Annotated in this window: 53 protein-coding genes and 1 pseudogene (2 of these 54 cut by a window edge); 19 read left to right on the forward strand and 35 right to left on the reverse strand. The window is 54.8% G+C overall.

Annotated elements, in window-relative coordinates; genetic code table 11:
- The 3 genes from soxR to OGW44_RS00985 all read left to right on the forward strand — a co-directional run.
- Window positions 1-176, forward strand: partial view of a redox-sensitive transcriptional activator SoxR gene (gene soxR / locus OGW44_RS00975; RefSeq protein ID WP_016155363.1) — the final stretch only. The gene continues 283 nt to the left of window position 1, outside the view; only the last 176 of its 459 coding nucleotides appear in the window; its start codon lies beyond the left edge, outside the window; the stop codon is at window positions 174-176.
- Between the two features lie 604 nt (window positions 177-780).
- Window positions 781-2130 carry a guanine/hypoxanthine transporter GhxP gene (ghxP, locus tag OGW44_RS00980; RefSeq protein WP_016155449.1) on the forward strand — a complete coding sequence of 450 codons (1350 nt, stop codon included), beginning with the start codon at window positions 781-783 and terminating at the stop codon, window positions 2128-2130.
- A 157-nt stretch (window positions 2131-2287) separates the two neighbouring features.
- Window positions 2288-3934: a Na+/H+ antiporter gene (locus tag OGW44_RS00985; RefSeq protein ID WP_016155450.1), complete on the forward strand. Its 1647-nt coding sequence runs from the start codon at window positions 2288-2290 to the stop codon at window positions 3932-3934.
- A gap of 84 nt (window positions 3935-4018) precedes the next feature.
- Here the strand turns inward: OGW44_RS00985 and OGW44_RS00990 are convergent, their stop codons facing one another.
- A complete protein-coding gene (locus OGW44_RS00990) occupies window positions 4019-4909 on the reverse strand; it encodes a LysR family transcriptional regulator (protein WP_016155366.1) in 891 nt (296 codons plus the stop codon).
- 101 nt (window positions 4910-5010) lie between these two features.
- Between OGW44_RS00990 and OGW44_RS00995 the strand changes: the two genes are divergently transcribed.
- Both OGW44_RS00995 and OGW44_RS01000 read left to right on the forward strand, forming a co-directional pair.
- A complete protein-coding gene (locus OGW44_RS00995) occupies window positions 5011-5421 on the forward strand; it encodes a CidA/LrgA family protein (RefSeq protein WP_016155367.1) in 411 nt (136 codons plus the stop codon).
- The gene (locus tag OGW44_RS01000) at window positions 5414-6103 is read left to right on the forward strand and encodes an LrgB family protein (protein ID WP_016155451.1); all 690 of its coding nucleotides are present in this window, start codon (window positions 5414-5416) and stop codon (window positions 6101-6103) included. Before OGW44_RS00995 ends, OGW44_RS01000 begins: the two co-directional genes overlap by 8 nt.
- A gap of 42 nt (window positions 6104-6145) precedes the next feature.
- On the opposite strand, the gene actP is transcribed toward OGW44_RS01000, so the two are convergent.
- The 3 genes from actP to acs form a co-directional block, all read right to left on the reverse strand.
- Window positions 6146-7795 (reverse strand): cation/acetate symporter ActP, encoded by a 1650-nt coding sequence (actP, locus tag OGW44_RS01005; protein WP_016155369.1) that lies wholly within the window; start codon window positions 7793-7795, stop codon window positions 6146-6148.
- Window positions 7792-8106: a DUF485 domain-containing protein gene (locus OGW44_RS01010; RefSeq protein WP_016155370.1), complete on the reverse strand. Its 315-nt coding sequence runs from the start codon at window positions 8104-8106 to the stop codon at window positions 7792-7794. The genes actP and OGW44_RS01010 overlap by 4 nt, the downstream gene beginning before the upstream one ends.
- A gap of 236 nt (window positions 8107-8342) precedes the next feature.
- Window positions 8343-10301: an acetate--CoA ligase gene (gene acs, locus OGW44_RS01015; protein ID WP_016155371.1), complete on the reverse strand. Its 1959-nt coding sequence runs from the start codon at window positions 10299-10301 to the stop codon at window positions 8343-8345.
- Between the two features lie 434 nt (window positions 10302-10735).
- Here acs and nrfA point away from each other — a divergent pair, with 434 nt between their 5' ends.
- From nrfA to gltP, 7 genes and pseudogenes are all read left to right on the forward strand, one after another.
- Window positions 10736-12172, forward strand: a complete 1437-nt coding sequence (gene nrfA / locus OGW44_RS01020; protein WP_016155372.1) for an ammonia-forming nitrite reductase cytochrome c552 subunit — start codon at window positions 10736-10738, stop codon at window positions 12170-12172.
- Between the two features lie 44 nt (window positions 12173-12216).
- Window positions 12217-12783, forward strand: a complete 567-nt coding sequence (gene nrfB, locus OGW44_RS01025) for a cytochrome c nitrite reductase pentaheme subunit (protein ID WP_005132587.1) — start codon at window positions 12217-12219, stop codon at window positions 12781-12783.
- Complete coding sequence (nrfC, locus tag OGW44_RS01030) at window positions 12780-13451, forward strand: cytochrome c nitrite reductase Fe-S protein (protein ID WP_016155373.1); 672 nt, start codon at window positions 12780-12782, stop codon at window positions 13449-13451. Before nrfB ends, nrfC begins: the two co-directional genes overlap by 4 nt.
- Window positions 13448-14404 carry a cytochrome c nitrite reductase subunit NrfD gene (nrfD, locus tag OGW44_RS01035; protein WP_016155452.1) on the forward strand — a complete coding sequence of 319 codons (957 nt, stop codon included), beginning with the start codon at window positions 13448-13450 and terminating at the stop codon, window positions 14402-14404. The genes nrfC and nrfD overlap by 4 nt, the downstream gene beginning before the upstream one ends.
- 8 nt (window positions 14405-14412) lie before the next feature.
- Window positions 14413-16624, forward strand: a pseudogene (gene nrfF / locus OGW44_RS01040) (heme lyase NrfEFG subunit NrfF).
- The gene (nrfG, locus tag OGW44_RS01045) at window positions 16621-17241 is read left to right on the forward strand and encodes a heme lyase NrfEFG subunit NrfG (RefSeq protein ID WP_286454010.1); all 621 of its coding nucleotides are present in this window, start codon (window positions 16621-16623) and stop codon (window positions 17239-17241) included. The pseudogene nrfF and the gene nrfG overlap by 4 nt, the downstream one beginning before the upstream one ends.
- Window positions 17242-17584: 343 nt before the next feature.
- A complete protein-coding gene (gltP, locus tag OGW44_RS01050; RefSeq protein ID WP_016155456.1) occupies window positions 17585-18898 on the forward strand; it encodes a glutamate/aspartate:proton symporter GltP in 1314 nt (437 codons plus the stop codon).
- A gap of 50 nt (window positions 18899-18948) precedes the next feature.
- Here the strand turns inward: gltP and yjcO are convergent, their stop codons facing one another.
- Both yjcO and fdhF read right to left on the reverse strand, forming a co-directional pair.
- Complete coding sequence (yjcO, locus tag OGW44_RS01055) at window positions 18949-19638, reverse strand: Sel1 family TPR-like repeat protein YjcO (protein WP_016155379.1); 690 nt, start codon at window positions 19636-19638, stop codon at window positions 18949-18951.
- Window positions 19639-19741: 103 nt separating this feature from the next.
- Window positions 19742-21889, reverse strand: coding sequence for a formate dehydrogenase subunit alpha (gene fdhF, locus OGW44_RS01060; protein ID WP_082201324.1), 2148 nt, complete (start codon window positions 21887-21889; stop codon window positions 19742-19744).
- Window positions 21890-22177: 288 nt separating this feature from the next.
- Between fdhF and OGW44_RS01065 the strand changes: the two genes are divergently transcribed.
- Window positions 22178-22909: a response regulator gene (locus OGW44_RS01065; RefSeq protein WP_016155458.1), complete on the forward strand. Its 732-nt coding sequence runs from the start codon at window positions 22178-22180 to the stop codon at window positions 22907-22909.
- A 14-nt stretch (window positions 22910-22923) separates the two neighbouring features.
- On the opposite strand, the gene OGW44_RS01070 is transcribed toward OGW44_RS01065, so the two are convergent.
- The 6 genes from OGW44_RS01070 to OGW44_RS01095 all read right to left on the reverse strand — a co-directional run bounded on the left by OGW44_RS01070 (window position 22924) and on the right by OGW44_RS01095 (window position 29086).
- Window positions 22924-23928, reverse strand: a complete 1005-nt coding sequence (locus tag OGW44_RS01070) for a carbohydrate kinase family protein (RefSeq protein ID WP_185655061.1) — start codon at window positions 23926-23928, stop codon at window positions 22924-22926.
- Entirely contained in the window at window positions 23925-24785 is an 861-nt protein-coding gene (locus tag OGW44_RS01075) for a ketose 1,6-bisphosphate aldolase (protein ID WP_181546813.1), read from the reverse strand. The genes OGW44_RS01070 and OGW44_RS01075 overlap by 4 nt, the downstream gene beginning before the upstream one ends.
- Window positions 24786-24799: 14 nt before the next feature.
- The gene (locus OGW44_RS01080) at window positions 24800-25483 is read right to left on the reverse strand and encodes a D-lyxose/D-mannose isomerase (RefSeq protein WP_185655056.1); all 684 of its coding nucleotides are present in this window, start codon (window positions 25481-25483) and stop codon (window positions 24800-24802) included.
- A gap of 120 nt (window positions 25484-25603) precedes the next feature.
- Window positions 25604-26545, reverse strand: coding sequence for an ABC transporter substrate-binding protein (locus OGW44_RS01085; protein WP_019077849.1), 942 nt, complete (start codon window positions 26543-26545; stop codon window positions 25604-25606).
- Between the two features lie 29 nt (window positions 26546-26574).
- The gene (locus tag OGW44_RS01090) at window positions 26575-27570 is read right to left on the reverse strand and encodes an ABC transporter permease subunit (RefSeq protein ID WP_016155386.1); all 996 of its coding nucleotides are present in this window, start codon (window positions 27568-27570) and stop codon (window positions 26575-26577) included.
- The gene (locus OGW44_RS01095; protein WP_016155468.1) at window positions 27563-29086 is read right to left on the reverse strand and encodes a sugar ABC transporter ATP-binding protein; all 1524 of its coding nucleotides are present in this window, start codon (window positions 29084-29086) and stop codon (window positions 27563-27565) included. The genes OGW44_RS01090 and OGW44_RS01095 overlap by 8 nt, the downstream gene beginning before the upstream one ends.
- Window positions 29087-29200: 114 nt before the next feature.
- Here OGW44_RS01095 and OGW44_RS01100 point away from each other — a divergent pair, with 114 nt between their 5' ends.
- Together OGW44_RS01100 and yjdP are read left to right on the forward strand one after the other, a co-directional pair.
- Window positions 29201-31465 carry a hybrid sensor histidine kinase/response regulator gene (locus OGW44_RS01100; protein ID WP_185655057.1) on the forward strand — a complete coding sequence of 755 codons (2265 nt, stop codon included), beginning with the start codon at window positions 29201-29203 and terminating at the stop codon, window positions 31463-31465.
- A 69-nt stretch (window positions 31466-31534) separates the two neighbouring features.
- On the forward strand, window positions 31535-31864 hold the full coding sequence (yjdP, locus tag OGW44_RS01105; protein ID WP_016155470.1) for a DDRRRQL repeat protein YjdP: 330 nt from the start codon (window positions 31535-31537) through the stop codon (window positions 31862-31864).
- Between the two features lie 69 nt (window positions 31865-31933).
- Here yjdP and phnP read toward each other — a convergent pair whose 3' ends face one another.
- The 16 genes from phnP to OGW44_RS01185 form a co-directional block, all read right to left on the reverse strand.
- Entirely contained in the window at window positions 31934-32692 is a 759-nt protein-coding gene (gene phnP, locus OGW44_RS01110; protein WP_016155471.1) for a phosphonate metabolism protein PhnP, read from the reverse strand.
- A gap of 8 nt (window positions 32693-32700) precedes the next feature.
- On the reverse strand, window positions 32701-33135 hold the full coding sequence (phnO, locus tag OGW44_RS01115) for an aminoalkylphosphonate N-acetyltransferase (RefSeq protein WP_016155472.1): 435 nt from the start codon (window positions 33133-33135) through the stop codon (window positions 32701-32703).
- On the reverse strand, window positions 33122-33676 hold the full coding sequence (gene phnN / locus OGW44_RS01120) for a ribose 1,5-bisphosphokinase (protein ID WP_016155392.1): 555 nt from the start codon (window positions 33674-33676) through the stop codon (window positions 33122-33124). The genes phnO and phnN overlap by 14 nt, the downstream gene beginning before the upstream one ends.
- Window positions 33677-33678: 2 nt before the next feature.
- A complete protein-coding gene (phnM, locus tag OGW44_RS01125) occupies window positions 33679-34815 on the reverse strand; it encodes an alpha-D-ribose 1-methylphosphonate 5-triphosphate diphosphatase (RefSeq protein ID WP_185655058.1) in 1137 nt (378 codons plus the stop codon).
- Window positions 34812-35498 (reverse strand): phosphonate C-P lyase system protein PhnL, encoded by a 687-nt coding sequence (gene phnL, locus OGW44_RS01130; RefSeq protein ID WP_047499592.1) that lies wholly within the window; start codon window positions 35496-35498, stop codon window positions 34812-34814. The genes phnM and phnL overlap by 4 nt, the downstream gene beginning before the upstream one ends.
- A gap of 116 nt (window positions 35499-35614) precedes the next feature.
- Window positions 35615-36373 (reverse strand): phosphonate C-P lyase system protein PhnK, encoded by a 759-nt coding sequence (gene phnK, locus OGW44_RS01135; RefSeq protein WP_103284314.1) that lies wholly within the window; start codon window positions 36371-36373, stop codon window positions 35615-35617.
- Window positions 36370-37161: an alpha-D-ribose 1-methylphosphonate 5-phosphate C-P-lyase PhnJ gene (phnJ, locus tag OGW44_RS01140; protein WP_049259807.1), complete on the reverse strand. Its 792-nt coding sequence runs from the start codon at window positions 37159-37161 to the stop codon at window positions 36370-36372. Before phnJ ends, phnK begins: the two co-directional genes overlap by 4 nt.
- A gap of 46 nt (window positions 37162-37207) precedes the next feature.
- Window positions 37208-38275, reverse strand: a complete 1068-nt coding sequence (locus OGW44_RS01145; RefSeq protein WP_115191093.1) for a carbon-phosphorus lyase complex subunit — start codon at window positions 38273-38275, stop codon at window positions 37208-37210.
- Window positions 38275-38859 (reverse strand): phosphonate C-P lyase system protein PhnH, encoded by a 585-nt coding sequence (gene phnH / locus OGW44_RS01150; protein ID WP_137380696.1) that lies wholly within the window; start codon window positions 38857-38859, stop codon window positions 38275-38277. The genes OGW44_RS01145 and phnH overlap by 1 nt, the downstream gene beginning before the upstream one ends.
- Entirely contained in the window at window positions 38856-39308 is a 453-nt protein-coding gene (phnG, locus tag OGW44_RS01155; protein ID WP_095715476.1) for a phosphonate C-P lyase system protein PhnG, read from the reverse strand. The genes phnH and phnG overlap by 4 nt, the downstream gene beginning before the upstream one ends.
- Window positions 39309-40034, reverse strand: a complete 726-nt coding sequence (gene phnF / locus OGW44_RS01160; RefSeq protein ID WP_016155477.1) for a phosphonate metabolism transcriptional regulator PhnF — start codon at window positions 40032-40034, stop codon at window positions 39309-39311.
- A 20-nt stretch (window positions 40035-40054) separates the two neighbouring features.
- The gene (gene phnE, locus OGW44_RS01165; RefSeq protein WP_057068415.1) at window positions 40055-40834 is read right to left on the reverse strand and encodes a phosphonate ABC transporter, permease protein PhnE; all 780 of its coding nucleotides are present in this window, start codon (window positions 40832-40834) and stop codon (window positions 40055-40057) included.
- Between the two features lie 105 nt (window positions 40835-40939).
- Entirely contained in the window at window positions 40940-41956 is a 1017-nt protein-coding gene (gene phnD, locus OGW44_RS01170) for a phosphonate ABC transporter substrate-binding protein (RefSeq protein WP_016155399.1), read from the reverse strand.
- Between the two features lie 80 nt (window positions 41957-42036).
- Window positions 42037-42825 (reverse strand): phosphonate ABC transporter ATP-binding protein, encoded by a 789-nt coding sequence (gene phnC, locus OGW44_RS01175; protein ID WP_016155400.1) that lies wholly within the window; start codon window positions 42823-42825, stop codon window positions 42037-42039.
- Between the two features lie 132 nt (window positions 42826-42957).
- Window positions 42958-43404, reverse strand: a complete 447-nt coding sequence (gene yjdN / locus OGW44_RS01180; RefSeq protein ID WP_016155401.1) for a VOC family metalloprotein YjdN — start codon at window positions 43402-43404, stop codon at window positions 42958-42960.
- 139 nt (window positions 43405-43543) lie between these two features.
- The gene (locus tag OGW44_RS01185; RefSeq protein WP_003031835.1) at window positions 43544-43879 is read right to left on the reverse strand and encodes a zinc ribbon domain-containing protein YjdM; all 336 of its coding nucleotides are present in this window, start codon (window positions 43877-43879) and stop codon (window positions 43544-43546) included.
- A 539-nt stretch (window positions 43880-44418) separates the two neighbouring features.
- On the opposite strand from OGW44_RS01185, the gene crfC reads away from it, so the two are divergent.
- Window positions 44419-46776: a clamp-binding protein CrfC gene (gene crfC, locus OGW44_RS01190; RefSeq protein ID WP_016155402.1), complete on the forward strand. Its 2358-nt coding sequence runs from the start codon at window positions 44419-44421 to the stop codon at window positions 46774-46776.
- Complete coding sequence (locus OGW44_RS01195; protein WP_103284309.1) at window positions 46773-47666, forward strand: diguanylate cyclase regulator RdcB family protein; 894 nt, start codon at window positions 46773-46775, stop codon at window positions 47664-47666. The genes crfC and OGW44_RS01195 overlap by 4 nt, the downstream gene beginning before the upstream one ends.
- A gap of 30 nt (window positions 47667-47696) precedes the next feature.
- Here the strand turns inward: OGW44_RS01195 and kdgT are convergent, their stop codons facing one another.
- Window positions 47697-48695 carry a 2-keto-3-deoxygluconate transporter gene (gene kdgT, locus OGW44_RS01200; protein ID WP_016155482.1) on the reverse strand — a complete coding sequence of 333 codons (999 nt, stop codon included), beginning with the start codon at window positions 48693-48695 and terminating at the stop codon, window positions 47697-47699.
- Window positions 48696-49394: 699 nt separating this feature from the next.
- Here kdgT and proP point away from each other — a divergent pair.
- Both proP and pmrR read left to right on the forward strand, forming a co-directional pair.
- Entirely contained in the window at window positions 49395-50897 is a 1503-nt protein-coding gene (gene proP, locus OGW44_RS01205) for a glycine betaine/L-proline transporter ProP (RefSeq protein WP_016155405.1), read from the forward strand.
- A gap of 82 nt (window positions 50898-50979) precedes the next feature.
- Window positions 50980-51069 (forward strand): LpxT activity modulator PmrR, encoded by a 90-nt coding sequence (gene pmrR / locus OGW44_RS01210; RefSeq protein WP_016155406.1) that lies wholly within the window; start codon window positions 50980-50982, stop codon window positions 51067-51069.
- Here pmrR and pmrB read toward each other — a convergent pair.
- The 6 genes from pmrB to adiA form a co-directional block, all read right to left on the reverse strand.
- On the reverse strand, window positions 51063-52145 hold the full coding sequence (pmrB, locus tag OGW44_RS01215) for a two-component system sensor histidine kinase PmrB (RefSeq protein ID WP_016155407.1): 1083 nt from the start codon (window positions 52143-52145) through the stop codon (window positions 51063-51065). The two genes, pmrR and pmrB, sit on opposite strands and share 7 nt — an antisense overlap.
- Window positions 52146-52814, reverse strand: coding sequence for a two-component system response regulator PmrA (pmrA, locus tag OGW44_RS01220; protein WP_047499584.1), 669 nt, complete (start codon window positions 52812-52814; stop codon window positions 52146-52148).
- A gap of 4 nt (window positions 52815-52818) precedes the next feature.
- Window positions 52819-54456, reverse strand: coding sequence for a phosphoethanolamine transferase EptA (gene eptA, locus OGW44_RS01225; RefSeq protein WP_185655059.1), 1638 nt, complete (start codon window positions 54454-54456; stop codon window positions 52819-52821).
- A 145-nt stretch (window positions 54457-54601) separates the two neighbouring features.
- Window positions 54602-55939, reverse strand: a complete 1338-nt coding sequence (adiC, locus tag OGW44_RS01230; RefSeq protein ID WP_016155410.1) for an arginine/agmatine antiporter — start codon at window positions 55937-55939, stop codon at window positions 54602-54604.
- A gap of 127 nt (window positions 55940-56066) precedes the next feature.
- On the reverse strand, window positions 56067-56828 hold the full coding sequence (locus OGW44_RS01235) for an AraC family transcriptional regulator (protein WP_016155411.1): 762 nt from the start codon (window positions 56826-56828) through the stop codon (window positions 56067-56069).
- Between the two features lie 315 nt (window positions 56829-57143).
- Window positions 57144-57671 carry the end of an arginine decarboxylase gene (gene adiA / locus OGW44_RS01240; RefSeq protein ID WP_016155412.1) on the reverse strand. Its footprint extends 1740 nt past the window's final position, so only the last 528 of its 2268 coding nucleotides appear in the window; its start codon lies off the right edge, out of view — the gene reads right to left on this strand; it ends in the stop codon at window positions 57144-57146.

The raw sequence follows: 57671 nt of genomic DNA on the forward strand, positions 1-57671 counted from the left end.
CTTCGCAATGGCGTGAAGAGCTGGATCGACGCATTCATACTTTAGTGGCGCTACGCGATGAACTGGATGGGTGTATTGGTTGCGGTTGTTTGTCGCGCAGCGATTGCCCGTTGCGTAACCCAGGCGATCAGCTTGGCGAGAAGGGGACCGGGGCGCGTCTGCTGGAAGATGATTGATGTGAAATATCTGATGGATGGACGGATATAAAACTAAAGCGCCACAGAGGGCGCTTTAGTTTGGTTCCGGTCTTTGTCTTTCACTCTATCCCGCTGGTTCACGGGAGGGTTTCCCCCGACATCAACACCCCTCAGTCGAGCACATTAGGTGAGGTTCCGGTCTGTGTTGATAATGTAATTGTAAGCCACCTCTCTCCATTTACCAGTGAAATGGTGATTTTTTAGCCAAAAAATTTTCCGCATCTTCACCGGTTTTCTTGCGCAAGTTTGCGTGAAAAAGGCACACCGATGTTGTAATAACTCCGCAAAATTTGTTGCGAGACTGCGCATTGACGATAACGTTTGCGCATCGACTGATTATTTATTGTGCGTTATAAGAAGAAATGAGTAAAAAGCGGCAAAGTTCAGTTGAAAACCAGCGTATGATCGCTGGATAATCGTTTGCTTTTTTTTACCACCCGTTTTTTATGCGCGGAGCTAAACGTTTGCTTTTTTGCGACACCCCTATTGACGCAAACCTGGCACATGGAGAAAACGTTTAGCAGGCAGTGGATTGTCCAGCACGCATAATGACGAAAAAATAAACTCTCAGGGGATGTTTTCTATGTCTACGCCTTCAGCGCGTACCGGCGGTTCACTCGACGCCTGGTTTAAAATTTCGCTCCGCGGCAGTACCGTTCGTCAGGAAGTCGTTGCCGGATTAACGACGTTCCTGGCCATGGTCTACTCCGTTATCGTGGTTCCGGGGATGCTGGGTAAAGCCGGATTCCCGCCTGCCGCTGTATTTGTGGCAACCTGTCTGGTCGCGGGCGTCGGTTCTATTGTGATGGGCCTGTGGGCAAACCTGCCGCTGGCGATTGGTTGCGCCATTTCTTTGACGGCGTTTACCGCGTTCAGCCTGGTACTGGGACAACATATCAGCGTGCCTGTTGCGCTGGGTGCGGTGTTCCTGATGGGTGTCCTGTTTACCATCATTTCCGCGACCGGTATTCGTAGCTGGATCCTGCGCAATCTACCGCAGGGTGTTGCGCACGGTACGGGGATTGGTATCGGCCTGTTCCTGCTGCTGATTGCGGCAAACGGCGTGGGTCTGGTTATTAAAAACCCGCTGGACGGCCTGCCGGTTGCGCTGGGCGATTTCGATACCTTCCCGGTGATTATGTCGTTGGTAGGTCTGGCGGTGATTATTGGCCTCGAAAAACTGAAAGTACCGGGCGGCATCCTGCTGACTATTATCGGTATTTCCGTAGTGGGTCTGATTTTCGACCCGGCCGTACATTTCTCCGGTATTTTTGCCATGCCGTCTCTGAGCGACGAAAACGGCAACTCGCTGATCGGTAGCCTGGATATTATGGGCGCACTAAACCCAATCGTACTGCCGAGCGTGCTGGCGCTGGTCATGACCGCTGTCTTCGATGCGACCGGAACCATCCGTGCGGTAGCCGGACAGGCGAATCTGCTGGATAAAGACGGACAGATTATTGACGGCGGCAAAGCGCTGACCACCGACTCCCTGAGCAGCGTGTTCTCTGGCCTGGTGGGCGCTGCACCGGCGGCGGTTTATATTGAATCCGCAGCGGGTACGGCGGCAGGCGGCAAAACCGGCCTGACGGCGATCACCGTTGGCGTACTGTTCCTGCTGATCCTGTTCCTCTCTCCGCTCTCTTATCTTGTACCAGTATATGCAACGGCACCTGCGCTGATGTATGTGGGCCTGCTGATGTTGAGCAACGTAGCGAAAATCGACTTTGCTGACTTTGTCGACGCTATGGCGGGGCTGGTAACGGCCGTATTTATCGTGCTGACCTGTAACATCGTGACCGGCATTATGATTGGCTTTGCTACCCTGGTGATTGGCCGTATCGTCTCTGGCGAATGGCGCAAACTGAACATCGGCACAGTGGTCATCGCCATCGCGCTGGTGGCCTTCTACGCTGGTGGTTGGGCTATCTAATCCTCATTTGATGAAGATTCTGAAAACGGGTGGCTTTGGCCGCCCGTTTTTATTTTCACAACACTCTCGTTGTCTTTTGCGTTACTCTCAAGTAGATAGAATTGAGGCACGACGCCTCTCATCACTGATCATAAGAAACATCGCAAACAGGGAACGCATGGAAATCTTTTTCACCATACTCATCATGACCCTTGTGGTCTCGCTGTCGGGGGTTTTTACTCGCGTATTGCCATTCCAACTCCCTTTACCCCTTATGCAGATCGCCATCGGCGCCTTGCTGGCGTGGCCGACGTTTGGTTTGCATGTGGAATTCGATCCTGAGCTTTTTCTGGTTCTGTTCATCCCGCCGCTGCTCTTCGCCGATGGCTGGAAGACGCCAACCCGTGAGTTTCTGGAGCACGGGCGAGAGATCTTCGGCCTTGCGCTGGCGCTGGTTCTGGTCACGGTGGTCGGGATTGGCTTTATGATTTACTGGCTGGTGCCGGGGATCCCTCTCATCCCGGCCTTTGCGCTGGCCGCTGTCCTGTCGCCAACCGATGCCGTTGCGCTTTCCGGCATAGTGGGCGAGGGACGCATACCGAAGAAAATCATGGGTATCCTGCAGGGCGAAGCGTTGATGAACGACGCCTCCGGTCTGGTATCACTGAAATTTGCCGTCGCCGTGGCGATGGGCACGATGGTGTTTACGGTTGGTGGCGCAACGCTTGAGTTCTTCAAGGTAGCGATTGGCGGTATCCTGGCCGGTTTTGTCGTCAGTTGGCTGTACGGGCGCTCCCTGCGTTTTCTCAGCCGCTGGGGTGGTGATGAACCGGCAACGCAAATCGTTCTGCTGTTCCTGCTGCCGTTTGCGTCTTACCTGATTGCGGAACACATCGGTGTTTCCGGCATCCTCGCGGCGGTCGCAGCCGGGATGACCATCACCCGTTCCGGGGTAATGCGCCGGGCGCCGCTGGCGATGCGTTTACGTGCTAACAGCACCTGGGCGATGCTGGAGTTTGTGTTTAACGGCATGGTTTTCTTGCTGTTAGGACTGCAGTTGCCGGGGATTCTGGAGTCTTCTTTGGCGGCGGCAGAAGCCGATCCGAATGTTGAAATCTGGATGCTGTTTACCGATATCGTGCTGATTTACGTGGCGCTGATGCTGGTACGTTTTGGCTGGCTGTGGACGATGAAGAAGTTTAGCCTGCGCTTCCTGAAGAAAAAGCCGATGGAGTTTGGTTCCTGGACGACGCGTGAAATCATGATCGCCTCCTTTGCGGGCGTGCGTGGGGCCATTACTCTCGCCGGTGTGCTCTCTATTCCGTTGCTGTTACCGGATGGTAGCGGCTTCCCGGCGCGATATGAGCTGATCTTCCTTGCCGCGGGCGTGATTCTGTTCTCGCTGTTTGTTGGCGTGGTGATGCTGCCGCTTCTGCTGCAACACCTGGAAGTGGCAGACCACTCGCAGCAGCAGAAAGAGGAACGAATTGCCCGCGCTGCCACGGCGGAAGTGGCGATTGTCGCCATCCAGAAAATGGAGGAGCGTCTGGCCGCAGATACCGAAGAGAACATCGACAATCAGTTGCTCACCGAGGTGAGTTCACGCGTCATCGGTAACCTGCGTCGACGCGCCGACGGACGCAACGACGTAGAAAGCTCGATGCAGGAAGAAAACCTCGAGCGGCGTTTCCGTCTGGCGGCCCTGCGTTCCGAGCGCGCGGAACTTTATCACCTGCGCGCCACGCGGGAAATCAGCAATGAAACGCTGCAAAAACTGCTGCACGATCTGGATTTGCTGGAAGCGCTGTTGATCGAGAACGAATAAACGGTTGTGCCTGATGGCGCTACGCTTATCAGGCCTACGGAATCCAATTGTAGGTCTGATAAGCGTTAAGCCGCATCCGGCATGTTACGACTCTTGCGTTAGCCAGAACCCTTCACAGCATTTGAGCCACGCCTGGGCGCTGTGCGACAGATACACACCTTCGCGCCAAATCATGCCCAACTGCCAGCGTAAATCACTCTCCAAAGGGATCCAGCGCAGCGTCTGCTTATCCAACCGCTGGCAAATCGGCTCCGGTAAAATGGCGATCCCGACTCCGGCTTGCACCATCGCCGCCAGAAAATCCCACTGCCCACTGCGTACCGCGATGCGGGGTTTGACGTTGTGCTGGTTAAACAGCTCAAGCAGCTGACGGCTCAACGCGAAATCTTCGTTATAGATAAGCAGGGGATGCTCCGCTAACGCCTCGGGGGAAATGGATTCACACGTTGTCCACTGACCGGAACGGGGGACCAGCACGCAGAGCGGATGGCTAAAAAGCGGTAAGGTCGCCAGGCCGCTCTCTTCTTCAACCGGCAGCGCGGTCATCGCGACATCCAGATCGCCGTTCATCACCGCCTGCTGGACGGTTAAGCCTCCAAATTCAGATACCTTCAGCTCCACGCCGGGATAGCGCTGGCGAAACAGGCTGATAGGCCCGGCCATCAACATACCGACCATGGGCGGGATGCCGAGGCGCAGCACTCCCTTGTTGAGGTGATTAATGTCGCTGAGTTCTGCTTCGAGCTGGCGAAACTCGGCGAGGATCGCCAGGCCGCGTTCGAAAACAACCTGTCCGGTGTCGGTTAACAGCAGTCGCCGACCGTCGCGGATTAACAGCGTGCAGTTAAGCTCGTCTTCAAGGTTCTTCAACATCTTGCTGATGGTGGGCTGGGTGACAAAAAGCTTCTCCGCTGCGCGGGTAAAGCTCTGCTGACGAACCACCTCAACAAAATAGCGCAGCGTTCTGATATCCATGATTATTCCTTAAGACTATGCCTGCAATGAGTTTAATTCATTTCAGTCCTGGACGGGGGCTCTCTATACTGGCGCTCTCTATTTTTTAAGGACATACCCTCATGGCTGTGGCGATAAGCCGCGTGACGCCTGCCGTTATTCATCGACTCCAGATCCCCGTTCAGGTTCTGTTGTACGCAGGTCTATTTGTATTTGCTCAATATCTTGTCTCCTGGTTGCATCTGCCGCTTCCTGCCAACCTGGTTGGGATGGTGCTGATGTTGGCGCTGATTGTCTGCCGGGTTATCCCGTTGAACTGGATTCGCGCAGGCGCTCGCTGGTTACTGGCTGAAATGTTGCTGTTTTTTGTTCCGGCGGTGGTGGCTGTCGTCAACTATACGCAGCTGTTGTTGGTCGATGGTTGGCGCATATTTGCCGTCATTGCGCTAAGTACGTTGATGGTGCTTGGCGCAACGGCGTGGGTCGTGGATAAAGTGTATCGCTATGAAATGAGCAGGCTAAACCGTGAGTAATTTCCAGCTAAGCGTGCTGTGTCTGGTGATTACGCTGGGCATCTATTTTGCCAACAAGCGCCTGTATCGCCGTTTTCGTAAATTACCGCTGATGCCGTTAGTGTTCACTCCTGCGCTGCTGGTCCTGATACTGGTCTTTGGGCATATCTCCTGGCAAAACTATATTGGTGAATCGCACTGGCTGCTGTGGCTGTTAGGCCCTGCGACCATCGCCTTTGCCGTTCCGGTCTATGACAACCTTGCCGTGATTAAGCGGCACTGGATGTCACTGACGGCGGGCGTGGTGACGGCAACGCTGGTGGCCGTTACCAGTTCCGTGTGGCTGGCGCGTCTGTTTATGTTGCCTGATGAAATCCAGCGTAGCCTGGCGGTGCGCTCCGTCACCACGCCGTTTGCGCTGGCAGCAGCAGAGCCGTTGGGCGGGCAACCAGACCTGGTGGCATTGTTCGTGGTAGTGACCGGTGTATTTGGTATGGCGGTTGGCGATGTACTGTTTTTACGGCTTTCTATTCGGGAAGGGATGGCGAAAGGCGCAGGATTTGGCGCAGCCTCGCATGGTGCGGGCACGGCGCGCTCTTATGAGCTCGGCCAGCAGGAGGGCGTGGTCGCCAGCCTGGTGATGATGCTTTCCGGCGTGGTGATGGTGCTGGTAGCGCCGCTGGTCGCGATGGTGATGTTCTGAAAAAATGCCCCGGTCGTTCAGACCGGGGATGAGGAGGAGTGGTTAGTGCGCGCGACCTTGTTCTACGCCGTACCCGGTCTGGGAACGGATGAACTGGGCACGGAACTGCTCGCGTTCGCGATTACCTTCTTCTGAGTTATCGGTAGCAGAGAAGAACCAGATCCCGAGGAACGCTACGCTGATGGAGAACAGCGCCGGATATTCATACGGGAAAATGGCTTTTTCGTGACCAAGGATCTGGACCCAAATCGTCGGGCCAAGCACCATCAGCACCACCGCCGTCAGCAGACCTAACCAGCCGCCCAACATCGCGCCACGCGTGGTCAGTCTTGACCAGTACATGGAGAGCAGAATGATCGGGAAGTTGCAGCTGGCTGCGATAGCAAACGCCAGACCTACCATGAAGGCGATATTCTGGTTCTCAAACAGCACGCCGAGCAGGATGGCAATCACGCCCAACACCAGTACGGTGATTTTCGACACCTTCAGTTCTTCACGTTCGGTTGCGCCTTTACGGAACACGTTGGCATACAGGTCGTGAGAAACGGCCGATGCGCCCGCCAGCGTCAGGCCTGCAACCACCGCCAGGATGGTGGCAAACGCCACGGCTGAGATGAAGCCCAGGAACAGGTTGCCGCCCACCGCATTTGCCAAGTGAACCGCCGCCATGTTGTTACCGCCGATCAGCGCGCCAGCAGCGTCTTTATACGCCGGGTTAGCGCCCACCAGCATGATCGCGCCAAAGCCGATGATAAAGGTCAGGATGTAGAAATAACCCATAAAACCGGTGGCATAGAACACGCTCTTACGCGCTTCTCGGGCATCGCTGACCGTGAAGAAGCGCATCAGGATGTGCGGCAAGCCTGCCGTACCAAACATCAGGCCGAGACCTAACGATAGGGCGGAGATCGGATCTTTTACCAGTCCGCCCGGGCTCATAATGGCTGAACCTTTCGGGTGTACCGCCATTGCTTCGGTGAACAGGTTGTTGAAGCTAAAGCCGACGTGCTTCATCACCATAAAGGCCATAAAGCTGGCGCCGAACAGCAGCAGAACGGCTTTGATGATCTGTACCCAGGTGGTCGCCAGCATGCCGCCAAACAGGACGTACATCATCATCAGTACGCCAACCAGTACGACGGCGATGTGATAGTTCAGACCAAACAGCAGCTCAATCAGCTTACCTGCGCCCACCATCTGGGCGATCAGATACAGCGCGACCACCACCAGAGAACCACAGGCCGACAGAATACGGATTGGTCCTTGCTTCAGACGATAAGAAGCAACATCTGCAAAGGTGTAACGACCCAGGTTACGCAGACGCTCAGCAATCAGGAACAGGATAATTGGCCAGCCGACCAGGAAGCCGAGTGAATAGATCAGCCCGTCATAACCGGAGGTAAACACCAGCGCGGAAATCCCGAGAAACGATGCCGCCGACATATAGTCGCCCGCAATCGCCAGCCCGTTCTGGAAACCAGTGATGTTGCCGCCGGCGGTGTAGTAGTCATTACGCGAACGTACGCGCTTAGACGCCCAGTAAGTAATACCGAGCGTAAAGATGACGAAAATCAGGAACATGACAATCGCCTGCCAGTTGGTTGGCTGGCGTTGGACTGCACCGCTAATAGCATCCGCCGCGTTTGCGGCGAAGGGCAGCGTGGCGGCAAGCGCCGTCAGGACTCTCTTCATGATGCTTTAACCTCGTGCAGAACCGCATTGTTCAGGCGGTCGAATTCACCGTTTGCCCGCCAGATATAGATCCCGGTCAGGATGAAGGAGATGAGGATCACACCGACCCCAATCGGAATACCCCGGGTGACGCTGGTTCCCGCGTGTAGCGGCGTACCCAGCCAGCCAGGCGCAAAGGCAATCAGTAAAATAAAGCTGATGTAAACTGCCAGCATGATGATGGACAGAATGGTGGCAAACCGTTGCCTTTTTTCAACTAACTCCCTGAAACGCGCACTGTCTTCTATCCGCTGATAAATAGAGTCATTCATCACAGAGTTCTCCAGAGGCCCCCTTCGTCTTTCACGTTGCAAGTGTGTTGGCCGCACTCGCCCACCTCAGTCACATAGTGAACTATGCTCCTGGGGATGCGCTCGCTTGCCGCCTTCCTGCAACGCGAAATCCTTTGGGGTGGGTTATTATATTTTCCCTCCCGGTCAGGGGAGGGGTAGGGGTAGGATTTGTAGGCCCGATAAGCCGCGCACCATCGGGCATTTCACGGTTGTGGTTATGATGGCATCGCGATGGCCTGCTTCTCTTCGAGCAGTTTCTCTACCACGCCAGGATCGGCGAGGGTCGAGGTATCGCCCAGATTGCTGGTATCGCCCGCCGCGATTTTACGCAGAATACGGCGCATGATTTTGCCGGAGCGGGTTTTCGGCAGTGAGTCGGTCCAGTGCAGCACGTCTGGCGTTGCCAGCGGACCAATTTCTTTACGTACCCAGTTGCGCACTTCGGCGTACAGCTCAGGTGACGGCTCTTCGCCGTGATTCAGCGTGACGTAGGCGTAGATCGCCTGGCCTTTAATATTATGCGGAATACCCACCACCGCGGCCTCGGCGATCTTCGGATGCGACACCAGCGCCGATTCGATTTCTGCCGTTCCCAGACGGTGGCCAGAAACGTTCAGCACATCGTCCACACGACCGGTGATCCAGTAATAGCCATCTTCGTCACGACGCGCGCCATCGCCGCTGAAGTACATATTCTTGAAGGTAGAAAAGTAGGTCTGCTCAAAGCGTTCGTGATCGCCAAACAGCGTTCTCGCCTGGCCCGGCCACGAGTCGGTAATCACCAGGTTGCCTTCGGTCGCGCCTTCCAGCGGATTACCCTCGTTATCGACAATCGCAGGCTGTACGCCAAAGAACGGACGGGTTGCGGAACCCGCTTTCAGCTCGGTGGCGCCCGGCAGCGGGGTGATCATGAATCCACCGGTTTCGGTCTGCCACCAGGTATCGACGACCGGGCATTTTTCGTTGCCGATCTTCTTCCAGTACCACTCCCATGCTTCCGGGTTAATCGGCTCGCCAACGGAACCCAGGATACGCAGCGAGGAGCGGTCAGTGCCTTCAATCGCTTTATCACCTTCTGCCATCAGGGCGCGGATGGCGGTCGGCGCGGTATACAGAATATTGACCTGGTGCTTGTCCACAACCTGCGACATACGCGCCGGGGTTGGCCAGTTTGGCACGCCTTCGAACATCAGCGTGGTTGCGCCGCAGGCCAACGGACCATACAGCAGGTAGCTGTGCCCGGTTACCCAACCCACGTCAGCGGTACACCAATAAATATCGCCCTGATGGTAGTCAAACACGTACTTAAAGGTGGTTGCGGCGTAGACCAGATATCCGCCGGTGGTATGCAGTACGCCTTTTGGCTTGCCGGTTGAACCGGAGGTATAGAGGATAAACAGCGGATCTTCCGCGTTCATTTCTTCCGGCTGATGTTCCGGGCTGGCTTTCTCGATAAGATCGGACCACCACAAGTCACGGCCTTCCTGCCATTCCGTTTTTCCACCGGTACGTTTGAGGACGACCACATGTTCAACGGTTTTCACGTTCGGGTTTTTCAGCGCATCATCGACGTTCTTTTTCAGCGGGATGGCGCGGCCGGCGCGCACGCCTTCGTCGGCGGTGATCACCAGACGTGAATTGGAGTCGATGATACGTCCGGCGACCGCCTCTGGTGAAAAACCACCGAAGATGACCGAATGCACCGCGCCAATGCGGGCGCAAGCCAGCATAGCAACCGCCGCTTCCGGCACCATCGGCATATAAATGGCCACCACGTCGCCTTTTTTAATGCCTAAATCCAGTAGCGTATTGGCGAAACGGCAAACATCGCGATGCAGTTCGCGATAAGTAATGTTTTTGCTTTGGGTGGCGTCATCGCCTTCCCAGATGATGGCGGTGCGATCGCCATTTGCCTGTAAATGACGGTCAAGGCAGTTTGCGGCCAGGTTCAGGGTGCCGTCTTCGTACCATTTAATCGACACGTTGCCTGGTGCGAAGGAGGTGTTCTTCACCTGGCTGTACGGCTTGATCCAATCAAGTATCTTTCCCTGCTCGCCCCAAAATGTGTCGGGTTCGTTAACGGATTGCTGGTATTTCTCTTCGTACTGCTCCGGGTTTATCAGGCAACGATCCGCAATGTTTGCGGGAATAGCGTGTTTATGTATTTGGCTCATGGCTTTTGTTCTCCTTGTAGGATGTTAATAATATGTCTCATAAACGTTAAATGTAGGGGCTTTGAGAGTTTTGTTTAGTATTTGCGCGGCAGATCACGCAATAAACGAATTGTGCAAATTAGCGGCAAACTTAATTTTGAAGGGAACTAGCAAAAATTGATTAAATCTCGCGATAACATGTAGTTATCTAAAGGATTATTGAAAAGGTGATCTATCTCTGAATTAGACAAAAGAGTGAGGAGTTAGAGGGGGTTTATAACTCTAAAGTGGTATTTTACATACACTTACAATTGATTAAAGACAACATTTTCAGTGTGGTTTCTTGTTACAAATAGGGTGGAGCAATGTCATGACAGTATTCGTGTGGTTGCTGTTATGGAAAACAATAAAAGAACCGCCATTGCAGATAATGGCGTCATCTGGATGAGACCCCTATGGCAAGGATAAAATCACGCGTACGCCGTTTCTTCAGCCTGTTATTACCTTTATTATTTATTTCTGCTGTTCACGCTGAACAAACTCCTGTACCCGCAAAAACCGTCACCGTTGAAGCGAAGAATGAAACCTTCGCTCCTCAGCATCCCGATCAATATCTCTCCTGGAAAGCCACGTCTGAGCAATCAGCCCGTGAAGATGCGCTGGCAGAAGATCCGCGTCTGGTGATCCTGTGGGCGGGATATCCATTCTCGCGCGATTACAACAAACCGCGTGGACACGCCTATGCCGTGACCGATGTACGTGAAACCTTACGTACCGGCGCACCAAAAACGGCTGAAGACGGTCCGCTGCCGATGGCCTGCTGGAGCTGTAAAAGCCCGGACGTAGCGCGTCTGATCCAGAAAGATGGTGAAGATGGCTACTTCCACGGTAAATGGGCGCGCGGCGGTCCAGAAATTGTTAACAATCTCGGCTGTGCAGATTGCCATAACACTGCGTCACCAGACTTCGCCAAAGGCAAGCCAGAGCTGACGCTGTCGCGTCCTTATGCAGAACGCGCGATGGAAGCAATCGGCAAACCGTTTGAGAAAGCCGGTCGCTTTGATCAGCAATCCATGGTCTGCGGTCAGTGCCACGTGGAATACTACTTCGACGGTAAAAACAAAGCCGTTAAGTTCCCGTGGGACGAGGGCATGAAAGTCGAGAACATGGAGAAATACTACGACACCATCGCCTTCTCTGACTGGACCAACTCCCTGTCGAAAACGCCGATGCTGAAAGCGCAGCACCCGGAATATGAAACCTGGAGCGCGGGCATTCACGGCAAGAACAACGTGACCTGTATCGACTGTCACATGCCGAAAGTGCAAAACGCGGAAGGCAAGATCTACACCGACCATAAGATTGGTAACCCGTTCGATAACTTTGCTCAGACCTGTGCGAACTGTCACACCCAGGATAAAGCGTCCCTGCAAAAAGTGGTCGCCGAGCGTAAACAGGCTATTCATGACCTGAAAATCAAGGTCGAAGATCAGCTGGTTCATGCGCACTTCGAAGCGAAAGCTGCATGGGATGCGGGCGCGACTGAAGCGGAAATGAAGCCGATTCTGGAAGATATCCGTCACGCACAATGGCGCTGGGACCTGTCTATCGCCTCACACGGTATTCACATGCACGCTCCGGAAGAGGGTCTGCGGATGCTGGGTAGTGCGATGGATAAAGCCGCCGATGCGCGTACCAAACTGGTCCGTCTGCTGGCGACTAAAGGCATCACCCATGAAATCCCGTTACCGGATATCTCTACCAAAGAGAAAGCCCAGGCGGCGATTGGTCTGAACATGCAGCAAATCAATGCTGAGAAGCAGGACTTCATCAAAACGGTGATTCCGCAGTGGGAAGATCAGGCGCGTAAAAACGGTCTGTTAAGCCAATAACCCCATTTCGCCCCGTCAGGGGCGGATAACTCAACGGAGTGAATATGAGCGTATTACGTTCGTTATTAACTGCTGGGGTGCTGGCGTCAGGCTTGTTCTGGAGCCTGAGTGGAATCACTGCCACGCCAACGCCGCAGGAGTCGGATCAACGCTGGACGGTTACCCAACAGCGTAATCCGGATGCCGCCTGTCTGGATTGTCACAAGCCAGATACCGAAGGTATGCATGGTAAGCATGCAGAAGTCATCAACCCGAATAACAAACTGCCGGTCACCTGCACCAACTGTCACGGCCAGCCGTCACCGAACCACCGTGAAGGGGTGAAGGATGTGATGCGCTTTAATGAGCCGATGTACAACGTTGAACAGCAGAACAGCGTCTGTATGTCCTGCCACCTGCCTGAGCAGCTACAAAAAGCGTTCTGGCCACACGATGTTCACGTAACCAAAGTGGCGTGTGCCAGCTGTCACTCACTGCATCCGAAGCAAGACACGATGCAGACGCTAAGTGATAAAGGACGGATCAAGATTTGCGTCGATTGCCACAGCGATCAGCGTAACAATCCGAACTTTAACCCGGCGTCGGTTCCGTTGCTTAAGGAGCATCCATGAGTTGCTCTCGTCGCCAGTTTATCACCCGCGTCGGCGCGCTGGTGGCAGTGAGCGGGACGGCGGGACGCGTTGTGGCGAAGACGCTGAACATCAACGGCGTACGTTACGGTATGGTACATGATGAGTCACTATGCATCGGCTGTACGGCCTGCATGGATGCTTGCCGGGAAGTAAACAACGTGCCGGAAGGGGTATCGCGTCTGACGATTATTCGCAGCGAGCCGCAGGGGACGTTTCCTGATGTGAAGTATCGTTTTTTCCGTCATTCGTGCCAGCATTGCGACCATGCCCCCTGCGTTGACGTCTGCCCGACGGGGGCATCGTATCGCGATGCCGCCAGCGGTATTGTGGATGTGAACCCGGACCTGTGCGTTGGCTGCCAGTACTGTATCGCCGCGTGTCCTTATCGCGTGCGCTTTATCCATCCGGTTAGCAAAACGGCGGATAAATGCGATTTCTGTCGGAAAACCAATCTGAAAGCGGGCAAGCAGCCCGCCTGCGTTGAGTCGTGTCCGACGAAGGCGCTGACGTTTGGTAATCTGGACGATCCCAACAGCGATATCTCCCGCTTGTTGCTGCAGAAAACCACCTACCGTTACAAGCTGGCGTTGGGCACAAAACCGAAGGTCTACCGCGTTCCCTTTAAATTTGGGGAGGTGAGCCAATGACATCCGCTTCTGCATTTCATTTTGAATCACTGGTGTGGGACTGGCCCATTGCCATCTATCTGTTCCTGATTGGCATCTCCGCCGGACTGGTCACGCTGGCGATTCTGCTGCGTCGTTTCCATCCGGAGGCGGGCGGTTCTGACAGCACGCTGCTACGCACTACGCTGGTGTTAGGGCCGGGGGCGATTATCTTCGGTCTGCTGATTCTGGTGTTCCACCTGACGCGTCCATGGACCTTCTGGAAACTGATGTTCCACTACAGCTTCACTTCGGTGATGTCGATGGGAGTCATGTTGTTCCAGTTGTACATGGTGGTGCTGGTGCTGTGGCTGGCAAAAATCTTTGAAAAAGAGGTGATTGCTCTGCAACAGCGCTGGCTGCCGCGATTAGGGATCGTACAGAAAATGCTGACGTTGATTGCGCCGTTTCATCGCGCGCTGGAGACGTTAATGCTGGTGCTGGCGGTCCTGCTCGGGGCGTACACCGGTTTTCTGCTGTCGGCGCTGAAATCCTACCCGTTCCTGAATAACCCGATCCTGCCGGTGCTGTTCCTGTTCTCCGGGATCTCCTCCGGCGCGGCGGTGGCGCTGATCGCCATGGCGTTACGTCATCGTAGCAATCCGCACAGTACCGAAGCGCACTTTGTGCATCGCATGGAAGTCCCGGTGGTATGGCTGGAGATCTTCCTGCTGGCGGCGTTTTTCGTCGGCCTGGCGCTGGGCGATGACGGCAAAATGCGCGCGCTGGCGGCGGCACTGGGCGGCGGATTCTGGACCTGGTGGTTCTGGCTGGGCGTGGCCGGGCTTGGGCTGATACTGCCGATGCTGCTAAAACCTTGGGCCAACCGCAGTTCGACGTTTCATGGCGTGCTGGCAGTGTGCGGTGCCAGCCTGACCGGCGTACTGCTGCTGCGCTTTTTTATTCTCTATGCGGGTCAGCTAACCGTTGCGTAAGGTGATATCTGGACGTTCTCCTTCCTGAAGCCGGTTTTCTGGCACTGTTGTTAAGCCTCGGGGTCAACGTGTTGACCCCGCTTGCCGTGCTGGTGGGTGTCCGCCAGCGCTGGCAAGGCGTAATGCGCCTGGCAAGCGTGGGCATGTGGACGCAATTTTCGCTGCTGCTGCTGGCCTTTGCCATTCTGATATTCTGCTTTCTGACCAGCGACTTTTCGGTGGTCTACGTTGCTCAGCATAGCTACAGCCTGCTGCCGTGGGGATTAAAACTGGCGGCGGTGTGGGGCGGGCATGAAGGATCGCTGCTGCTGTGGGTGCTGTTTCTTTCCGGCTGGAGCGCGCTGTTCGCCTTGCGCTATCGGCGTGATTCCGACCTGCTGTTTCCGTTAACGCTCAGCGTCCTCGCACTGATAACGGCCCTGCTGCTGCTGTTTGTGGTGATATGGTCCGATCCGTTCGTGCGTATCTTCCCGCCAGCCATTGAAGGGCGCGACCTTAACCCGATGCTGCAACATCTCGGGTTAATCCTCCATCCGCCGCTGCTGTACCTGGGTTACGGTGGCTTGATGGTGGCGGCAGGCGTGGCGCTGGCCTCGCTGCTGCGCGGTGACTTTAATGCGCAGAGCGCCGGGGTGTGCTGGCGCTGGGCGCTGCCTGGCTGGTGTGCGCTGACGCTGGGGATTATCCTCGGCTCCTGGTGGGCTTACTGCGAGTTGGGCTGGGGCGGCTGGTGGTTCTGGGACCCGGTAGAAAATGCCTCCTTATTACCCTGGCTTTCCGCCAGTGCGCTGCTGCATAGTCTGTTCATCACGCGCCAACGTGGGATCTTCCGCCACTGGTCGCTGCTGCTGGCGATCGTCACGCTGATTTTATCGCTGCTGGGGACGCTGATTGTGCGTTCCGGCATTCTCGTTTCCGTGCACGCTTTTGCGCTGGATAACGTCCGCGCCACGCCGCTGTTCGCGCTGTTTACCGTATTGAGCCTGGCATCGCTCGGGCTGTACGCCTGGCGGGGACAGCAAGTCCGCCAGAATGCGCGTTTTGGCGGCTGGTCGCGCGAGATGCTGATTCTGGTCGCGCTATTACTTTTTTGCGCGGTGCTGCTGATTGTGCTGATTGGCACCCTTTACCCGATGATTTACGGGTTGTTCGGCTGGGGGCGGCTCTCCGTGGGCGCACCGTACTTTAACCGTGCTACGCTGCCCTTTGGCCTGCTGATGCTGCTGGTTATCGTGCTGGCGACGATCAGAAGCCGCAAAGTGCCTGTGCGTTGCCAGCTTCCGGCACTGCTGGCGCATGCCGGGGTGCTGGTGTTTGCGGCTGGGATCGTCTTTTCCAGCGGTAGTCGTCAGGAGATAAGCCTGAATCTGAGCCCCGGGCAGCAGGTGGAACTGGCGGGCTATATTTTTCGTTTTGAGCGTCTCGACCTGGAAGCAAAAGGTAACTACACCAGTGAAAAAGCGCAGATCACGCTGTGGCAGAATGAGAAACGCATTGGCAGCCTGCAGCCTGAAAGACGCTTCTATGCCGCGCGCCGTCAACAGATGATGGAGCCGGGGATCCGCTGGAATCTGATGCATGACTGGTATGCGGTAATCGGCGAAAAAACCGGACCGGACCGTTATGCCATGCGCTTGTACGTACAGACCGGCGTGCGCTGGATTTGGGGCGGGGGACTGTTAATGGTCTGTGGTGCGCTGCTGAGCGGATGGCGAGGGAGAAAGCGCGATGCATAAACTAATCAACGCGTTGCCGGATGGCGGCGAACGGGGTGTGAAAACGGTAGGTCGGATAAGCGCAGCGCCATCCGGCAGAACATGTTTACTCTTAGCTATCATTTTGTTTTTCATCGCCTTCGCGACACATGCCCAGGTTGTGGACACATGGACTTTTGCCAACCCGCAACAACAGGAAAAAGCGTTGTCTATTGCCAGTCAACTGCGCTGTCCACAGTGTCAAAACCAAAACTTGCTGGAATCCAATGCGCCGGTAGCGGTCAGTATGCGCCACCAGGTTTATAGCATGGTGGCGGAAGGGAAAAGTGAAGCCGAGATAACGACGTGGATGACCGATCGCTACGGTGATTTTGTGCGCTACAACCCGCCGTTGAATGAGCAAACGCTGCTGCTGTGGGCGTTGCCGTGCCTGCTGTTATTGCTGGTGGGCGTGGTGGTCTGGCGGGTGAGACGGCGCCAGCGCGTAGAGGAGGATGTGCAATGAGCCAGTCCAACCATTCCCCTGCGCCGTTACGCCCACTCCCCGTGAAGTGGCTGACCGCTGCGACGGTGCTGATGGTTGTGGCCTGCATCGGAGGTTATCTGTTGACGCCCAAATGGCAGGCGGTGCGTCAGGAACAGACGCGGCTGGCGGACCCATTACATGCGTTCGCCGATGAAAATATTCAGGAAAAACAGCTGCTTTTGCTGCAATCGCAAATTCGTGCTAATCCGCAGGACGGTGTGAAATGGGCGCAACTCGGTGAGTACTATCTTTGGCAAAACGCGTATCATAATGCGCTGCTTACCTACGAGCAGGCGCTGCGTGTAGGGGGTGAAAATGCTGAGATCTATTCAGCGCTGGCAACGGTATTGTATTACCAGGCCGGGCAGCATATGACACCGCCCACTCGCGAGATGATTGATAAGGCTCTGGCGCTGGACCCGACAGAGGTCACTGCGCTGATGCTGTTAGCCTCAGATGCGTTTATGCAGGCAGACTACGCCCAGGCCATTTCAGTGTGGCAAAAAGTTATGGATTTAAACTCGCCGAGGGTGAACCGGGCACAGCTCATTGACTCTATTAATATGGCGAAGTTGTTGCAGAATCGGCAAAAATAAATTTGTTTCTTTTGTGATTTGTATCATTTGGCCTGTTTAAAAAACAGGCGAACGAACAAATGAGCAAAAAAACTCACGCCATGACTTCTTCATTTTTGAACATATTAAAATTCTTTTATAACAAAAAGTTATTCATCAATACCCCGATAAAATTGCATTTTTATGCATAAATTCAGCTGAAGGCTCTGTTCCTGGAGGGTTGCGCGAGACAGTACGCAAATGATAATGATAATAAGCGTTAAAAAACTCCATAAACGAACGCAACACAATTCATACCCTTTCAGTATGTACTATTACCACACACCGCATGTGGAATAGCGCTCCATCGAGGAAGTCCGTTGTTATGAAAAATTTGAAAGTCAGCCTGGCATGGCAGATTCTGATCGCTATGGTGCTGGGCATTCTGCTGGGGAGTTACCTGCATTACCATAGTGACAGCCGTGAATGGCTGGTTGTAAACCTGCTGTCACCGGCGGGCGATATCTTTATCCATCTGATCAAAATGATTGTGGTGCCCATTGTTATCTCTACGCTGGTTGTCGGTATCGCCGGGGTCGGTGATGCAAAACAGCTGGGCCGTATTGGCGCCAAAACTATTCTCTATTTCGAAGTGATCACCACCGTGGCGATTATCCTTGGTATCACGCTGGCGAATGTGTTCCAGCCAGGCACCGGGGTGGATATGTCGCAACTGGCGACCGTGGATATTTCGAAATATCAAAGCACGACCGCAGAAGTACAGAGCCACGCGCATGGCCTGATGGGGACAATTTTGTCACTGGTGCCAACCAACATCGTCGCATCGATGGCAAAAGGCGATATGCTGCCGATTATCTTCTTCTCGGTGCTGTTCGGTTTAGGTCTGTCTTCCCTGCCGGCAACTCACCGCGAGCCGTTGGTTACCGTATTCCGCTCTATTTCCGAAACCATGTTTAAAGTCACTCACATGGTTATGCGCTACGCGCCAGTCGGCGTTTTCGCGCTGATTGCCGTTACCGTCGCGAACTTCGGTTTTGCCTCCTTGTGGCCGCTGGCGAAGCTGGTGCTGTTGGTGCATTTCGCCATTCTGTTCTTCGCGCTGGTGGTGCTGGGGATCGTGGCGCGCATCTGCGGTTTGAGCATCTGGATCCTGATCCGCATTCTGAAAGACGAGCTGATTCTGGCTTACTCTACAGCCAGCTCCGAGAGCGTACTGCCGCGTATTATTGAGAAGATGGAAGCCTATGGCGCGCCAGCTTCAATCACCAGCTTTGTGGTGCCGACCGGCTACTCATTCAACCTTGATGGTTCAACTCTGTACCAGAGTATCGCCGCTATCTTTATCGCGCAGCTGTACGGTATCGACCTGTCGCTGTGGCAGGAAATCGTGCTGGTGTTGACGCTGATGGTGACCTCGAAAGGGATTGCGGGTGTGCCGGGCGTATCATTCGTGGTGCTGCTGGCTACGCTGGGCAGCGTGGGGATCCCACTGGAAGGCCTGGCGTTTATCGCCGGTGTTGACCGTATCCTCGACATGGCGCGTACCGCGCTGAACGTGGTGGGTAATGCGCTGGCGGTACTGGTTATCGCCAAGTGGGAACACAAATTTGACCGCAAGAAAGCGCTGGCCTATGAGCGCGACGTGCTGGGTAGATTTGATAAGACCGCTAATCAGTAATTCATGACAGCTTGCCGGATAAGCGTAGCGCCATCCGGCAATGCAAATCATTACCCGTTTGTTAACTTATCAAACTCTTCGCAGCCGGTATCGAATCCTTCCATACAGCTCAGATTCAGCCAGTGCAGCGCCTTCTGTTTATTCTTCACGATAAATCCCTGTTCACCGTTTAAGAACATCATCCCTGCCCAGTATTCGGAATAACCAGTGCGGGAAATGGCTGAGCTTCGTTTGAAATACCACGTCGCTTTCTCATCGTCAGCGGGAATGCCCACGCCGTTGGCGTAAATCAGGCCGAGCAGCATTTGTGCGTCGACGGCGGAGTCATTTTCCAGGTCTTCGGAGGCGTTTTGCAGCAAGGTAATGGCTTTAGGGTAATCGGTACGTCCAGCCTGGGTGTTGACCAGAATCCGCGCCAGGGTAAGTTCTCCCGCTTTACTGCCTGCTTTGGCTGCTTTTTCCGCCAGCGTTTTAGCCTGGGGGTAATCCAGACTGACCGGATTCGTAATTTTGATTTGCGCCAGTAGCGCGCAGGCGTCGGCATCGCCGTTGTCGGCGGCTTTTTGCGCCCAATACTCGGCTTTGCTCAAATCGCCCGAACTGAACCAGGTATCGGCAAGAAAGTACTGTGCGCGACGGTCCCCTGCCTCAGCGGCCTGCAAGTACTGGCTTCCTGGCTCAGTATCACTGGCATGGGCAAAGAATGTCATAAAGAACATCAATGCAATGAGTTGTTTCATTTTGAGTTTTATTTAGGGTACGGAATGAACAGTATAAAGAGATCGTATGGATAAAAAAACAGCCTCCGGGCGGAGGCTGTTGCAGAACAGTTACGTAAACGGACTAACCCATCGCGCTTTCGCGCAGGCTGGCTTTCAGCTTGGTGTACTCATCAATGACATACTGCTCGGCAGCGCGCTGATCGGCAATGCGTTCAACGTTAACGGCACAGTACTTGTACTCCGGCGTTTTGGTAATCGGGCTTAAGTTCTCGGTTACCAGCTCATTACATGCGCCAATCCACCACTGGTAGGTCATGTAAATCGCGCCTTTGTTTGGACGATCGCTGACTGCTGCACGGGTAATGACCCGGCCTTTACGCGAGTTAACCCACACCAGCTCTTCATCCTGGATGCCCAGGCGTGCTGCGTCGGCGGTGTTGATCTGGGCATAGCCCGGTTCATCCGCCAGCGCGGCCAGCGCCGCACAGTTACCGGTCATCGAACGGCAAGAGTAGTGGCCGACTTCACGCACCGTGGACAGCACCATCGGGTACTCCTCAGTGAGTTTGTCGATTGGCGCTACCCAGTCGCAGGTAAAGAACTGCGCCAGGCCGTTCGGGGTATCGAACTTCTCTTTGAAGAGATAAGACGTACCCTGGTCGGCTTCTGAGGTGTCGCGGCAAGGCCACTGGATATAGCCCAGTTCACCCATTTTCTCGTAAGTGGCACCGTAGAAATCCGGGCACAGATGACGCAACTCATCCCAGATTTCCTGGGTGTTGTTGTAGTGCATCGGGTAGCCCATACGGGTGGCGATTTCACTGATAATCTGCCAGTCCGTTTTCAGATCCCACTTCGGCTCAACGGCTTTAAAGAAGCGCTGGAAGCCACGGTCAGCCGCGGAGAAGACGCCTTCATGCTCGCCCCATGACGTAGACGGTAAAATAACGTCTGCGGCAGCGGCAGTTTTGGTCATGAAGATATCCTGCACGATGACCAGTTCCAGATCCTCAAAGCCTTTGCGCACTGCGGAGAGTTCAGCATCAGTCTGTAATGGATCTTCACCCATAATGTACGCCGCGCGGACTTCGCCATGCGCCGCACGGTGCGGCAGTTCACTGATGCGATAGCCGGTATGTGCAGGCAGACTTTCCACGCCCCAGGCTTTAGCGAACTTCTCGCGGTTAGCCGGATCTTTCACATACTGATAGCCCGGATAAGTATCCGGTAGCGCGCCCATGTCGCATGCGCCCTGAACGTTGTTCTGGCCACGAACCGGGTTAACGCCCACGCTTGGCTTACCGAGGTTGCCGGTCAGCATTGCGAGGCTGGTCAGTGAACGCACGGTTTCCACACCCTGATAGAACTGGGTAACACCCATGCCCCACAGGATGGCCGCGCTTTTTGCCGTGGCGTACATACGAGCAGCCTGACGAATATCCTGTGCGCTAACGCCAGTGACATCTTCGACGGACTCCGGCGTGTAGCCTTCGACAATCTTGCTGTACTCTTCGAATCCTTCGGTACGGGAGGCGACGAACGCCTGGTCGTACAGTTTTTCTTCGATGATGACATGACCCATAGCGTTGAGCAGCGCGATGTTCGAGCCGTTTTTCAACGCGATGTGCATATCGGCAATACGCGCGGTTTCAATTTTGCGCGGATCGCAGACGATAATTTTCGCCCCGTTACGTTTAGCGTTAATCACGTGATTCGCCACGATCGGGTGGGAATCCGCCGGGTTGTACCCGAAGATGAACACTAAATCTGTGTTATCAATTTCATTGATAGCATTACTCATTGCGCCGTTACCGACCGATTGGTGCAGACCTGCAACCGAAGGGCCGTGTCAGACGCGAGCGCAGCAGTCAACGTTATTGGTACCAATAACGGCGCGCGCGAATTTTTGCATTACATAGTTGGTTTCGTTACCCGTACCGCGAGATGAACCGGTCGTCTGAATAGCGTCCGGGCCATACTTCGCTTTGATGGCGCTCAGACGAGTGGCGACGTAATCAAGCGCTTCATCCCAGGAAACGGATTCCAGTTTGCCGCCACGCTGGCGACGGATCATTGGGGTTTTCAGACGAGGGGTCAGGATCTGGGTATCATTGATAAAATCCCAGCCATAGTAGCCCTTCAGACACAAGGTACCCTGGTTGGTTTTCCCCTGCGCCGCTTCAGCCCGGACGATTTTGCCGTTATCGACCACCAGGTTGATTTTGCAACCTGATGCGCAATATGGGCAAACCGTGACGACTTTTTTCATCGGTCTCGCTCCAGTTAATCAAATCACGCATACGCGCTTGTCGCTTGAGTTATGCATCTTTTATGCCATGTTTTTATCAGGGGCATTAGTCGATATTACGGGCGAATTTTGCGCAAAACCCTGACGAAAAACAGGCTGTCGTCATATTTGACGTGACGAATCTCCAATACGTGACGGCCCGGCAGTGTGACCGAGGTTATGTTTCCCACACATCCTTGTGCCTTATCGCTGTCACTCTGTGCAGAATCAATCACACTCATTTAAGTTGGCCAGAAATGGGGAAAAACAATGAAGCCAGCCATACTGGTTGTGGATGATGACATCGCTGTCTGCACGCTTTTACAGGATGTGCTGAGCGAACACGTCTTTGCAGTGACCGCATGTCACACCGGGCAGGAGGCGCTGCGCTGCATTGAGACTCAGCCGGAAATCGCTCTGGTATTGCTGGACATGATGTTGCCTGATATTAACGGTCTGATGGTGCTGCAGCAGGTGCAAAAGATCAGACCCGGATTACCGGTGGTGATGCTGACTGGGCTTGGCAGCGAGTCGGATGTGGTTGTCGGGTTGGAAATGGGCGCTGACGACTACATCGGTAAACCGTTCAATGCGCGGGTGCTGGTGGCGCGGGTAAAGGCGGTACTCAGACGCGTCGGCGTGTTAACGGCAGAAAGCGGCAGCCCGCAAACTACGGGGCTTTCTTTTAACGGTTGGCATCTCGATACCGCCGGTTGCCAGTTACATAATCCTCAGCAACTGAAGGTGGAGTTGACGCAGGGGGAATACAGCCTGCTGCTGGCGCTGGCCCAAAACGCCCGCCGGGTACTTAGCCGAGAACAGTTGCTGGAACTGACGCGCAGCGACAGCGTTGAGGTGTTTGACCGCACCATTGACGTGCTAATCATGCGGTTACGGCGAAAAATAGAGAACAACCCGCATCAGCCGATGCTGATCAAAACCCTGCGCGGGCTGGGCTATGTGTTTGCCGCCGACGTTCAGCATCATGATAAGGCGGCGTAAACGTCTTATCCGGCCTACAAGGACGCTATATCGGCTTTTAGCTCTGCCAACGTTTTCGCGCCGTCTATCGCGTTGGCGCACAGCAAACTGGCCCGTGCGCAGGCGTGTGCCAGCCTGACGCTGTCCGTCAGCGACCAGCGTTCATGACAGCCATACAAAAATCCGGCGCAAAACGCATCTCCCGCCCCGACGCTGCCAACGATCTCCTCCGGCGCCAGGTACTGTGACGGGATCCAGACGCCCGGCAGATCCGGCGCTTCACCCCAGGCGCCTTCCGGACAGTGGATAACCACCCGCTGGCGAACGCCCGCATTCAGCAGTTCGCGCGCAGCGGTGGCGATGTGCGCAACATGCAACTCCCCGTTGGGCAGGCGGATCTCCAGCCCGCTGAATTCCCCGGCTTCCAGCTCGTTAATTACCAGATAGTCGAGATGGCGCAGGGCTGGCATCACCAACGGCTGATAGCGCGGGTCGCCCTTGCGTGAAACCAGATCCAGTGATGTTTCAAAGCCGTTGTCGCGCATTTGCGCCAGCAGCCGTGCGCTACGTGTGCCGTACTCCTCATCCGGCATGTCCAGACTGTCGAGCAGCAGCAGATAGCCAAGATGGAAGATTTTCATCGAGGTATCCAGTTGCTCAAAAGCGGGCAGATCCAGCAGCCGGTTGGCGCCGGGCGAGTGGAAAAAGGTGCGCTGACCGCTGGGATCGGTCATCACCTGTGACATCGACGTGGGGGCGAAAGTCGTGCGCTGCACATGTTGGCGATTAACATGATACTGCTCCAGCATCGCCATGATGTAGTCGCCGTCGCTATCCTGACCGATTAACCCCACCGCCTGCAGCGGCAGTCCGGTGTGCATTTTCGCCAGCGTCAGCAGTACGTTCAGCGGCGCACCGCCCGTGGCGCGTTCGCTACGGATGATTTCCGCCAGCCAGCCGCGTTCCGGCCACTGCACAATTTGATGCACATGATCGACCAGCATGTTGCCTGCGGCGATAACGCCTCTGCGTTCCATCAGACCCGTCCCGCGCTGCCAAAAATACGCATCTGTTCTGAAACGGTATCGGTAATGGCCTCTTCAATGGCGAGCAGCAGTTCGGCAAATTCGTCGTACAGGGGCTGACGATTCGCTATTCTTGTCTCTACTGCCGACAGCGCCGCCTGCGACATGCCGGTATAGAAATTAATTTTGTGAATGCCGAGTTCAATTGCGCGCTTGAAATCGTCGTTGCTGATGCCGGAACCGCCGTGCAGTACCAGCGGGATCGCCGCCTGCTGGCGAAGGGCGTCAAGACGCGGAAAGTCGAGCACCGGTTCGCCTTTATATTTGCCGTGTGCATTACCAATGGCGACCGCCAGCGCGTCAATCCCGGTTCTGTCGACGAAATCACGCGCCATCATCGGGTCGGTAAATAGCGACTCGTCGGCATGACCATACAACGCGCCGCCCTCATCGCCTCCCACCGCGCCCAGTTCGGCTTCCACCGATACGCCGACGGCGTGACACATCTTCACCACTTCGCGGGTTTGACGAATATTTTCTTCATACTCCAGCGTGGAGCCATCAAACATCACTGAACTGAAACCTAAGCGAAGTGCCCGAACCACCGACTCAAAGTGCAGGCCGTGGTCAAGGTTCAGCACTACCGGAATGTCATGCCGCGCGGCTTCGAACTTGACCGCTTCGACCAGAGAATCCAACGAGATATATTTAAAATGCACCTCGGCGATGTTGATGATAAACGGCGAACGTTCCTGCTTTGCCGCGGCAAACAGCGCGCGCAGGAAGTGTGAGTCCAGAACGTTAAACGCCCCTAAGGCATAGTGGTGCTCGCGGGCATGGGCAAGGCCATCGGCGAGAGATATCAACGGCATAATGCGCTCCTTGGTTAGCGGAACAGGCGATACTCATTACACAGCACCAGCTGCGCCGGTTCGTCTTCTTCAATGTCGTTATAGCGGACGATCGGTTGCAGAAAGTGGTTATCGTGGTCGTCGTCATTAACAGAAGAAACCTCGCCGACCAGCACGTCGCCAAAACCTTCTTCCGCCCAGAAGCTGTGATACAGGCCCGGCGGCAGGCAGATGCTTTCACCCGGCGTCAGGCGCAGTTGACTGCCTGCCGCATGGGTTTGCCGACAGCCGTCAATCACCACGCTCACGTCGCTGTCCTCCGTTTGTTCTCGGAGCCCCGCATTCCACAGTTCCACAATTAAATTACCGCCGCCGCGATTGATAATGTCTTCGCGTTTGCGCCAGTGAAAATGCATCGGCGTGACCTGCGCATCGCGAACATGCATGATTTTCTCGGCGTAGCATTTCTCGTAAGGCATTCCTTTCGGCGAGCCATTACGCAGGGTAAACAGCGTTAACCCTTGCGCGGCGAAATTGTTGCCGCCAAACGCGGTGACATCCCAACCGAGCTTAAGGTCGAAAACTTCTCTCCAGGCGGCGGGATCAAGCTTGCGCCATTGGGTCGGCGGGAAACTGGCGAAAGGGGGGAGATGCACGTCGTGCTGAGAGAAAAACTGGCGCGTGTGGCCCAGTATCTCATTGATAGCGGAACGTTTCATCGGCAGAATCCTCCTTAATATCATGCCGGATGGCGCTGCGCTTATCCGGCCTACAAAATCATACCGATCTTGTAGGTCGGATAAGGCATTTTTGCCGCCATCCGGCGTTGATGTGGCGGGTTATTTCACCGTCCAACCCTTATAGCTGCCGACGTTGTTTTTGTCGATCATCGTCACCGGGATCAGTACGGGCTCTTTCGGGGCGGGTTTCCCCTGCAATATGTCATAGCCGATTTCGACCGCTTTGGCAGCCATCACCTGCGGATCTTGTGCAGGCGTCGCCACAAATAGTGAGTTTTCCCGCTTCAACGCTTCTTCAGCGTCTGGCGATCCGTCTACGCCGACAATAAAGAATTCGCTACGTTGTGCCTGTTTTGCCGCCAGATCGGCACCGATCGCCGTAGGATCGTTAATGGCGAATACGCCGTCGATCTTCGGATTCGCCGCCAGCAGCGCGGTCATGATCTCCAGTCCGCCTTCGCGACTGCCTTTGGCGTTTTGGTTATACGACAGCACCTTGATATCCGGGTGGCGTTTAAACTCGGTCTGGCAGCCTTCGACGCGGTTCTGGACGGCGGAAACCGGCGGCCCGTTGATAATGACGACGTTGCCTTTCCCTTTCAGACGGTCGGTAATGTATTTACAGGCCATTTCACCCGCCTGGGTGTTATCGGAGGTAATGGTCGCGTCTGCGCCTTCCGCCGCTACGTCAACGGCAACCACCACAATCCCTGCGTCTTTCGCGCGTTTTACCGCTGGGCCGATGCCTTTGGAGTCGGCGGCGTTAAGAATAATCATGTCGACCTTGGCGGCAATAAAGTTATCGATTTGCGACACCTGTTGTCCCAGATCGTAGCCGCTGGAAACCAGCGTCACTTTAACGCTATCACCCGCCAGTTTGCGTGCTTCTAGCTCCGCGCCTTTGGTGATCTGCACGAAGAACGGGTTGGCCAGATCGCCCACCGTAACGCCGATCGATTTCAGTTCTTTTGCCTGCACAAACGGAGCTGCAGCAAGCAGTGCGCCAGCACAGAGCGCGGTGACTAAGGGCTTCAATCTCATGCTGTATTCCTCGAAGTAAGATGTTGTTGTTATGCACTTTGATGGTGTCGGGTACGGTATTTGTCGATCAGTACCGCTATGATGATCACCGCCCCTTTGATCACCAGTTGCCAGAAATAGGAGACGCCCATCAGCGTCATGCCGTTATTGAGCGTGGCGATAATCAACGCCCCTACCAGCGTGCCGGTGATGGTACCGATCCCCCCAACAAAGCTGGTACCGCCGAGGATCACCGCCGCGATGGCGTCCAGCTCGTAACCCATGCCTAAGTTGCCGTTGGCGCTGTATAGCCGCGAGGCGCTCATCACCCCGCCAAGACCTGAGAGCACACCGCTCATGCCGTAGACGAACAGCAGCACCAGCCACACTTTGATACCGGTTAAACGAGCGGCCTGCATATTGCCGCCGACCGCATAAATATGAACGCCGAGTGTGGTGCGCCTAAGAATGAACCAGCACATCACCACCACCGCCAGCGCAATGACCACTAGCCACGGAACCGGGCCAAGATAGTTGTTACCGATCCACTCAAAGCTGATATTGGAATTGATCACCGTCGTGCCGTCGGCCAGCAGATAGGCCGCGCCGCGCAGCGCCGTATACGTTCCAAGCGTGACTATAAACGGTGGCAGTCCGGCAAAAGCAACCAGCGCGCCGTTAAACAACCCCAGCACCAGACCGAGCATCAGCGCCGCCGGAATCGACAGCATGGCAAATTCAGGGATTAGCGAAACGACCATAGCCGCGACGGCGGTGGTGCCGAGAATCGAGCCAACCGAGAGGTCGATCCCACCAGTCAAAATAATGAAGGTCATGCCAGCCGCCAGCACGATGTTGATCGACGCCTGGCGGGTAATATTCAGCAGGTTGCTTTCGGTAAAAAAGTTTGGCGCGATAAAGCCAAACACCGCCACTATCAGGATGAGAATCGGCAAGATGCCGACCGTTTGCATCAGATCGCTCATCAGCAATTTTTTCGCGGAGGCGGATTTCGCCACCTGCTGGGGAGTGGTTGGATTATTCATGGGACACCGCCTGATGATGGGAGTCGTTCACGCCGGTTGCCAGCGTCATAATATTTTCCTGGGTAATACTTTGCCCGTTCAGCTCACCGGCAATGCTGCCTTCCCGCATGACGTACACGCGATCGCTCATACCGACGACTTCCGGCAATTCGCTGGAGATCATCAGGATCGCCACGCCTTTGCGCGCCATGTCGTTCATGATCCGGTAGATCTCGCTTTTGGCGCCAACATCCACGCCGCGCGTGGGTTCATCGAGGATCAAAATGCGTGGGCCGATCGCGACCCAGCGAGAAATCAGCAGCTTTTGCTGATTACCGCCGGACAGCCCGCCCGCGCGTACCTGGGCGTGCGGAACGCGGATGTTGAGCAATTGGATGGCGTCATCGGAAATAGCCTGCGCCTTTTTGCGATCGAGCATGCCCCAGTTGGCGTCACGTTCCAGCGTCGCCATGGTGATGTTCTCTGCTGCCGCCAGCTCTAAAAACAATCCCTGCTCTTTGCGGTTTTCCGTCAGAAAGCCAATGCCGTGGTCAATCGCCTCGCGAGGGGAGTGGATCACCACCGGTTCACCGTCTACTTCAATCATGCCGCCGATGGCTTTACGCACGCCAAAAATCAGTTGAGCCAGTTCAGAACGCCCGGCGCCGACTAACCCGGCAAGTCCGACGATCTCCCCGGAGCGCACCAGCAAACTGCACGGCTGGACTTTATGGCCGTCGGTCAGGTGGTGGACGTTGAGGCGCGCTTTACCTAAGGGAATATCGCGCTCTTTGTTGAACAAATCGCTTAACGGTCGGCCCACCATCATGCGCACCAGCTCAGAGGCGTTGAGTTTGTCGCGGGTCAGGCTGCCAACATATTGCCCGTCGCGCAGGACGCTGACGCGGTCCGAGAGTTCATACACCTCCGCCATGCGGTGGCTAATGTAGATAATCGCCATCCCCTCATCGCGCAGGCGCATGATCAGTTCAAACAAGCGGTGGGTTTCACGTGAGGAGAGGGCGGCAGTGGGTTCATCCATCACCAGAATGCGGCTGTTACGGTGCAGGGCGCGGGCGATTTCCACCTGCTGCTGTTCGGCGATGGTCAACGTCATCACGCGATCGCTGGCCTTAAACTGGGCGCCGAGTCGGTCGATGACTTTCTGCGACTGCATCACCATCTCTTTACGCTGGACCAGACCGCCGCGCGACAGCTCGCTGCCAAGAAAGATATTTTCCGCCACCGTCAGGTTCGGCGCGAGCTGCATCTCCTGGTAAATCAGCGTGATGCCTGCGCTGAGCGCGTCTTTTGGCCCGCGAATGTGAAACGGCTGACCGTCGATCAGGATCTCACCGCTGGTGGCGGTATACGCGCCCGCGAGGATCTTCATCAGGGTGCTTTTCCCCGCGCCGTTCTCCCCCATCAAGGCATGAATCTCACCCGGCCAGACCGTTAAATCGACCCCTTTCAGCGCGTAAAATTTACCAAACGCTTTGGCAATGTTGCGCATCTCCAGAACCGGTGTCCTGCTCATAGCGGATCTCCTGTGGGGTGGCCGATATCAGCAGTCCATCACAGGAATGTAAATGCAAAATGTCAGAAGCCGTTCATATTTGTCATATTGCGATTTTTCTTCACGGAGCGTGATATGCCGCAACCAGGACGTCACTTTTTCGCCAGTGCGCGCGGACGATTGCTGTTCTTCAATCTGCTGGTGGTGACGGTCACGCTGATGGTAAGCGGTGTGGCGGTGCTGGGGTTTCAGCATGCCAGTCAAATCCAGGAACAGGTGCAGCAGCAAACCGTTGACGACATGACCGGCAGCATGAACCTGGCGCGGGATACGGCGAACGTGGCGACGGCGGCGGTGCGACTGTCGCAGGTAGTCGGCGCGCTGGAATACAAAGGTGAAGCGGAGCGGCTGCAGGAGACGCAACGGGCGCTGAAGCATTCGCTGGAACAGTTGGCCACCGCGCCGTTGGCGCAGCAGGAGCCGGCGCTGGTCGAGCGTATTATCCAGCGCAGCCAGGAGCTACAAAGCAGCGTGGAAGGTATGCTGCAGCGCGGGCAACGGCGACATCTGGAACGTAACGCCCTGCTCAGTTCGCTGTATCAGAATCAAAGTTATTTACGTCATCTGCAAAAGCTGACCGGCGCGCAGGATGACGTGCTGCTGGGGCAGATAGACCGCTTAATTGTTGCCGCCATTGAAACACCCACGCCGCGTTCGGTGGTGAAACAACTGGACGGCGTGATGCCCGCGCTGCCTGTGCAAAATAGCAATCCGCTGATTACCAACATCCTCACCGACTTCAACCAGGAGTTGCATAAGCTGGAGCCGCTCTCTTCTGCGCTTGAGCAGAGCGATTTGGCGATCAACTGGTATATGTTTCATATCAAAGCGCTGGTGGCGATCCTCAACAGCGATATCAACCGGTATGCTTCGCAGGTGGCGCTGATCTCCGAACAGCGGGTAGCGCAAAGCCATCAGGAACTGCAATCTGGCGCGTTGTTTATTTTGGTATTTGCGCTGTTGGCGGTGGTGATCACCGGTTTTGCCGGCTGGTATATCTACCGTAACCTCGGTTCTAACCTGACGGCCATTTCGCGGGCGATGACCCGGCTGGCGCATGGTGAATCGGACGTTAGCGTCCCGGCCCTACAGCGGCGCGATGAGCTGGGCGAACTGGCCCGCGCCTTTAGCGTCTTCGCCCGTAATACGGCATCGCTGGAGCACACCACCCGACTGCTAAAAGAAAAAACCAGCCAGATGGAAATCGACCGCACCGAGCGCCAGGGGCTGGAGGAAGCGCTATTGCACAGTCAGAAACTGAAGGCGGTAGGGCAACTGACGGGCGGATTGGCGCATGATTTCAATAACCTGCTGGCGGTCATTATTGGCAGCCTGGATCTGGTGAACCCAGACTCTCCTGACGCGCCACGGGTCAATCGGGCGCTAAAAGCCGCCGAGCGCGGGGCGCTCCTTACCCAGCGGCTGCTGGCCTTTTCGCGCAAACAGTCGTTGCATCCCCATGCGGTGGAGCTGAAAACGCTGCTGGAAAATTTGGGCGAACTGATGCGCCACTCTCTTCCGGCTACGTTGACGCTGGAGATTGAAGCCCAGTCTCCCGCCTGGCCCGCGTGGATTGATGTCAGCCAACTGGAAAACGCCATTATCAATCTGGTGATGAATGCCCGTGACGCCATGGACGGGCAGGCGGGCACGATTAAAATCCGTACCTGGAATCAGCGGGTCACGCGCAGCGATGGGCGTAAGCAGGATATGGTGATGCTGGAAGTTGCCGACCAGGGAAGCGGGATGTCGCAGGAGGTGAAAGCTCAGGTCTTCGAGCCGTTTTTCACCACCAAACAGACCGGCAGCGGCAGTGGGCTGGGGCTGTCTATGGTCTACGGTTTTGTGCGCCAGTCCGGTGGCCGCGTGGAGATTGAAAGCGCCCCTGGGCAGGGAACGACGGTCAGATTGCAGCTTCCTCGCGCGGTTGTGCCGGTGCAGACACCGGTGGAGACAATTGCACAGCACACCCCGACTCGCGGTGAAAAACTGGTGCTGGTTCTCGAAGATGAAGCCGATGTGCGCCAGACGTTATGTGAGCAATTACACCTGCTGGGCTACCTGACGTTAGAGGCCGCCAACGGCGAACAGGCTATGCATATGCTGGCGGCTTCATCCGAGATTGATATTTTGATCAGCGACTTAATGCTGCCCGGCGGTTTAAGCGGTGTGGATGTGGTTAATCATGCGCTGGCACATTATCCACAACTGAACATCCTGCTGATTAGCGGCCAGGATTTACGTCCGGCGCATAACCCGGCGCTGCCGGATGTGGCGTTATTGCGTAAGCCCTTCACCCGGGGAGAACTGGCGCAGGCGCTGCGGCATTCGCGTAATTGAGATTCCTCCGCTACCCGCGCAAATACGCTTTGATTACCGTGGGGCGAGTTTCTTGATGAGGCTGGTTTTATGCAACGCTCCGCGACATTCTTACTTTTCACTCTGCTGATGATGACCACCGTATCGGCGCAGGCCGATATTATCGATGACGCCATCGGCAATATTCAGCAGGCAATTAACGACGCCTACAAACCGGACAGCGGGCGGGATTATGACGACTCTCGTGATGAAAGCTGGCAGCGACAGATGAGTGACGATCGTCGCAGGCAGTATGATAATCGCCGCCGCCAGTTTGAAGACCGCCGCCGCCAACTGGATGACCGCCAGCGCCAGCTCGATCAGGAACGGCGTCAGTTAGAAGACGAAGAGCGCAGAATGGAAGAAGATTATGATCGTTAGCGCAATTTTTCGCTGGCAAGGTTATAGGGAGCAGAGACCTGTTAACAAGTGTTTTAGTGCGATGTAAACCTACCTCAGCACAATCTCCATTCCGTCATACCCGGCTTCGAGCCCTGTCGGTAGCGGATTCTCCATCATCCACAAATCAAACTGATGACTGATATGCGTCAGGATCACCCGTGGGCAGCGGATAACCTCGTTCAAGGCGATAACGGTATTTACATCGCTGTGATTGCGCGGCGGCTCGGCGCGCGGGGCGTGGCTGCAGTCGATGATAATCACCTGAGGCTGGTTATTGTGGAGAAACTTCAGCGTCTTGTCGGGAAGTCCGGCGGTATCGGAGAGCCACGCCACGCGGCTGTGCGCGGTCTCCAGCAGATAGCCAAACGTCAGCTTTGAGTGGTTGAGCGGGAGTGGCGTAACCTGCAACCCTTGCAGGTTAAACACCACGAATGGCGCGACGGTATGGCTAAAATCGAGGATGCCAGGGTGCTTAAACAGATCGTCGCATCCCTGTTCATCCGGCGGACCGTACACCGGGATAGTCGCCCCCACGCCCCAGCGCAGCGGAAACAGCCCCTGCACGTGATCCATATGGTAGTGGGTGAGCAGAAACTGCTGGAAGCTGCCTGCTGGCCAGTCGTCCATCAGATGCGGGATCCCCGCGTCCAGCAGCGTCAGCGCATTGTTAAATTTGACCACCCCGCTACAAGGGCGTCGACGGTATTGCGCCTGTAAGCGTGCTCGTTGGCAGGCCGCACAGTCACATCCAAATGCTGGCACCAGTTGCGCGCCGCCGGTTCCCGTCAGCGTAATGGTCAGACTCATGGCTCCCCCTACAACGGTTTGGTGAAGCGAAAATGGCTCATGGTATAGCCTTCGCGCTGGTAAAAGCGGTGCGCGTCAAGGCGTTGGGTACTGGTAGAAAGCTCGGTTATTTCTGCGCCCGCTTCGCGCGCGGTGGCTTCGGCCCAGGTCAGTAACTGACTACCCACTTTTAGTCCTCGCGCCTGTGGCATCACCACCAGTTCCTGGATCTCGCCAATCCAGTTGGCGTGGTGCAGATGAAACTGCAGGTGCAGACCGATCAAGCCGACGACCTGTCCGTCGAGCAGCGCCAGCTGGTAGTGCATATTGGGATCTTGCAGATTTGCGGCGTAGCCGGCGCTAAAGGCCTGCAGGTCGAATTGGCCCTGTTTCAACTCACAGATAAGCGCGTAAACCGCATCGGTATCGTATAGCGTGGCGCGGCGTAATTCACAGACAGACATGTTTCTTCTCCTTGCGTCCCATCAGGGTGAGCAGTGTATCGACAGACTGTAGCAAACTTCCATCATTGTTCAGGACGTGGCAGTCATACGGCGTGTAGCGCGCCGCGCGTTCAAGGCGGGCAGCGATTTCCGTTTCGCTCTCCCGCCCACGTGCCTGCAGGCGCTGGCGTAAAATGGCCGGGGAAACCTGTAAGCAAATGGGAAGTAAAGAAGCGCCGTAACGGGCCTGCGCCTGGGGCAGATGCGCGCGCGAGCCATTGACCACCACATCAAAACCGGCGTGCAGCCAGAGGTCAATCTCTACGCCGACGCCGTAATAGAAGCCGTTGGCATGCCAGCTCAGCGCCAGCAGGTTCTGCCCGGCGCGGGTAAAAAACTCTGGTTCGCTGAGGGCAATATGGTTTTCATTCCCGGCGTTGGCGGCGCGGGTGATGTAACGGTGCGCCACCAGCAGTTGCGCAGGTTCCTGCTGGCGAAGTTCTGCCAGTAGACTGTCCTTACCGGAGCCGGACGGCCCCATCAGCCAGATCAGTTTCCCCATAGTCAGAATACCCTTTTGCCCTGACGCCAGACGTGGTCGATATGGATGTGATCGCCTTTGCGATGCGCCAGCACCAGATCCGCGCGTTTACCTTCGGCTACAACGCCACGATCGTCGAGATTTAATGCCCGCGCCGGATTGCGGGTCACCAGACGAATGGCCTGCGGCAGCGTAAAGCTGTTGGCATCATCGTCCGCCACGCGGAATGCCGCATCGAGCAGGCTGGCGGGGTAGTAGTCGGAGGAGAGAATATCCAGCAGCCCCAGCTCAGCCAGCTTATGCGCCGCAACGTTGCCGGAGTGAGAACCGCCGCGCACGATGTTGGGCGCGCCCATCAGTACGTTCATACCATGCTGGCGCGAGGCCTCTGCGGCGGCAAAGGTAGTAGGAAATTCGGCGATCACGCTGCCAAGTTGATGCGATTCCAGCACATGATCGCAGGTGGCATCGTCATGGCTCGCCAGCGCTATCTGGCGCTCACGACACATCTGAGCAATCGCCGTGCGGTTGGGTTGCGACCAACGTGCAGCCAGAGCTAACTGTTCTTCTTCGTAGCGGGCCATTTGCTCGTCGGTAAGTGAATACTTGCCCTGATAGTACTCGCGGTACTTCTCGCGATTGGCGAACTGACGCTGGCCGGGGGAGTGGTCCATCAGCGATACCAGCGTCACCGGCTCACGACCGACCAGTTTTTCAAACAGCGGTAGGGTGGTGTGATGCGGCAGCTCGCAGCGCAAATGCAGGCGGTGCTCGGCGCGATTGACCCCGCGCTTTTGCGTCTCTTCCACCGCGTTGATCATCTTCTCCAGATTTTCCAGACGGTCGCCACCGTCGCGCACATCGCCAATCGCCACCGCGTCCAGCACGGTGGTAATGCCGCTGGCGACCATTAGCGCGTCGTGGCTGCTCATCGCCGAGTGGGCGGGCCAGTCTACCTTCGGGCGCGGGGTGAAAAACTTGTCGAGATTGTCGGTATGCAGCTCGATAAGCCCTGGCAGCAGCCAGCCGCCTTCTCCGTCCATCGCTTGGGCCAGTTGGCTCTGGCTTTCGGCAAAGGCGCGGATCGTTCCGCCCTCAATATCCAGCGATCCTTGCACCACTTCATCTTCCAGCACCAGCTTTACATTATTGATAATCATGCTGTTGTTCCCATCAGGTGCAGGCGATCCGCGACGCGGTCGCGCACGGTTTGATCGTGAAAAATGCCGACAATTGCCGCGCCGCGGGCTTTCGCTTCTTCGATCAATGCGACGACGGCGGCGCTGTTTTTGGCGTCCAGCGAGGCGGTGGGCTCATCGAGGAGTAGAATCGGGTAATCGACGATAAACCCTCGGGCGATATTGACGCGCTGCTGTTCGCCCCCGGAAAACGTCGACGGCGCCAGATGCCACAGCCGCTCCGGCACGTTCAGGCGGGTAAGCAGGTTAGCCGCTTTGGCTGCGCACTCCTCGCGCGACACGCCGAGATCCAGCAGCGGCTGCATCACCACATCCAGCGCAGAAATCCTTGGGATCACGCGCAAGAACTGGCTGACCCAGCCGATGGTTGAACGGCGAACTTCCAGCACTTTACGCGCCGGAGCCTGCACCAGATCGACCCATTCGCCGCTGTGGCGGATGTGGATGTGTCCTTCATCCGGCAGGTAGTTGGCGTACAGCGAACGCAGCAACGTGGATTTGCCGCTGCCAGAGTGACCGTGCAGCACCACGCATTCGCCGTTTTTAACTTCCAGCGTGGCGTCTTGCAGCACTGGCAGACGCACGCCGTTTTGCTGATGCAGTACAAAGGTTTTACTGACGTTTTCAACGCGAATCGCGTTCATTTTTAGCCCCTTTAAGCATTTTTGCGTTCGATTGCCTGATGGCGCTTCGCTTATCAGGCCTACAACCGATGCCGATCCGTAGGCCGGGTAGCGAAGCGCCACCCGGCAAGACAAAATCAGTTTTGCAAAACAGATGACACCAGCAACTGGGTATACGGATGATGCGGGTCGTCGAGTACGCGGTCGGTTAACCCACTTTCCACCACCTGACCCTGCTTCATCACCAGCAAACGGTCGGCCAGCAGGCGCGCTACGCCCAGATCGTGGGTGACAATAACCACTGCCAGATCCAGTTCCACCACCAGGCCGCGCAGCAGGTCCAGCAGTTTGGCCTGTACGGAAACGTCCAGACCGCCGGTGGGCTCGTCCATAAACACCAGTTTGGGATGGGTGACGAGGTTGCGGGCGATCTGCAGTCGCTGCTGCATGCCGCCGGAAAAGGTGGTTGGCAGGTCGTCGATACGCGAGGCCGGGATCTCCACTTCCTCCAGCCAACGCTGCGCGGTGGCACGAATGTCGCCGTAGTGGCGCGCTCCGGTGGCCATCAGGCGTTCGCCGATATTGCCGCCAGCGGAGACCTGACGGCGCAGGCCATCCAGCGGATGCTGATGCACCACGCCCCATTCGGTGCGCAGCAGACGGCGACGGTCGGCCTCGTTCATGCCGTACAGCGAACGGTTCTGATACAAAATCTCACCGCTCTGCGGCATCAGCCGTGAAGAGATCGATTTCAGCAGCGTGGTTTTGCCGGAACCGGACTCGCCGACGATACCCAGCACTTCGCCAGGCCACAGGTCAAAAGAGACATCGCTGAAGCCCTTGCCCGGCGCGTAGAGATGGGTCAGGTTGTTGACTGAAAGCAGCGGTTGCGTCATTTGCTGAGGGCCTCACTCTGTTGGCGGCAGTAGTCGGTGTCGGAGCAGACAAACATGCGTTTGCCGGTGTCATCGAGCACCACTTCATCGAGATAGCTGTGGGTTGAGCCACAGATGGCGCAAGGCTCATCCCAGCTCTGCACGGTAAACGGGTGATCGTCGAAATCGAGGCTTTCCACGCGGGTGTAAGGTGGAACGGCATAGATGCGTTTTTCGCGGCCTGCGCCAAACAGTTGCAGGGCCGGCATCATGTCCATCTTCGGATTGTCGAATTTTGGAATTGGCGACGGATCCATGACGTAGCGGTCGTTAACCTTCACCGGATAGGCGTAAGTGGTGGCGATATGGCCGAAGCGGGCGATATCTTCATACAGTTTCACCTGCATGATGCCGTACTCTTCCAGCGCGTGCATGGTGCGGGTTTCCGTTTCGCGCGGCTCGATAAAGCGTAACGGCTCGGGGATCGGGACCTGGAAGATAATGATCTGGTCTTCCACCAGCGGCGTTTCCGGGATGCGGTGGCGGGTCTGGATCAGCGTCGCGTCTTCCGTGCGCTCGGTGGTGTTCACCCCGGTCACGCGTTTAAAGAAGTTGCGAATCGACACGGCGTTAGTGGTGTCATCTGCGCCCTGGTCAATTACCTTCAGCACGTCCGGCTCGCCAATCACGCTGGCGGTGAGCTGAATGCCGCCGGTTCCCCAACCGTAGGGCATCGGCATTTCACGTCCGCCAAACGGCACCTGGTAACCGGGGATCGCCACCGCTTTCAGAATCGCGCGGCGAATCATGCGTTTGGTCTGCTCATCAAGATACGCAAAGTTGTAGCCGGAGAGGTTAGTGGTCACGGGTGGCCTCCTGTTGCAGGCGTTTGAGCAGTTCCAGCTCGGCCTGGAAATCGACGTAATGGGGAAGTTTGAGGTGCGAAACAAAACCCGCCGCCTCGACGTTATCCGCATGCGCCAGCACGAACTCTTCGTCCTGCGCCGGTCCCGTGACCGATTCATCGTATTCGGCTGCCTGTAGGGCGCGGTCCACCAGCGCCATCGCCATCGCTTTACGTTCGCTCATGCCGAACACCAGCCCGTAGCCGCGGGTAAAATGAGGGGATTCGTTTTCTGGCGCGACAAAACCGTTGACCATTTCACATTCGGTCATCAGCAATTCACCGACGTTCACCGCAAATCCCAGCTCTTCCGGTACGGTTTCCAGTGCCACATAGCCGCTGCGGATTTCGGCGGCAAACGGGTGATTACGCCCGTAGCCGCGTTGGGTGGAGTAGGCCAGCGCCAGCAGATATCCCTCATCGCCGCGCATCAGTTGTTGCAGACGTGAGGCTCGTGAACAGGGGTAAACCGGTGGCGTACGGGTAATATCATCCGGCTGAGCGCCATTATCCTCTTCACGCTTTGCCAGTCCCTGGTTGGCCAGCAGGGAAAAGACGTGCGGAGAGGCGTCCTGCGCGTCGTCTGCGCTGCGCAGGGGTGGCGTTTCGCCATTGGCCAGCAGGGTAAAATCCAGCAGGCGATGGGTGTAGTCATAAGTGGGACCTAACAACTGCCCGCCGGGAATATCCTTGTAGACCGCAGAGATTCGGCGCTCAAGGCGCATTTCTGCACTGTTAACCGGTTCGCTGACCGCCACCTTTGCCAGCGTAGTGCGGTAGGCGCGGAGCAAAAAGATGGCTTCGACGTTATCGCCGCTCGCCTGCTTCAGCGCCAGCGCGGCCAGTTCGCGGTCGGCGATACCGCCTTCGGTCATCACCCGGTCGACGGCCAGGTTCATCTGTTGTTCGATTTGCGCCACGCTCAGTTCAGCAATGGTTTCTTCGCCCCGGCGTCGGTTTTCCTGCAGGGCGTGGGCGTTGGCTATCGCCTTTTCGCCCCCTTTGACGGCGACGTACATCAGCACACCTCCACATGGGTAGTTCGCGGAATAGCCAGCAGGCGTTCGCCGCAGGTGAGGATCAGGTCGACCCCCAGCGGGAACGGATGCGGGCGTTCGGTGAGTTCGTGAATCAGGCATTCCGGTAGCTGTGGCGCGATCATGCGCTCTTCAGCGATACCGGCGCCGGTCAGACGCAGCATGCGTCCACCGCTTAAGCCAGAGACCTGCACAATCAGCGTGGCGCTGGTTTCTGGCGCGACGGCGGAACCGGCGGAGAGGGCGTTAAGCTGTTCGCTGCTGATGCATTCGTCGGCGACGGCAAAGGCCGCCAACTGCGGCTGATCCACCAGCGGCGCGTTGGTGTGAAAACGCAGATTCTGCCGGGCGATATCGTTATCCATCGACGGCGCAAGCCATACCGGCGTGTCGCCATCGACCAGGGTCAGTAGCACGCTGGTGGTTGCCAGGCCCAGTGGCTGCCAGCCGTGTTTCAGTTGATGCAGGGCGACGATCACGCCCGGCTCACTCATGGCCTTCAGCAGGCGACGAAAGCTCTGCTGAGCATCCTGAACGGGTAAATTAAAAGCGGTTTGTAAGGTCATGCGTTATCTCCGCGTACCAGCGTGAAGAAGTCGACCCGGCTGGCGTTGATTTCGGCACGGCGTGCGCTAATCAGCGCATCGCGTTCCGCTTCCAGCGGGGCAATTAAGGTTTCCATTAGGCTCTGGAAATGCGTTTGTTCCTGCAGCAGTGCGTCAATGACCGCACACTGCTCGGCGTGTTGTTTGTTGCGTCCCAGCAGGTAGCTGTAGCCCAGCGTGCCGCTCTTCAGGCGTACCACTGCGCGGGTAAGCGTGGTATCACCGGCAAAGAAGCGGTTGCCGGTGCCGCCCATGCGAGCCTGGAGCTGCATCAGTCCGCTTTCCGGTGCGCGGATAAGTTCATAGTCTGGCGTCAGTTTGAGCGCGTGGATGCGGGCGTTCAGGGCATCGGCATTGCTGTAAGCCAGCGCGCGCATCCAGCGCTGGCGGGTAGCGGTATCGAAATGCATTCAGTGCTCCATAGTGAATTCAATCATGTCGGCGCGGGTCAGGCTGACGGAGTATTCCGCCGCGTGTTCTTCGCCTTCACGGTGGTTCAGGGTGCGCACGCACAGCAGCGGCGCCATATTGGGGATTTCCAGCACTTTGCTCTCTTTAGCCTGTGCGCGGCGGGCGCTGATGCGCGTTTGTGTGCGCAGGAGCGTCAGACCGGACTGTTCGCGCAGGTAGTCGTGCAGTGAGCCGTTGTTAAAGCCCTGCAGCAGCGGCCATAGCGTGAGGTCGGAAAAATAGTGGTCGATCTGGCACAGTGCGATACCGTTTACCCGACGCAGGGTGCGCAGATGAATCACGTTATCGCCCTCGTTAATGCTGAGCGCATCGGCAATGTGGCTGGAGGCTGGGCGCAGCACCGCCAGCAGTTTTTCGCTGGTGGGGTGGCTGCCCTGGTCCAGCAGGTTCTGGCTAAAGCGCGCCTGGGCATTAAGCGGGTAATCGAATGGGCGCATCAGCACCAGTACACCAACGCCCTGGCGACGCTGGACCCAACCACGCTCAACCAACTGGTCAATAGCGCGGCGCAGGGTGTGGCGGTTTACCTCGTAGCGCGCGGCAAGCTGATGCTCGGCGGGCAGATAGTCACCGCAGCGATAATGATGACGAAGCTCCTGCTCAAGTCTCGCGGCAATTTCCTGATAACGCGTTGGATAACTGGTCGGATGTGTAGACAAGTGCATAGCAATCAATGCCTCGCTAATCAGATAAAGTGCTTACGCAAACGCTGGGAAAGGAAATCCAGCAGGCTGACGGTGACGATGATTAACACCATCAGGGCGCAGGTTTGCTGGAACTGAAAGCCGCGAATCGCCTCCCATAAAGTCACGCCAATACCGCCCGCACCCACCATTCCGACCACCGTGGCCGAGCGGACGTTGGATTCAAAGCGATATAGCGAGTAGGAGATAAGCAGCGGCATGACCTGTGGCAGAACGCCGTACAGAATCTCTTCAATTTTGTTGGCCCCAGTGGCGCGAATGCCTTCTACTGGACCTGGCTCAATGGCTTCTACCGCTTCCGAAAGCAGCTTGGAGAGCACCCCGGTGGTGTGGATAAACAGCGCCATTACCCCGGCGAACGGACCTAAACCCACGGCGACCACGAACAGCATGGCGAAGACCATTTCATTGATGGCGCGGCAGGCGTCCATCAGGCGACGCATCGGCTGGTAAATCCACCACGGTACGAGGTTATCGGCGCACATCAGGCCAAAGGGAATCGACAGCACAACGGCGAGGGCGGTACCCCAGACGGCAATTTGCAGGGTGACGGCCATTTCACCGAGATAGTCCTGCCACTGACTGAAGTCTGGCGGAAAGAAGTCGGCGGCGAAGGTCGCCATATTGCCGGAATCCTGGATCAGCGTGAGCGGAGCCATTTCGGCACCTTTCCACGAGATCACCAGCACGGCGAGAAGAATGGCCCAGCTCAGTAGTGAGAACCAGCTACGTTTGGGCGGGGCGACGGTGATGGTTTGCATGTTTAGCTCCGTGCGTAGGTTTATCGCCGGATGGCAGCGCTTGCGCCTTATCCGGCCTACAGAACATCGTCTGCCCGGTAAGCGAAACGCTACCGGGCATCAGGTTTACTGCACCGCTTTAGTCACGCTGGTCATGGCGCCCAGGGCGGCGGTCAAACGGTCAAGGTCGTCGAGCTGCGCTTTCAGCGCCGAGGTTTTGCTGGTTTTCTCTTCCTCGTTCAACCCTTTGTTGCCCTTCACGCCCTGCATCTCTTTAAACAGCGCCAGTTGGCGAATCGGTACCAGTTGCAGGTCGCTGGAGGCACGGAACGGTGCCCATCCCAGGCGTTCCAGTACGGTTTTCTGTTCCGGCGTTTTGCCGTAATTCATAAAGAAGTCGTACACCTTGTCCTTGGTGGTTTCGGAGAGGTTTTTGCGCCAGACGATCGGATCGCCCGGGATCAGCGGTGACTTCCAGATAACCTTCAGCTCTTTCAGTTTTTCCGGCGCGGAGGTTTTCAGCTTGTCGAGGTTTTCGGTGTTGTTGGTGGCGACATCGACCTGTTTGTTGGCGACGGCCAGCGCGTTGGTTTCGTGTCCGGCGTTAACGGTGCGTTTGAAGTCGCTGGCGGAGATGTTGTTTTTGGCGAAGACGTAGTAACCGGGGACGAGGAAGCCTGACGTTGAGTTGGGATCGCCGTTGCCGAATGTCAGATCCTTACGTTTGGCGATCAGATCGTTCAGGTTGTTGATCGGACTGTCTTTGTTAACGATCAACACGCTCCAGTATCCCGGGGAGCCGTCGGCAGCCACGGTTTGGGCAAACACTTGTCCGTTAGCGCGATCCACCGCTTCCATTGCCGAGAGGTTGCCGTACCAGGCGATATCAACTTTGTTAAAACGCATTCCCTGAATGATCCCGGCGTAGTCCGGGGCGAAGAAGGCGTTCACTTTCACGCCCAACGATTTTTCCATGTCCTTCAGGAACGGTTCCCACTGTGGCTTCAGGTTTTGCTGTGATTCGGTCGAAATAATGCCAAAGTTCAGCGCTTTTTCTTGCTCTTCGGCCTGCGCCGGGCTGAACAAGGTGCTGATGCTGAACATGCTGGTAAAGGCCAGCGCGGCAACGGTCTTATAGCTCATGTTGTTTCCTTAATTAGTCTTTGTTCCAGGCTATTTCACTTGCCAGCCTGGCTGCGCCAATAACGCCTGGTTTTTTAGAACTATGCAGCCTGCGCGTTCTGTTCGACGCGGTTCATGCTGCGGTAGAGATGGTCAAAACGATCGTTATCAAAATGCTGGCTGCTGCCATCAAAGAAGACGTTGCCCTGACGAAGCGCGACAATGCGTTCGCAGTAGCGCAGGGCGTAATCCACCTGATGCAGCGTGACGACCACGGTGATGCCGTCGGTCTGGTTAATGTCGCGTAGGGTGTCCATCACGATGCGTGCGGATTCCGGGTCCAGCGAGGCTATCGGCTCGTCGGCAAGGATCACTTTGGCTTGCTGCATCAGCGCGCGGGCAATCGCCACGCGCTGCTGTTGCCCGCCCGAAAGCGTGGAAACGCGCTGGTATGCAAAGTGCGCCATGCCAACGCGGGTCAGCGCCTGTAATGCACGCTGTTTCTGTTCCTGGCTAAACCAGCTAAAACAGGTGCGCCAAAACGGCGTGCTGCCGAGTGCGCCAATCAGGACGTTTTCCAGTACCGTCAGGCGGTTAACCAGATTGAACTGCTGGAAGATGTAGCCGGTGTGGGCGCGGCTTTTGCGGATATCGCGCGCCAGGCGGCCTTCATGTTGAACGGTGCGACCCAGCAGTTCGACGTGGCTACCCGGGGATTTATCACCGACGATCAAACCGCTTAAATGACGTAAAAGGGTGGATTTGCCAGAGCCAGATGGCCCAAGCAGAGCCACCATCTCACCGGAACAGATGTTCAGATCAACCGCATTGAGCGCCTGATGTTGATTGAAGGACTTGGAGAGTTTTTCGACGCGAATAATCGTTTGCATGATGCGGCCTCCCTTAAAAAGTGGCCCCATCGTGGCGGATCAATGTGACGTTTTCGTTAAGGGATGGTTACTTGGTGATGAAGAGTTGAGCGATTTTTGATGACAGTACGGGAGGGCTGGCCTCCCGTTGGATTACTCTGTAGGTTGCTGCTGTTTGACGACGTTGATCATCCACGGTACGCCATACCGATCGCTCACTTTACCGAAACCATGAGCCCAGAAGGTTTCCTGCCAGTCCATTTCGATTTTTCCGTTTGCTGCCAGGTTATCAAACCAGCGTTTGCCTTCGTCGACGTTTTGCGTGTCGAGTACCAGCGTAAAGCCAGAGTAGTGGGCATTTCCGTCGGGGGCGCTATCGCTCATCATGATGTCGCTGCCCGCAACGCGCAGGTTGGCGTGGGCAATGGCGGTATCGGGGAATTTCATGCCTGAAGGGCAACCCTCTTCGCTGTTCTGCGCCGGTTTGGGCATTTCACCGAAGTTGATTTTGTAGAGTAGCTCAGCGCCTAATGTTTTTTGGTAGTAGGCGATAGCATCAGCGCAGTTGCCTGCGAAGGAGATATAGGGACTTAACGGCATAATCTTTACCTCAGGTAAAAGAAACCAGTTAAGTGTAGTTATCGTCTGCAAAAATAAGCCAGGCGGGAAGTATGAGCTTCCCGCCTGGCAGATGAGCTGGCATCGGCCTGATTGACGTAGCGCCATCAGGCAATTTGCATCAGTTCTTTTTCACAAACTCAGATTTCAGCTTCATTGGGCCAAAGCCATCGATTTTGCAATCGATGTTGTGGTCGCCTTCAACCAGACGGATGTTCTTCACTTTGGTCCCGATCTTCAACATGGAAGAGCTACCTTTTACCTTCAGGTCTTTCACTACGGTAACGCTGTCGCCGTCAGCCAGCAGGTTGCCGTTGGCATCTTTAACGATCAGTTCGTCGCTGTCCTGAGCCGGTTCAGCATCGTTCCATTCGTGAGCGCATTCCGGGCAGATGAACATGCCGTTATCTTCGTAAGTGTATTCGGAGTTGCATTGTGGGCAGTGTGGTAATGACATGTGGATTTCCTCAAAAGTCAGCAGGGGCAAATGCGCCCAAAAATGGCAGATTGCCGAAAAAGGCCGCAATTATACATAAAATCCCTGCTTTTGTCGGGACTACTGCGTGATTATGCAAAATGATCTGCTGTAAAGACCCTTTGCTTTTACCTCAATGAAAGTATGGCGGAATATTTTTTAAGGGAAATTGCTACGCTTAGGTATTTAAGATAAGGTGAGGCGAAATATCTGATATTCATAGGTAACGTTGCTTACGGATGCCTAAGCCATTGTGATTGAATATCATTGACCCCCTTAATTTTAGTAGGGGGATTACGCGGGTATTTTTTAAAACTGAACTACGCTGTTTATCTTTCTTACTTATTACATAAGTGAGAGGCATCCGGCCAGCGGTTATACGCCAAATTTATTTTAATAATATCAGTTGGTTGTTTTGATTTTAATTATTTCTACACGTAATTATAAAAGCCAAAAAATCTATAAATAAAACGATTGGGCTAAATAAAAGTAATGCCATTTGCGTTAAGGAAGAATTTTCCATGCACACACAGACAATATATGAATTAAGTCAGGAAGCGGAACGCTTGCTGATGCTCTCGCTTGAACATCTCAGGCAATTGCAAAAATTGCCTATGACATCGTTGGATGATGTCGCGCTAAAACAAGGAGAGCATAGCAGACAGGTGGTTCAGCCTCTGCATTTCAGCGTGCGTGGCATGGATGTCCAGCAGGCAACGCTCAATAATGAACTGCGTAAGATTACGCGTCTGGAAATGGTGCTGGCGATTGTCGGTACCATGAAAGCGGGAAAATCGACGACGATTAACGCGATTGTGGGGACCGAAGTTTTACCTAATCGTAATCGTCCCATGACGGCGCTACCAACGCTAATTCGCCATACGCCGGGGCAGAAAGAGCCGGTGTTGCATTTTTCACATGTCACGCCTATCGATGCCTTAATGAAAGTTTTACAGCAGCGCGTACGCGAGTGCGATCGCCAGCGTCTTACGCAGACCCTGGAAATTGATAAGGATATGAATGTCCTGCTGCAGCATATTGAAAACGGCGTGGCATTTGAGCGGTATTATCTTGGCGCACAGCCTATTTTCCATTGCCTTAAAAGTCTGAATGACCTAGTGCGTTTGTCAAAAGCACTGGAAGTGGATTTTCCTTTTGCCGCCTATGCCGCGATTGAGCATATTCCGGTTATCGAGGTTGAATTTGTCCATTTGGCCGGTCAGGCGAGCTATCCTGGGCAATTAACCCTGCTGGATACGCCGGGGCCGAATGAGGCCGGGCAACCGCATCTACAAAAGATGCTGAATGAACAGTTGGCGCGGGCTTCTGCGGTACTGGTGGTGATGGATTACACCCAACTGAAATCGATTTCCGATGAAGAAGTGCGCCACGCGATCATGGCGGTCGGCAAGTCAGTGCCGCTGTATGCGCTGGTGAACAAATTCGATCAGAAAGACCGCAACAGTGACGATGAAGAGCAGGTGCGGGCATTAATTTCCGGCACGCTGATGCAAGGTGGGATTGCCCCGGAGCGAATCTATCCGGTTTCTTCGATGTGGGGGTATCTGGCGAACAGGGCGCGTCATGAGCTGATGGCTCGCGGGCGGCTGCCGGATCACCAGGTGCAACGTTGGGTACAGGATTTTGCCGAAGCGGCGCTTGGCCGACGCTGGTGCACCAACGATCTTGAGGATACGGAGCACATCCGCCATGCAGCCGATCTGTTGTGGGAGGATTCACTGTTTGAGCAGCCGATCCAGAAAGTGATTCATGCCGCTTACGCCAATGCTTCGCTGTATGCGCTACGCTCAGCGTCGCATAAGTTATTGAACTATGCGCAAAGCGCGCACGAATATCTGGAGTTTCGCGCCCATGGGTTAACGGTTGCCTATGAGAAACTGCGGCTGAACATCACGCATATTGAAGAGGATATGCAGCAGTTAGAAGTGAGTCAGGGGCGGGTGAGTGATGAAGTCAGTCATGAGGTCGAGCTGGCGCTGGAGGCTGCCGCGGCCTATCTCAATGAGCAACAGACTGAGATTCTGTGCGGCATCAACACGTTCTTTATCAAAGAAAATGTCCTGATGATGTCACAACATGGCCAGGGGGCTGGCGTTTCCTCGGCAGAAATGGCCGGAGAAATGCTGGTGTTGCACGATGAAGGGCAGGCGAAAATCGTGCTGGATAAAATGCGCTCGTCCTGTGAAGTTGTCTTGCTGGCAGCGCAGGAAAGCATCAGTCGGGATTTAGCTCTGCGCTTTGAACAGCTTGAGTCGACGCTGTCCCGGGCGCTAAATGACGCCATGCGCCCCATTGAGCAGCGGGTGAAAGAGGAGCTGAACCACGCTGGTTTTCGTGCGCGGATCCGTTTTCCGGCGTTTCATGCGGCGATGTTTAACTTCAACACCCGCCAGTTGTTTAACGAGGCCATTGAGCAGGATATTCCGGCGGAAAATGCGCCGTCAACTGGCGGTGTGGTGCGTGATACCTTCTCTCGCTGGTTGAATCAGCCCAACTGGGGATGGAATGAGTACGTCGAAACAAAAACGCGTTATCTCATTGATATGGGCGCACTGCATAAAAACCTTGTGCACTATGTCACCCAGTTTTGCCAACAAATTCGTAAAGCTTTAGCTGCGCAGGTCGATATTTCCGTTACGGCAGGCATGGCCACGTTTTTTGCTGATTTTTCACTGTGTTTGACGCAATTACAGGCGAGCCTGCGTGAGAGTCTGACCCTGCGCCAGCAAAATGAATCTGCGGTGAATGCCTTGAACGAACAACTGCAGCATCGCATTACGACTGCGGCATGGCTTTATGAAGATTCCCGCTTGCTGCGCGACGATATCAATACCCTTTTTGCAACCGAGCACACATGACTAACGTGTTACTGGAAGGCCCCGGGCGGACGCTGGAGTGTGTCTACCCGAAGTTTATGGTCGATCTGGTTCAGGGAGATGAAACCAAACGTTCCGGTGGTTTTCTGCAACAGCAGCAGCGGCTGCGTGCGCGTCTGACGCAGGAGGTGCTATCCCAGACGCAACTGCGAGCATGGGTGTTGGCAGGTGTGTCCAGCGAGCATCTGGTGATGCGTCTAAAACTGGTGGAAAAACTGGCGGGCATGATCGATCCGGGCCATCTGGCGCTGGTACGGATCGCCGAAGGGTTGATGTTTTTACAACAAACCGAACACCCGCGTGGACTCTCCACGCCCGGTCTTCTGCAGCAGATAAATTCACTCGCTGACTGGTTTACCCAGCGCGGCGCTTATAAAGAGAAGGCAGTAACGCAACGCGGCCTGACGGTGCAAGCGGGCGAACATAGCGAGCAAATTTTTACCCGCTGGCGGGCTGGCGCGTATGACGGCTGGTCGTTACCTGGACGCTGTTTTGTGGCGTTAGAGGAGCTGCGCTGGGGAGCCTTTGGTGACGCCTGCCGGTTAGCAAATGCCGATGTGGTGTCAATGCTAAAAGACAACCTGCGAACGATGGCTGCTCAGGCGCTGGCAGACAGCGTGAATGCGGCCCCCGCCACGCGTCATTACTATCATCATTGGCTCAGCACGCCGGTTGTTGGCGGCTCGGCTGAGCACAACGATATGTTGAGCTGGCTCGGGGACTGGTGCGACGCGCAGCGTCATCCGGTGAGCTGGTCGGTGACGCAGCGTTGGCAAAATGTGGCGTTGGGCATGCCGAGATTGTGTTCGGCGAAGCGGCTGGTTGATGCGATGGTTGAGGAGATTTTTGCACCGTCCCCGCTCATCAATTGAGCAGGAACGGTGAGTGGGATAAAGGCAGGTTTAGTGGTGCAGGGAGTCTGCCGGGGTAGCCGCCGTCTCATTGACGACCGGGTTTTTATTAAAACGTTTGGCATACAGCGCGGTGATAATCGGCACCAGAATCGCGGTGACTATCACGCTGGCGGCAACCAGCGCCGTAGCGGATGCGGCAACCGGTTCAAATGCCGGGTTAATCTGGGCGATAATCACCGGGTTTGCCACTGCAGCGCCTGCTGCAGAAGAGGCTGCTACGCCTGCCGTACCGTTCCCGCCACCAATAACGCGGTCAGCAATAATCAGCGGAATACCGGTGATGACGATAACCGCGACGCCCAGCAGGATGCCCAGCAGACCCGTATCAACGATGACGCTCAGGTTAATCGTGTTGCCCAGCGCGAAGCCGAAGAACGGGATCAGCACCGGCGTGGCTTTGCTGAAGAAGGAACGCAGATCGTGATCCAGGTTACCCAACGCAAAACCAATCAGGAACGGTAATACCGCGCCGACAAAATGGTGTGGTTCGAAGGAAGCCAGACCCGCGGAGCCGAGGATCACCATGGTCATTAACGGACCGGATTCCAGAGACATCAACACAAATGCGCCAGACTCTTCTTTGGTTCCGTACTGGTTCATCAGGCTGGCGTACAAACCGCCGTTGGTCATGTCCATCGCTGAAACAATTGCCAGTACCGAAAGACCGGCAAAGAACCCGGTTTGAATACCGGTATCAGGAATAAATGAAGCAGCAATCATTGCCACTACCCATGCCACGGCTATTTTAGTTAATACCAGTGTGCCGGATTTGCGTAATACCGTGCCGGTTGCCCGTAAATCAATAGATGCACCGATACAAAAAAACCACACTGCCAGAATCGGCACCGTTCCGCTGATCATTCCTTTGGTAAACGAACCGAAATACGCGCCGGTATCCGGAGCTAACGTATTTAACACTGCGCCTAATAACAGAGGAATCAACATCATTCCGCCAGGGATGCGTTCAATCGTGGCTTTAATTTTCATAAGCGTCCTCATCTCTTGTCGCAGGTAATACACGCGCAAGGAAATAAAAATTAATAAATTCAAGTGTTTACTGTTGTTTCTTAACAAAGAAAACAGCTATCTCTTTGTTTTATAAAATCTAACGCGGCATACGTTGAGCGTGTTGCTGCTCCCAGGGATATTGCGTCTGGAATTAGTTTGCATTCATGGGAACATTGATTCAATCAAAATAAAACGATGTTTTAGTTATCTTCATCACATATTCCGAGCAAAAATTCCTGAGTGCTATGATAATTAAAAAAGCTGTGATCTTTTTGTGAAGAGATTAGGTGGGTTTTTGGCTAGCAGAATAATAGTGACTGTTGTGATTGTTGGTGCAACAAAGCGATTTATTCTTGTATTTAATTGCCAGAAAATCGCAAGCATTACATGTTAAAAAGTTGACTAAGAATGACCTGATTTACGCATGTTGACGAAATGGAAATCTATATGTGAAGTTGATCACAAATTTAAACACTGTTAGGGTAAAGAGGTCATTAACCGCCCAATCAGGCGTCAACAGGTTCGGTTGTACTGCTCGTTTCTCGTCAGTGTAAGTAAACCTGCTACGCTTGTTACAGGGAATGCGTCTGTGCATTCCCCGCTCGGTGATGACCTTGACGCAGGGGCGTTGAGGGACTCGATCTGTAGCGTGACAGGGCTAAGTCTATGAGGACGAGTATGCTAAAAAGGAAAAAAATAAAACCAATTACGCTGCGCGACGTTACCATCATTGATGACGGTAAACTGCGAAAAGCCATTACCGCGGCGTCGTTAGGTAATGCGATGGAGTGGTTTGATTTTGGTGTTTATGGGTTTGTTGCTTACGCATTAGGTAAAGTGTTCTTCCCGGGGGCTGACCCCAGCGTACAGATGGTTGCTGCACTTGCCACCTTCTCTGTTCCCTTTCTGATTCGACCGCTTGGCGGATTGTTCTTCGGTATGCTTGGCGATAAATACGGTCGTCAGAAGATCCTCGCTATCACTATTGTGATTATGTCGATAAGTACCTTCTGTATCGGTCTCATTCCCTCGTATGCCTCGATTGGTATCTGGGCGCCGATTCTGCTGTTGCTGTGTAAAATGGCGCAGGGGTTCTCAGTCGGTGGAGAGTATACCGGGGCGTCGATTTTTGTCGCAGAGTACTCGCCAGACCGTAAGCGCGGATTTATGGGCAGCTGGCTGGACTTCGGCTCGATTGCCGGGTTTGTGCTGGGTGCGGGCGTGGTAGTCCTGATCTCAACTATCGTCGGCGAAGAAAACTTCCTTGAGTGGGGCTGGCGTATTCCGTTCTTCCTGGCGCTACCGTTAGGGCTTATTGGCCTGTACCTGCGTCATGCACTGGAAGAGACTCCGGCGTTCCAGCAGCACGTGGATAAACTGGAGCAGGGCGATCGTCAGGGACTGCAGGACGGTCCGAAGGTGTCGTTTAAAGAGATTGCGACCAGGCACTGGCGCAGCCTGCTGGCATGTATTGGTCTGGTGATTGCCACCAACGTCACCTACTACATGCTGCTCACCTATATGCCGAGCTACCTGTCGCATAACCTGCATTACTCTGAAGACCACGGCGTGCTGATTATTATCGCCATCATGATTGGTATGCTGTTTGTGCAGCCGGTGATGGGTCTGCTCAGCGACCGCTTCGGGCGCCGTCCGTTTGTGATTATGGGCAGTATTGCGCTGTTTGTGCTGGCTATTCCGGCATTTATTCTGATTAACAGTAACGTCATCGGCCTGATTTTCGCTGGGTTGCTGATGCTGGCGGTGATCCTCAACTGCTTTACCGGGGTGATGGCGTCAACGTTACCAGCGATGTTCCCGACGCATATTCGCTACAGTGCCCTGGCCGCAGCGTTTAATATCTCGGTATTGGTCGCCGGTCTGACACCGACGTTGGCCGCATGGCTGGTGGAAAGCTCGCAGAATCTGATGATGCCTGCTTATTATCTGATGGTGATTGCGGTGATAGGTTTAATTACCGGCGTGACCATGAAAGAGACGGCTAATCAGCCGCTGAAGGGGGCTACGCCTGCCGCTTCGGATATTCATGAAGCGAAAGAGCTCCTCGGCGAGCACTACGATAATATTGAGCATAAAATCGAAGATATCGATCAGGAAATTGCTGAGCTGCAGCTTAAGCGTACGCGCCTGGTGCAGCAGCATCCGCGGATTGATGAGTAATCATGTGATTTATCATATCCACTTAAGGTTGGCTTAATCTGTGTCAGGCAAACTCTCCTCCAGAGTATCGGAGGAGAGTGTCATGAAAAACCGCATTTATGAAAGTTTGACCACCGTGTGCAGCGTGCTGATCGTCAGCAGCTTTTTGTACGTTTGGGTGAGTTCTTACTGACCTTTCGCTAATTCCACCCAAGCGCGAGTGCCGGTGGTTCCCTGACGATTTTGCAAATAGAAATGCCCGTGATGTAACTGGGTGATACGACTGACAATGCTCAGCCCCAGCCCAATCCCGCCAAAACGGCTGTCCATACGCACAAACGCTTTACTCAGCTCCCCGCATTTACTCTCATCAATGCCAGGGCCTTCATCTTCGACGGCGATAACGGCATCATGCTCTGTATTCAGGCTAATCGTAATATGGGTGCCTTCCGGGCTGTAACGATGCGCGTTCTCCACCAGATTTCGCAGCAGCATTCGTAATAGCGTCGCGTCGCCACGTACGACAACGTCCGCCGTGCTTTGCGGTAGGAGCAGCGTCTGCTGACGCTGGTCCAGCATGGTGCTGAGTTCATCGTAGGAGGGCAAAATCACGTCCTCCAGCAGTTTGACGTGCTGGTAGCTCCCGGCCGAGAACGACTGTCCAACGCGGGCGAGTTGCAGCAGTTGCGACACGCTGTCCATCATTTGGTCAAGGCGGGCAATTAACGGTGAAACGTCGACCTTATGGGTTTTGGACAGTAATTCCAGATGCAGGCGAACGCCTGACAACGGGGTGCGCAGTTCGTGGGCGACATCGGCGGTAAACAAGCGTTCGTTTTCAATGGTGCTCGTCAGCCGCGTCACCAGCTCGTTGAGCGCTGAGACGACCGCCTGGATCTCAACGGTTGAACTGTGAACTTCAATCGGAGCAAGGTTATCGGCTGCCCGCGTTTCTAACTCTTTTTGCAGATCCGCCAGCGGGCGAGTAATACGTCGCACTGCCTGGTAGCAAATCAGCAGCGTCAGGCTGACCATAAAGATACCGGGGACGATCAGGCTGGCGATGGCCTCGCGGATTTCATGCAGGATGTGGCGATCGTTGTTACGATTTTCGCGTAACGCCTGTTCGAATAGCTGTATTTGTTCGGTGCTTTCGTGCCACAACCAGAAGGTGCTAATCAACTGGAAGACCAGCAGAATAAGACCGATGGTCAGCATCAGGCGATGACGCAGCGGGAGCGGTTTTTTTAGATATTGCAGTAGCTTCACTTAGCTTTCCTCAGTGGCAACCAGCATATAGCCAAATCCCCTGACTGTGCGGATACGTGCTTTACCCACTTTGTCCCGCAGGTTGTGAATGTGCACTTCCAGCGTATTGGTCGACGGTTCGTTATCCCAGCTGTAGATGTCGTTATACAGGATCTCCCGGTGTACCGGGCTGCCCGCCTTAAGCATCAGGCGCGACAGGAGTGCGTATTCTTTCGGCGTTAAGATAACTTCTTGTCCATCCATCCACACCTGGCGACGACCGATATTCAGCGTCAGGTTACTGACAATGAGTTCACTTTCACCCTGATTGTTATGACGACGCAGCAGCGCCCGGATGCGGGCATGCAGTTCTTCCAGTGCGAACGGTTTGACCAGATAGTCATCGGCGCCAACGTCTAGCCCGCTGACCCGGTCTTTCACCGTATCGCGGGCGGTGAGGATAAGCACTGGCACGGTGTATTTTTTCTGTCTGATGCGGTTCAGGAAGTGCAGGCCGTCTTCATCCGGTAAGCCCAGGTCCAGAACCACCAGACTGTAATGGCCGGTCTCCAGACACTGCTCCGCGGCACGGGCCGTTGATACGCCGTCGCAGGCATAGCCTTCTGTTTGCGCGGCGAGTATCAGTCCCTGTAATAACAACGTATCGTCTTCAACAATCAGAATTTTCATTCGTTTAGCCTCCCCGGCAGGGTTGCAGAATATCATCTGCCGCCTGATATTTCTGTGTTTGCACGCCTGTTAATCCCAGCAGGGTTGAGAAGAGATTATCCTGTGAGAAGTCCTCTGAGCCTGCCCGTTTTTGCAAACATGTCTGAGAGATTTGATAGCGTTGCTGATAATCTTCTGAGAGCCACAGCAGCATCGGCACATGTTTTTGCGTATCTGGCGCAATCGAATACGGCAGGCCGTGTAAATAGATGCCATTTTCCCCTAAGGATTCACCGTGATCGGAAAGGTAGACCAGGCTGGTGGTGAAATTATCCTGATGCTCTTTCAGTATATTGATTGCTTTATCAACAATATAGTCGACGTAAAGAATGGTGTTGTCATAGGTATTGACCAACTGTTGCTGTGAACAAGTCTGGATTTCGTTGGTGTCACAGGTTGGCGTAAATTTCTTGAACTGCGCAGGATAGCGGTTGTAATAGGTCGGACCGTGGCTGCCGATGGTGTGCAGCACAATCACGCCGTCACCTTGCAGGTTATTAATGTACTCTTCCAGCCCGTGGAACAGCACGTCATCGTAGCATTCCCCGTCAATACACTGCCCTGGCAGGTTCAGCTTAGTCATATTCTGGTGCGGTACCCGGTCGCATGCCCCTTTGCAGCCGCCGTCGTTGTCGTTCCACAGAACGTTAATTCCCGCCCGCTGAATAATGTCGAGCACGCCTTCCTGATGCTGCGCCAGTTCTTCATCGTAGTGCGCGCGTGGCATTCCCGAGAACATGCAGGGGACAGATACTGCCGTTGCCGTTCCGCAGGATGTGGTGCGGGGGAAATAGACCACATCATCTTTTTCCAGCAACGGGTTGGTCTGGCGCGAATAGCCTGACAGCGAGAAGTTATCGCCGCGTGAGGTCTCGCCGAGAACCACAATCGTCAGGTTCTTACGCTTTTCTTTCACCATCAACGGATTGCGATGGGCGTCTTCGCCAATGCGCACCAGCGGCAGGTGGGCCAGCCTCTGGTGTGAATACCAGGAAGAGGTCGCCACAATGCTGTTGGATGGGCTGAGGGATTTCACCAGTTCTTTATTGTTGCGAAACAGTGAGGCGTAATCTTTGTAGAAGAACGCGGCGACCAGCACGATCAGCAGCGCGGAGAGCAGAATATTCGCGCCACGGAACAGTACGCTGCGCATGGCCGGGGAGATCGGTTTGATTCTTATCCAGCAGGCAATGAGCGCGGCGAGAATGCCGCTCACTCCGAGCGTGATGAGCATTTGCGGCGTCAGCAAAGCAAAGGTTTCGGCGGGTGTGGTGTCCATCATATTGGCGATCATCGAGCGGTCAATGATGATGCCGTAGGTCATGATGAAATATTGGGCCGATGCGCCAACCAGAATGAAAACACAGGCCACCAGGCGATTAAGCCACAGGAATGAGGCCAGCGTCAGCACAATGTTCATGACGCTGAAAGCGACGACCGGCATCGACAAAAACACCAGCACGTTACGCACGGAATCCAGCGGCAGGGCTTGCAGCACTTGTTTATAGAACGCAATGTTCAGGAAAGTCGCAAGATAAAATGAGATCAGGAGAAGCCAGCTGATTAGCCCAAGAGTGGGTCTTTTAAACAGGTGCTTTAACATTAAGGGGGTTCCATCGACTAAGTGGTACAAATCCTCTCAAAGTAAAATTAAGCTAACCTTAAGTTCTTAATGTTGATTTCAGGAATCGCGGGGGGCGGCGTTGGCCCGATGGCCTTACACCATCGGGCAACGACGACTGTTTGCGTTAGTTATTGTTTACCGGAGCATCCAATGGATATGGGTTTTTATGGATCCGATTGTAGTTCAGTGCATACAGCGCGGTGATGATCATCAGTGTGACGAATGACCACATCACCTCTTTGGCACCGGAACCGACAACCGCCCAAATGCAGTAAACAAAAGCGATAAAGGTCACCAGTAAGTACATCGGACGCGCTTTACCAAAGTGACCATGGCCGAGCAGCAGCAGCGCGGCGCAGGTGTACAGATACGGCACCAGCGTGAAGATAACGGAGACCGAAGAGACCAGACCAAACTCTTTCGCAGCGTTTGGCGACATGCTGCTGAACTGGAAGATGGTCATCAGAACGCCGACGATAATTAACCCGGCTACCGGCGTACCGGCTTTGTTAACGCGGGCAAAAATCGGTGGGAACAGGCCGTCATCGGCTGCCGCTTTGGCGGTTTGCCCGGCAAGCAGCGTCCAGCCGCCCAAGGAACCAAGGCACCCGGCCGCAGCACAGAAGGAGACAATCGCCCCAGCGGTGTCACCCAGCGCCATGCGTGCGGCATCACCGAACGGGGAGGCTGAAACACGCAGCGCCGCGTTAGGGATCATACCCATAATCGCCGTGGTGGAGAGCACATAGCAAACGGCGGCAATCAGCACGCCGCCCATGGTGGCGATAGGCACGTTACGTTTGGGATTTTTAACCACACCTGCCGCGACGGAGGCGCTTTCCACGCCGATAAATGACCACAAGGTTACGTTCAGTGTGCTTTGAATCGCACCGAAGGTGTTCATACCGCTGACGTTCCATGCCGCCATATAGGTTTCACCCCGGAACCAGAACCAGCCGAAGACGGCAATACCGACAATTGGCACCAGCGCCAGTACCGTTGCGACGGCCTGTACACGGGTGATCATTTTCGGTCCGACAATGTTCAGCAATACGAAGATCCACAGTACCACGACGCAGGTCAGCGTCAGGACCAGCGGATCTTTTAAGATGGGGAAGAAGTAGCTCAGGTAACCGACGCCAATAACCACCATGGCGATGTTACCAATCCAGCAAGCCAGCCAGTACAGGACGTTGGTCTGGTAGCCCAAAAAAGGACCGAAACAGCGGCGGGCATAAGCGTAAGAACCACCGGGACTGGAGTCTAAGGACGACATTTTCGCGTACACCATCGACAGCGCCAAAGCACCGATAATAGTGACCAACCATCCGTAGATTGCAATCCCGCCAGTTGACGCAAGGTTTGCGGGTAGCAGGAATACACCGGAACCCATAATATTCCCCGACACCATAAGGGTGACGGGGATTAAGCCCACTTTGTGAGCATCAGCATCCGTCGACATATTTAGTAACTCCTGATAAGGATAAATGACGTCTTATCATACCTCTTCAGAAGACTATTTTATGATGGCGGACTGGGGGTATCGCTAATGCTGATATTATTATGGCTTATCGCTAACTGATTAAAAATCAGGCAGCGGATGGCTCCCTATGTTGACTGACATAATGCAGAGGCGTCATCCCATAGAACTCTTTGAATACGGAAATAAAGTACGAGGTACTGTTATATCCGCACAGTTGAGAGACCTGGGAAATGTTTTTGCCATCCATCAATAATTGATTGACGGCATAACGCATGCGACACGTGGTAATTATTTGGCTGTAACTTGTATTTTCACTTTTGAGCTTTTTCTTTAACAAACTGGGGCTCAGGCATAAGCAACTGGCAACCATGCTTAAATTCCAGTCTTTATGTATATCGCTCTCAATAATGTGATAAACGCTGTCGCTGATACGACTGCGTAGTATATGCATGAGCAGAGAAATAAACTTTTTGCTGCCGAGAAAGCGTGATAACACCGTGAATAGTAGCGAGCGCGTGCGCACACTTTCACCTTCGTCCATTGTGTCCATTACGCTATATTGGGCAGCCACCCGGAAGACATCCGGCGTCAGACAGACGGCGGTCATCACTGGGTTGGCACTGCGTTGCCAGAGTGGGATCTGTGAAAGGTCTTTATTTAAAAAACGTAGATAGTCTTTAATGATATCACGGCTGATATGTACGACCAGTGCGTTATTAAGTGATGAGAAATCGATAATATTATTATCGCATGCTACCAGCGCCATATGATTAGCTTTTAAGCTGATGGCTTCTTTACCGTTAATCCTTAACCAAACATCCTTCTCCGTTAATACAACAACACAAGCTGCTCTGCTGCAAACCCTCATACCCAAACTCCAGGAATATGAACATAAAACACCGTAGCTCACCATCAGATGAACCATATCGGCTAAATTGAAATTGTATGATGAATCCAGGACCGCATTAAAATAACGTGTCTGAAATTAATTACAATGTTTGGTGGGATTTTTCTTATGTACACTTTTTTTTACGCAAGTGGAAACGTGATATTTGCGTATAAAAAAAGCGCGGGGTGGTCCCGCGCAAAAAGGTATGACAATGTTATTGTTTTGCAGCAATACTCAGGAATTACTCAAGCATGACATGTCTACCTTAAAAATCGGACTATCTATAAAATGACATTATGCTTTCACGCACATGACGTGATATACACCGTCAATAATTTCCGTTCCTTCGGTTTCATGTTCAAATCCAGGGAAGTGGTGGTCCCAGGACTGCAACGAACGTAGATAACTAATCTGCGGGCTATTGGCGTCGCCAAAGTTTTCCCCGGACAGCAGCATTGGAATTCCCGGTGGGTAAGGAATCACGGAATTCGCAGCTATACGACCCGGCAGATTTTCAATGGCCACCATCTCAACGTTATCGCTGACTATCGCGTTATAGGCTTCACGCGGGGTGATTTCAGCAACAGGCAGGCCGGAGTAGGCCGCGTTGAGTCGGCTGCCAGGGTTGTTCTCTTTCAGCCAGGCAAACATGGTGTCGCCCAGATCGTGAATGCCCATGTTGGCGTAAGTGTCAGGATGTTCCTCAACCAGTTCTGGCATCACCTGCGCCAGCGGTGTATTGGCATCGTAATGGTGTTTGAATGAGCACAGGGTATTGATCAGCGTGCCCCATTTCCCACGGGTAATCCCCATTGAGAACAG

The organism is Citrobacter sp. Cb023 (genome assembly GCF_030336805.1).
Lineage (GTDB): Bacteria > Pseudomonadota > Gammaproteobacteria > Enterobacterales > Enterobacteriaceae > Citrobacter > Citrobacter braakii.

Excerpts from the sequence above, each read along its gene's own strand:
- ghxP (WP_016155449.1), top strand. The coding sequence starts at position 781 with ATGTCTACGCCTTCAGCGCGTACCGGCGGTTCACTCGACGCCTGGTTT.
- OGW44_RS00985 (WP_016155450.1), top strand. The coding sequence starts at position 2,288 with ATGGAAATCTTTTTCACCATACTCATCATGACCCTTGTGGTCTCGCTG.
- OGW44_RS00990 (WP_016155366.1), bottom strand. The coding sequence starts at position 4,909 with ATGGATATCAGAACGCTGCGCTATTTTGTTGAGGTGGTTCGTCAGCAG.
- OGW44_RS00995 (WP_016155367.1), top strand. The coding sequence starts at position 5,011 with ATGGCTGTGGCGATAAGCCGCGTGACGCCTGCCGTTATTCATCGACTC.
- actP (WP_016155369.1), bottom strand. The coding sequence starts at position 7,795 with ATGAAGAGAGTCCTGACGGCGCTTGCCGCCACGCTGCCCTTCGCCGCA.
- OGW44_RS01010 (WP_016155370.1), bottom strand. The coding sequence starts at position 8,106 with ATGAATGACTCTATTTATCAGCGGATAGAAGACAGTGCGCGTTTCAGG.
- acs (WP_016155371.1), bottom strand. The coding sequence starts at position 10,301 with ATGAGCCAAATACATAAACACGCTATTCCCGCAAACATTGCGGATCGT.
- nrfA (WP_016155372.1), top strand. The coding sequence starts at position 10,736 with ATGGCAAGGATAAAATCACGCGTACGCCGTTTCTTCAGCCTGTTATTA.
- nrfB (WP_005132587.1), top strand. The coding sequence starts at position 12,217 with ATGAGCGTATTACGTTCGTTATTAACTGCTGGGGTGCTGGCGTCAGGC.
- nrfC (WP_016155373.1), top strand. The coding sequence starts at position 12,780 with ATGAGTTGCTCTCGTCGCCAGTTTATCACCCGCGTCGGCGCGCTGGTG.
- nrfD (WP_016155452.1), top strand. The coding sequence starts at position 13,448 with ATGACATCCGCTTCTGCATTTCATTTTGAATCACTGGTGTGGGACTGG.
- nrfG (WP_286454010.1), top strand. The coding sequence starts at position 16,621 with ATGAGCCAGTCCAACCATTCCCCTGCGCCGTTACGCCCACTCCCCGTG.
- gltP (WP_016155456.1), top strand. The coding sequence starts at position 17,585 with ATGAAAAATTTGAAAGTCAGCCTGGCATGGCAGATTCTGATCGCTATG.
- yjcO (WP_016155379.1), bottom strand. The coding sequence starts at position 19,638 with ATGAAACAACTCATTGCATTGATGTTCTTTATGACATTCTTTGCCCAT.
- OGW44_RS01065 (WP_016155458.1), top strand. The coding sequence starts at position 22,178 with ATGAAGCCAGCCATACTGGTTGTGGATGATGACATCGCTGTCTGCACG.
- OGW44_RS01075 (WP_181546813.1), bottom strand. The coding sequence starts at position 24,785 with ATGCCGTTGATATCTCTCGCCGATGGCCTTGCCCATGCCCGCGAGCAC.
- OGW44_RS01080 (WP_185655056.1), bottom strand. The coding sequence starts at position 25,483 with ATGAAACGTTCCGCTATCAATGAGATACTGGGCCACACGCGCCAGTTT.
- OGW44_RS01085 (WP_019077849.1), bottom strand. The coding sequence starts at position 26,545 with ATGAGATTGAAGCCCTTAGTCACCGCGCTCTGTGCTGGCGCACTGCTT.
- OGW44_RS01090 (WP_016155386.1), bottom strand. The coding sequence starts at position 27,570 with ATGAATAATCCAACCACTCCCCAGCAGGTGGCGAAATCCGCCTCCGCG.
- OGW44_RS01095 (WP_016155468.1), bottom strand. The coding sequence starts at position 29,086 with ATGAGCAGGACACCGGTTCTGGAGATGCGCAACATTGCCAAAGCGTTT.
- OGW44_RS01100 (WP_185655057.1), top strand. The coding sequence starts at position 29,201 with ATGCCGCAACCAGGACGTCACTTTTTCGCCAGTGCGCGCGGACGATTG.
- yjdP (WP_016155470.1), top strand. The coding sequence starts at position 31,535 with ATGCAACGCTCCGCGACATTCTTACTTTTCACTCTGCTGATGATGACC.
- phnP (WP_016155471.1), bottom strand. The coding sequence starts at position 32,692 with ATGAGTCTGACCATTACGCTGACGGGAACCGGCGGCGCGCAACTGGTG.
- phnO (WP_016155472.1), bottom strand. The coding sequence starts at position 33,135 with ATGTCTGTCTGTGAATTACGCCGCGCCACGCTATACGATACCGATGCG.
- phnN (WP_016155392.1), bottom strand. The coding sequence starts at position 33,676 with ATGGGGAAACTGATCTGGCTGATGGGGCCGTCCGGCTCCGGTAAGGAC.
- phnM (WP_185655058.1), bottom strand. The coding sequence starts at position 34,815 with ATGATTATCAATAATGTAAAGCTGGTGCTGGAAGATGAAGTGGTGCAA.
- phnL (WP_047499592.1), bottom strand. The coding sequence starts at position 35,498 with ATGAACGCGATTCGCGTTGAAAACGTCAGTAAAACCTTTGTACTGCAT.
- phnK (WP_103284314.1), bottom strand. The coding sequence starts at position 36,373 with ATGACGCAACCGCTGCTTTCAGTCAACAACCTGACCCATCTCTACGCG.
- phnJ (WP_049259807.1), bottom strand. The coding sequence starts at position 37,161 with ATGATTCGCCGCGCGATTCTGAAAGCGGTGGCGATCCCCGGTTACCAG.
- OGW44_RS01145 (WP_115191093.1), bottom strand. The coding sequence starts at position 38,275 with ATGTACGTCGCCGTCAAAGGGGGCGAAAAGGCGATAGCCAACGCCCAC.
- phnH (WP_137380696.1), bottom strand. The coding sequence starts at position 38,859 with ATGACCTTACAAACCGCTTTTAATTTACCCGTTCAGGATGCTCAGCAG.
- phnG (WP_095715476.1), bottom strand. The coding sequence starts at position 39,308 with ATGCATTTCGATACCGCTACCCGCCAGCGCTGGATGCGCGCGCTGGCT.
- phnF (WP_016155477.1), bottom strand. The coding sequence starts at position 40,034 with ATGCACTTGTCTACACATCCGACCAGTTATCCAACGCGTTATCAGGAA.
- phnE (WP_057068415.1), bottom strand. The coding sequence starts at position 40,834 with ATGCAAACCATCACCGTCGCCCCGCCCAAACGTAGCTGGTTCTCACTA.
- phnD (WP_016155399.1), bottom strand. The coding sequence starts at position 41,956 with ATGAGCTATAAGACCGTTGCCGCGCTGGCCTTTACCAGCATGTTCAGC.
- phnC (WP_016155400.1), bottom strand. The coding sequence starts at position 42,825 with ATGCAAACGATTATTCGCGTCGAAAAACTCTCCAAGTCCTTCAATCAA.
- yjdN (WP_016155401.1), bottom strand. The coding sequence starts at position 43,404 with ATGCCGTTAAGTCCCTATATCTCCTTCGCAGGCAACTGCGCTGATGCT.
- OGW44_RS01185 (WP_003031835.1), bottom strand. The coding sequence starts at position 43,879 with ATGTCATTACCACACTGCCCACAATGCAACTCCGAATACACTTACGAA.
- crfC (WP_016155402.1), top strand. The coding sequence starts at position 44,419 with ATGCACACACAGACAATATATGAATTAAGTCAGGAAGCGGAACGCTTG.
- OGW44_RS01195 (WP_103284309.1), top strand. The coding sequence starts at position 46,773 with ATGACTAACGTGTTACTGGAAGGCCCCGGGCGGACGCTGGAGTGTGTC.
- kdgT (WP_016155482.1), bottom strand. The coding sequence starts at position 48,695 with ATGAAAATTAAAGCCACGATTGAACGCATCCCTGGCGGAATGATGTTG.
- proP (WP_016155405.1), top strand. The coding sequence starts at position 49,395 with ATGCTAAAAAGGAAAAAAATAAAACCAATTACGCTGCGCGACGTTACC.
- pmrR (WP_016155406.1), top strand. The coding sequence starts at position 50,980 with ATGAAAAACCGCATTTATGAAAGTTTGACCACCGTGTGCAGCGTGCTG.
- pmrA (WP_047499584.1), bottom strand. The coding sequence starts at position 52,814 with ATGAAAATTCTGATTGTTGAAGACGATACGTTGTTATTACAGGGACTG.
- eptA (WP_185655059.1), bottom strand. The coding sequence starts at position 54,456 with ATGTTAAAGCACCTGTTTAAAAGACCCACTCTTGGGCTAATCAGCTGG.
- adiC (WP_016155410.1), bottom strand. The coding sequence starts at position 55,939 with ATGTCGACGGATGCTGATGCTCACAAAGTGGGCTTAATCCCCGTCACC.
- OGW44_RS01235 (WP_016155411.1), bottom strand. The coding sequence starts at position 56,828 with ATGAGGGTTTGCAGCAGAGCAGCTTGTGTTGTTGTATTAACGGAGAAG.